This window comes from Actibacterium naphthalenivorans (genome assembly GCF_014196965.1).
In the GTDB taxonomy this organism is placed as follows: Bacteria; Pseudomonadota; Alphaproteobacteria; order Rhodobacterales; family Rhodobacteraceae; genus Actibacterium_A; species Actibacterium_A naphthalenivorans.
This window is the reverse complement of record NZ_JACIEQ010000010.1, coordinates 1-48,217: the sequence shown is the minus strand read 5'-3', so window position 1 is coordinate 48,217 and position 48,217 is coordinate 1. Positions and strand designations below refer to the sequence as shown.

Here is a 48,217-nt window from a genome sequence, read left to right as displayed (position 1 = left end):
TGAAATCGAAACGTAAAATACCACGTCGGATTACGCTTCATCCTACTGGAATCCTGTAAGAACTTTTTGATGAAACGGCAAAGCAATTGCGACACCGCTCCAATGGCCGAGACCCTGACCGGTGCCAGCCGCGCCGCCGTCCAGCGCAACCTTGCTTGGATGGAAGCGCAAGGTCTAATCCGCGAGGTGACCGAACAGGTGCGTTTCCGCATGTGGCGGGCGATGCCATGAAACACCTCTAAAGAAGCACTCGTTTTGGTGCGTAACATTTGTTGATAGTTCAACGGAGGACCAGAATCGTGACAGACCAAAAATATGAGACAGTCGATTTCGACGTGCGGCTCAGAAATAGTAGTCAGATGGATTTGCGGTGTTTTCACCTATCTGTGGGATCCTCTAGTCGCTCTAGCCTCAAATTCTTTATTTCGAAATCACGAAAGAATAAGTCTCTTGGGCGCAAAAACTGGGGCACGAAAATTGCGATCTACCCGTGGACAGACGGGGTCAGTTTATAGAGCTGGGCGACCGCCCCATGAAGCCGAAACAGCCGATCACCGCTCAGATCTTGATCAATGCCGCCGTCGCGTACATGAAGGCGATGCCGCCCAGAAACCCGACCAGTACGGCTGGTGACATCAGCGCCGCCTGCCTGTCGGCGTTTTGACGTACAAGGTAGGCGCTGACCTCGACCATGACTTGCAGGATCGCACCCGCTCCGACGGCGAGTGCCAGTGCCGACCATTGCGGCGCATAGGCAAGGCTGCCCGCCCACATTCCGAGGATGGCCGGGCCACCGGCGAGCAGGGTCAGAGCGGCAAACGTCCAAAGCGTTGGCCGGGCACGAAGCATCGGGGCGGCGATGCCTATGCCCTCGGTGACATTGTGCAAGGCAAAGCCTAGGACGAGGAAAGTTCCAAGCCCCGCCGACCCGGCGGCGAATGCGCCGCCGATTGCCAGCCCTTCGCCGAAGTTGTGAAGCCCGATTCCGAGGGCAATGTAGAACGCAAGCGCGATGCCTTCCGGATTGCCGCGCCAGCGCCCGATAGCCATCAATAGAAGAAAGCTTGTAAGCGCCGCCAGCCAGACCATGGCAGAACCTTGGAATATCGCCGCCGCATCGCCGGACAACTCCACCGCTTCCGCAGTCATGTCGATCAGCAGGAAGGCCAGCAACCCAACCGTCAGTGCGAGCAGAAAGTTCATCCCGCTTCGCCCGACGCCCTTCATCGCCGGAAAGAACATGAGACCAAGCGCAACCGGCAATAGGCCGACGATCGCTCCGATCACTGCCTGCAGCCGGAGTTGCCCCCAGGTGGCGCTTGGCGTCGAGACGGCGACCCCGATCTCATGCCCGAAGGTCGCGCCCGTGTTGGTCAGCAGGTTGACGCGATGGGCCTCGCCGAGAACCCACGGATAGGGAATTCGCAACCAGACCGCTTCGCCGCGGGCAATCGGCCCCGCGGGCTCCTGCGTGAAGGTCCAGTAGGCGTCGTCCACTGCGACCTGCGCGACCACCATTGCTTCCGATCCGCCGGCGCGCACACTGAGCGAAATCCCCGACCCATCGAGGATCGTCCGTTCGACGGTCAACGCCTCGACCGGGGGCGCGCCATTGTTGAAGCCGCGCAGCGGATCGAGCGAGGCAATCCACACGAAAGCCCCCAGCATGACGGCCAGCGGCACGAGGACGAGAAGCAGGCGGGTCATTGGCGGGCGGCTGCGTTGGATATGATCGGTCATGCTCCGGCCTCTCGCACGTCGAAAAAGCCCATCCAGCCAAGTTCGGTGAACTCGGCCTGGTGCGCATGGAACATATACATCCCGTCCTCGTGATCGGCGAAGCTGAACTCGAGGATGCCGCGCTGCGCCTGACACTGCATGATCACATCGACCGTGCGCAGGGTCGGCGTGAGCTGGGTGCCGGTGTCGTAATAGTCGAAGAAATTCCCATGCAGGTGGAACGAGTTGATCGGATCGAACTCGGTCGCGTTCATGAGGTAGATGCGCACCGGGCGCGACTTGTCGATCCGGATCGGCGCGTTCATGTAAGCTTGGCCGACCGTGTTTACGGCATAGACCTCGTTCTCACCATCGAAATTGGTGTCAAAGCCGTTCATCACCATCGCCAGTTCCTGCCATTCGGCGTTTTCCGGGCTGCCCAGCACACGCGACGCCGCAACGGCCGCAAATTCGGGGTGGCGCGCCGGATCCGGATCGACCACGAAAAGGCCGTACATGCCCTTGTGCATGTGCCGTTTCAGTGGCAGGGCATGGCAATGGTAGAGGTGGCAGCCGAAGGGCTTGGCATCGAATTCGTAAACGAACTCCTCGCCCGGATCGATCAGCCCGGCGCCTTGAACACCGTCCATGCGCGCTGAATGAATGCCGTGAAAGTGCATGGAATGGGGATGTGAACCAAGGTTGCGAAAGACGATCCGTAGCCGTTCGCCCTCCTTCGCTCGCAGGGCGGGGCCGGGAACGCGGCCATCGAACGTCCAGGCGGGGAAGAACACGCCGGGAGCGATCTCGATTTCCATGTCGATGGCGTCCACCTCGAACGTTCGCAACGTGCGCCCATCCGGCAGAACTTCGGTGCGACCGGTCTCCCAGTCGGTCAGCATGGCCGTCGGGTCGAACCCGTTCCGGGCGTGGTCGACCTGGCCGACCATCGTCATGTTACCATGCGCCATGCCACTGTCATGGGCCGAATACGGATCGACCGCCCCGCCGGGCATAGCATGCCCCGCCATCGGGTCGGGCGTTGCCTGGGATTGCGCGCGGCTCGCGGCCACGGCCGCTCCGCCGGCAGCCACCAGACCGCCGACCAACAACGCGCGTCGCGACGCCGAAACTGGCTCCGTGACGACGCCAGGTGGCGCTGTGGGCAGCGATGTCTCCACGGCGGACGACACCTCGCGCCCTCGCTTGCTGGTATCGACAGGCATGGACGTTGTCCCTTCAGATGACACGCAGGCCAAAGTCCCGGCGCAAAAAGTTAGCATAGGCTAATAATCATCGCTCAGGCTTTACGAGTCAATCCTGATCGTGCGAGGGTGACGGCATGATTGATGATGAGAACCTTGAATCAACCGAGGCAGAGGCACGTGCGGTCGAATCCCGCGCCGAGGCCTTCATCGGTGTGCGCGAGGCGCGGCGCAGCGAGGTGGCGGAAGACTATGTCGAATTGATCGCTGAGTTGATCCACGAGAACGGCGAAGCCCGACCGGTCGATATTTCGGCCCGGATGGGCGTGACCGCGCCGACGGTCGCCAAAACCCTTGGCCGTCTGGCGCGGGACGGCCTGATCACTCGCGCGAAATACCGTTCGGTCTTTCTGACCGAGGAAGGCCGGGCGCTTGCCAAGGAATGCAGGCACCGCCACGAGATCGTCTTGCGCTTTCTCCTGAGCCTCGGGCTAGACCCCGAGACGGCTGAACGCGATGCCGAAGGGATCGAGCATCATGTGAGCGAGCGCACGCTTGCCCTGTTCGCGGCGTTTGCCCAGCGGTCATAGGCAGGTGGTTGCCGCTGCAACAAGTCGGTTGGCCGAGGATTTGAACGAGCCAATCTTTGGATGTTCCAAGAAACGTGATTTTGTGCCGCTGGCATTCGGATCGCGCGGGTAGTAGATCAAGATCATGAGACGTTGGGCGCGCCTTATCTGCATTCTCTCGCTGGTGGCTTTTGCCATCGGCGCGGTCGCGCAGTCTGCGGGCTCAATTGCCATGGCCTCGTCAATGGTCTCCACGGACAGCGGCATGATGGCGATGGACGATTGCGACGCCTGCGGCAGCTTGGAAGACGGTAAGATGGGTTCCGTCTGTGATTTTGTGTGCAATGCCGCGGGAATGGCCGCTCTTCTTTCGATTCCGGCTGGCACCAGCCCGATCGCTGCCGCCGCGGCCCATGAAATCCGGCCAATGGACGTTCCGCACGGAATATCTGGCCCCCCGGCCAAACAACCTCCTCGAGTCTACCTCTGATCTGACACACGGCGCTTGATTGCGCTTCGTGTGTTTCTCCGTGCCGGACGCCCCCAAATGGGCGTTTGCGCGGGGCCATGAACGTCGCTGAGCAATTGCTTTGGCGGCGTACAGTGAAATCAGAGAGTGTTTATCCATGTCCTACCAAATCAGTTCCCGTTTCAGTCGCCGATCTTTTCTTGCAACATCCTTGGCGGGTTTCGGCGCCGCGGCTTTCGGAAAGCCTCTGCGCGCCGAGCCGCAAATCCGCAGCTTTTCGCTGCGCCCCGCGCCGGGACAGGCAAGGCTGGTCCCAGAACCTTATCCCGCAACCCCCGTTTGGGGCTTCAACGGTCAGGTTCCCGGCCCGGAGCTACGGGTTCGGCAAGGCGATCGGCTGCGCATCGTCGTCACAAACGGTCTGGACGAGGAAACCACCGTCCATTGGCACGGACTTCGTCTGCCGAACGCGATGGACGGGGTTCCACACCTGACGCAGAAGCCGATCGCACCCGGAGAAACCTTCACCTACGAGTTCGACGCGATCGATGCCGGGACCTTTTGGTATCACCCCCACCAGCGCAGTTTCGAGCAGGTCGGACGTGGGCTGGCCGGACCACTCATCATCGACGAATCCAACCCGCCGCGGGTCGACCGCGATGTCACCTGGCTGCTTGACGACTGGCGGCTGACGCGGGACGCGGCGATTGCGGATGACTTCGGCGCAGCCATGGACATGAGCCATGCGGGCCGTCTGGGCAATACTGTCACGATAAATGGGCGTGTTCCCGATGTCTTCGTGGTGCGGCAAGGCGAACGCATCCGGTTGCGGCTGATCAATGCCGCCAACGCCCGCATCTTCGCGCTCGACTTCGGCGACCTTTCCGCGCGCATCATTGCGCTCGACGGCCAGCCGATCACCCCGCACGCCGCGCCTGACGGTGTCGTGGTTCTGGGCCCGGCGATGCGTGCCGACATAATGCTCGATTGCCCTGCCGACCCGGGAACCACGCTTCAAATCGTCGACCGCGCCTATCGCGATAATGAATTTAACCTGCTGGATGTCGTCTTTGACGAAACGCCCCTGCGTGCCACGCCGCCGGAATGGGAAATTGCCCTTCCAGCCAATCCACTGATCGAACCTGATCTGAACGCAGCCCGTCGTCACGAAATCCTGTTCACCGGGGGCATGATGGGCGCCATGGTCGAGCGCCAGATGGGCCCGAGCCAGTCCGGCAGCATGATGGGCGGAATGATGGGTGGCGTTGTGGGTGGCGGCATGTGGTTCGTCAATGGCGTCGCGGCCGAAGGGCACATGCTCGATCCCTTCCTGACATTGGAGCGCGACGCGAGCCATATCCTCCAAATGACGAACGCCACTGCCTTCGACCATCCGATCCACCTGCACGGCCACTCCTTCCGCGTCATCAGCCGCGATGGCGTGCCGACCGAATTCCGTGAATGGCAGGACACCGTGCTGATCGCGCCGCGCGAGCAGGTCGAAATCGCCCTGGTCGCCGACAATCCCGGAGACTGGATGTTCCATTGCCACATCCTTGAGCACCAGGCGGCCGGGATGATGGGCGTGATCCGCGTCGCATGAGCAGAGGAGCATGCAGATTGAAGTCGATTGAGATTGGATGTCGGCCAAACCGGCGCAAGGTACTCACCGCGGCACTCAGTATCGGCGTCGCTTCGATGTTGCCGGGGTTCGCACTCGCGGCGAGCGATGGTGATCCAGCGGCACTTGCCTTTGATGGCGATACCATTCTGCTGGCGAGAGGAGGGCTGTTCGTCAGTGACGATGACGGCCGGACTTGGACCGCGGCAGAGACACCGGGGAACGTGCTGTCGCTGGCGACCCATCGCGACCGGCCCGGCCGTGTGGTTGCGGGGCTCGCCGTGGGCGGTGTCAGCACTTCCGAAGATGGGGGCGCTTCGTGGCGCGTCAGCGACGCTGGGCTGCCTGACGGAGAGATCAATGCCGTTGCCATCGCCTCGCGGAACTCGGACATGATCTATGCCTCGGTTCGCGGCGACGGATTGTGGAAGAGCGAGGACGCCGGCGCAACCTGGTCGCTCGCCATGGACCGCCCCTGGCTCGACGACGCAGAGCGCGAACCTCTTGCTCTGGCTTCGGTCGAGCTTGAAACCGGCATGGGCGGGATCTGGATCTATGCGGGCACCGAGGTTGGCCTTGCGCGGGTGCCCGATTGCTTTTGTCGCTGGCAGGACGTGCAGCCAGGCAACGCGATGGACGCATTGGTTGCGGGTGAAGCCCCACCGTCCGAAGCGCCATTGCCAGGCGGTCAACCGATCCTGTCGCTGGCCAGTGCCCCCTCGGCGCCGGAAGTGATGTATGCCGCTCTGCGTTCGGGCCTCTGGGCATCGCAGGACGGCGGAGTCATCTGGCAAAAGCGGGCCAGCAAAGCTGCGACCGCTGTTGCGGTTCATCCAAGAGACGAGACCTACATCGCTGCCCTGTTGGGCGGCATCTTGAAATTCAGCCGTGACGGCGGCGCAACCTGGATCGAAACAGGAGAACTATGATGGAGAAAATGATGCAGAGAAGAAACGCGCTTGGTCTGATTGGCAGCGGCATTGTCGGAATGGTGGGCCTGACCACATCGGCTTGGGCGCAAGCGACAGGCGATGTGGCGCCCGGTCTGACGGGCAGCGAAAGGCAGATCACCATCTGGCGCGATCCGGGCTGCGGCTGCTGTGATGCCTATGGGGATTATCTCGAAGAACACGGCTTTACCGTAACGCGTGTGGATGACCGCGACTTCGACAAACGCTCGGTCGAAGTCGGTGTGCCCGCCCAGGGCATCGGCTGCCACTTGGCCGAAATCGACGGCTACTATGTCAGCGGTCTCGTCCCCGTCGACATCATCGAGCGGCTGCTGGAAACCCGTCCGGCGATAACGGGTATCACCTTGCCGGGAATGCCCGCGAATGCACCCGGGATGGCTGCGGTCAAGTCAGGCACGCTAAGGACCTACGCCTTTGGCCCGGAAGGAATCTCAATCTATGCCGATGAATAAGGGGCCGAAAAACCGACTGGCGAAGGGTACGGTCAGGCGGTCAGTGCACCTCGCTGCCCTAGTGTCCACGCTCGCGACCACCGGCGTTGTGGTGCTGGCCCAATCGGAACCGGTGGACCCGCGTGTCGAGGGACTGACGTTCTTGGGAGAGCCCGTGCTTGCATCCGAGGTCACGGCAGGGCAACAGCTTTATGCGGACAACTGCGCCAGTTGCCATGGTGCGAACCTTGAAGGCCAGCCCGATTGGCGTCGTCGTCTTGACACCGGAAGAATGCCGGCCCCGCCGCATGATGACACAGGCCACACCTGGCACCATTCAGACCGCATGCTTTTTCAGATCACTAAAGGCGGGGTCGGTGCCGTCGTGCCGGGATACGAGAGCGACATGCCGGCCTTCGGAGAGGATCTGACAGACGCAGAGATCGAGGCGATCCTCGTCTACATCAAGAGCACCTGGCCTGAGCGACAACGTGAGTTCCAAGCCGAAGTTTCGGCCAATGACACGGGCGGGTGAAGTTCGACAGGGTGTCAGGATAGTATCTTTCGACCAAAGCCGATCCACCGGGGGACCAATTCGGCAAATCTGTCCTACTCCGCCCCCCGACTCCCGCTTTACCACGCTAATTCGGACCTGACCTGGTTGGCCGTTAACCCGACCGCAAGGCAAGCATGTGCTACCAGGGTCGCGTGCATGCGTTCACGAAAATTTGCCCTTGAACCTCTAGCCACTAGAAGTCCTATCTAGTCGACGAGAATGTATATCGTTCTTGCCATTGATCGCCGGTGGGAACCGAAAGGGTACGACATGCTGACAAGACGACACTTCATTCAAACGACAACAGCGCTCTTTTCGGCGACTGTGGCCAACCCTGTGTTTGCCGATAGCTGGCCCACCGAGGCGCAGAAGGCTGAATGGGACGCGCAAGTCAGCCCGCCCGGCTTCGATCCGGCCACGTCAAACCCTTGGGGACTACACCCACGTTTCTTGCCTCAGCGTGTGGACGCGAAGGACGGCCTCGTGCCGGGAGACATCCATGTCGATGCGGTCGCGCGGTATCTCTACCACATTGAGGAGGGTGGAACCGCGATGCGCTACGGCGTGGCGATCGCGCGGGGCAACCTCTACGAGCCAGGTGTTTATAACATCAAGCGCAAGGTCAGGTGGCCGCACTGGACGCCGACACAGAATATGATCGAGCGGGATCCCGAAAACGCAAGATGGGCCGACGGGATGGAACCCGGGCCTCAAAACGCCTTGGGATCGCGGGCGCTCTATCTCTATGTCGGTGATCGCGACACCTATCTTCGGATACACGGCACACCCTATCCGAGAAGCATCGGCGGTCGTGCGAGTTCGGGTTGCGTGCGGATGGTTATGGCACACATCAACGAGCTTTATCCGAACGTCGAGATCGGATCGACAGCACATCTTTATTCGGCTGAGGACAGCGTTACCGCGAGAAGTTGAATGAGGTAATTAGCTCTCAGCGCATTGATGTGACGTGCGGGTCGTCGTCACACTTCCCGCGCGACGCAGATAGGGTTGCCGTTCGCCGTGCGCAGCGGCAGCAAGGTCGTTTCAACGGGGCCGCTGTGTTCGTACCAGTAGCACCCGTCCTCGGGCACCAAGCGCGCGGTTGCAACATCCTGATCCGGGGCAGCCATTGCAATCACGGCTTCGGGAACGTTGCCCCGCTGGTCTGCCGCGTCGCCTGGCCCAGTCGGCTGGACTGCGCATCCGGCCGTAAGCGACAGCACCACTGCAACCATCATTTTTTGCTTCAGCATCAAAACCCGCATCAAGCTTCCTTTCGTGACTGTTTTTCTTTGCAGCGGCTGTTCATGCCTCAAGGCGTGATGGAGCCGGTCGCCGCATCCTCTAGCAATAAAACAAACTGAAATACCACCGTATTTTGCTCTTGAAGCTCTAGCTACTGTAGGGGCTATGTCATGGTAAAGCACCCGAATCCAGAGGTCCATTCATGCCGTCCGACACCCATCGTCACGACCACGATCACGCCGAAGATGCCCAGACAAGCGGCGGCAGCTGCTGCGGGAGCGCCGGAACGTGCGGCGACATCGTTCCGACGACGCCCGCGCCAGCGGGCGGGCGCAGTTTTCAGGTGTCCGGCCTCGATTGCGCCGAGGAGGTAGCAATCCTGAACAAGGTGGTCGGCCCGAAGATCGGCGGGGCCGAGCATCTCGCGTTCGACGTGATCAATGGACGGATGACTATTCTCGACAGCGCCAAGAGTGTATCGGACGGCGAAATTGCAGAGCTGGTCGCAAGCACCGGCATGACCGCCAAGCCCTGGGATGCCGAAAACGCGTCGGTCGACCAGGCGGCCCATCTTGCACGCCAGCGGCTGTTTACGGCGCTCAGTGGCGGCTTCTGGGCCGCGGGATTTCTGTGGCACATCATCGAGACCGGCATGGGGGGGGCACTCGGCCTCTTCGCAGGGCACGGCGAAGCGCCGATGCCACTGGTCGAGGCAGGGCTATTCGCGGTTGCGATCCTGTTCGGTGTTTGGCTCGTGGCGCCCAAGGCATGGTCGTCCGCACGGCGGCTGTCGCCCGACATGAACCTGCTCATGGTAGTCGCAGTCGCGGGTGCAATTGGCCTCGGCGAATTTTTCGAGGCGGCGACGGTTGCGTTCTTCTTCTCGCTCTCGCTTTTCCTCGAAAGCTGGAGCGTCGGGCGTGCGAGGAATGCGGTTTCAGCTCTGCTGGACCTGGCGCCGCCGACGGCAAGAATTCTTTATGATGACGGTTCGGAAGCGGACGTACCGGCTTCCGCGGTTGCTATCAACGCACGTTTCGTCGTGCGCGGCGGAGACCGCATCCCATTGGATGGTGAGGTTGTCGATGGGGCAGGGGCCGTCGATCAGGCGCCAATCACCGGAGAGAGTGCGCTGGTCCCAAAGGAACGGGGCGACGATGTCTATGCCGGTACGATCAACGGCGAAGGCACACTGACGGTGCGCGCCACGAAGGCCGCCTCGGACACCGTGTTGGCCAAGATTATCCGCATGGTCGGCGACGCCCATGCCCGCCGCGCGCCGGTGGAGCAGTGGGTGGCGAAATTTGCCCGCATCTACACGCCTATCGTCATGGCTCTCGCCATCGCAATTGCCCTGTTGCCGCCGCTCATTTTCGGTGGGGCCTGGGATTATTGGTTCTACAATGCACTCGTGCTGCTGGTGATCGCCTGCCCGTGTGCTCTGGTCATCTCGACACCGGTCTCCATCGTCGCTGCACTCACCGCCTCTGCGCGGGCGGGGGTGCTGATCAAGGGCGGTGCATATGTTGAGGCACCGGGCAAGACCACTGCATTGGCCATGGACAAGACCGGCACGATCACCATGGGCGAGCCCGAGGTGGCGGCGGTGCATCCGCTGGGCAAAGCATCGGCGCAAGATCTGATGACCCTCGCCGCTGGGCTGGAGGCACGTTCCTCGCATCCCTTGGCGCGTGCCATTCTCGCGCGGGCAGAAGCCGACGGCATCAATGTGTCCGCCGCGGAAGACACCCGAACCGTTCCCGGTAGGGGACTTGAAGGACGCACAGACGGCCGGTCGATCTGGCTAGGGTCCGACCGGTTTGCCGAGGAGAAGGGTTTCGGCGACGCCATTCCGAAGGATCTGCGCGACCGCATCGAAGGGGCTGGCAGCACCCTTGTTGCCGTGGGCGACGACACCGGCGTGACCGGCATCCTGGAATTGCGCGACCGTATCCGCCCCGACGCCAAGGGCATCGTGGCACAGCTCCACGCGCAAGGCGTGAAGACCATCGTCATGTTGACGGGCGACAACGAGCGGACAGCGCGCGCCGTTGCAGCCGAGGTCGGCATCGACGAGGTCCGTGCCGAGCTTTTGCCCGAAGACAAGGTGACAGCCATCGAAGAACTGGTCGAAACGCATGACATGGTGGCCATGATCGGCGACGGGGTGAACGACGCCCCCGCCATGGCGCGCGCGCATTACGCCATCGCGATGGGCGCTGTTGGTTCGGACGCGGCAATCGAGACGGCGGATATTGCCCTGATGACCGACGACCTCGGCAAGGTGCCTTGGCTGATCGGTCATTCGCGCCGGACAATGTCGATTATCCATCAGAACATCGGTATTTCCTTGGCGACCAAGGGCGTTTTCGTTGTCGCTACCGCGTTCGGACTGGCATCGATGTGGGGCGCTATTGCAGCCGACGTAGGAGTGTCATTGCTGGTGGTGGCCAACGCCCTGCGCCTGCTTAACAGCCAAGAGGCCAAGGCGCCGCCGTCCGGCGGTGAACAGGTTGGCGAAGGCTTGGCCAAAGGGGCGCTGGCACATGGTCATTGAACTGGGAGAACCCGGAAAGGAGCCGAGACGAGACATGAGCGTGAAGGGCAGGATGATGTGTCCGGTTTGCGAGGTGCCCTTGAGCATGACCGACCGCCAGGGGATCGAGATCGACTTCTGTCCCGATTGCCGGGGTGTCTGGCTCGACCGGGGCGAACTGGACAAGATCATCGAGCGTTCGGCACCCGATGTGGCGCCTCAGCGGGTGCCTGAGCCGCGCGGCTACGACGATGATCGCGGCTACCGGCGCGGAAAGCACGGCTATCGGCGCAAATCCTGGCTTCACGAGTTGTTCGATTAAGGCTTGCCGTGGCCTCCCTGCCGGTCGCCCTCAAGGCGCTGCGGTAGGCCCGCAAGGCATTCAGCGGTGAGCAGGTTGGTCCAGAGATCGCAAAGGCCGCGCTTGCCCACGGACATTGATCACGCAGCATTTGCAAGGTAACGTAATGTCCATATCAGACCTCACGAAAGAGGCATCGAGCAGTGAAAACCATCCGATTTCCCCGCCGCGCCGTCCTGTTGGGCGGGTTGGCAGCGTTTTTGTCTGGCTGTGCCAGCAAGTTCCGCAGCTATGGCGGACCCGAGGTGACCCGTGTTCGGCTTTACAAGGGGCAGCGTTTGCTTGTTCTGGACGGAGCCGATCGCGTATTGCAAACCTATCCGGTCGGGCTGGGTTTCGCTCCTGAGGGTCACAAGCAATTCGAGGGAGACGGCCGGACCCCTGAGGGCGCTTACGTAGTCGATAAGCGCAACCCCGACAGTACGTATCATCTTTCGGTTGGCATCTCCTATCCGAATGAGGCCGACATAGCCTTCGCTGAAGCGCAGGGCCTTTCCCCCGGCGGCGACATCTTCATCCATGGTGGTCCACGCCCAGGGATCGACCCAACGGATGTCCGCGACTGGACAGCTGGCTGCATCGCGGTCACAGATCGGCAGATCGAGGACATCTATGCAATGGTGAAAGACGGAACACCGATCGACATCTACGCCTGATGGGAGGAGATGATCTTCCGTCAGATCAGGAAAATCGTCGGCACAGGGCCACGTTGATCACTTCGATGGCGATCACGGCTAAAGTGACGCTCGCCGCCGGGGGCCAGCGCAAGCACCCGGTACGCGTAAGGACACTACAATATGTGTCCAGCCGTGGCAGTGGCGAAACAGGCGGGCCCTAGCGGAGAAGAATGCGTCTGGTCTCATGTCGAATTCAATCTATCCGAGGGCATAGACGATGGTCACGACGGTAATCATGACAACCATGAACATGGAGAATGCGCCAAGGGCGAGCGTACGGCCCATGTCCCGGTTCGGCTTCTCTACTTTCAGACGCAGTTCCTCCGCGGTTTCCGGAAACTCGAGCGCCGCCGCATTCGATTGGCGCATCAGGTCGTAGCGGGACGTCCAGCGCCGTTCCTCCGCCGCGTTCCAGCCGTTCAGCACCAGAATGATTGCCGCGATGAGAACCATCGACGACGGGACCCAGATTACGTAGCCACCGATTGTCTCGTCAGCCAGGGCGCGAAGTCGACCACCGCTCGCTGCGATGATTTCTGATCCATAGAGGGGCACCTCCTTGAGCGTTGTCAGGGAGCCCAGAAAGATGTTGGAAACGATCACTACGAACCCTGACATCAGCCGAGCGCCGCGCCGCGCTCCTTCAGGCGGATCACGCAGATCGAACAGCATAGCAAAGTACCAAAGCCCAGCAAGCACCATAGACAGATGTGCCAGCGCTTCCATCGCCGCAATACGTTGTGTAAGGGCGTAGATCATCGGGATCTGCCAGACGAAAAGCGCACCAATCAACAAGGAGGTGGCAGATGCAGGAAGCGCCAAGAATCGCGGGATGCGCGCACGCCCAATCGCGGCAAGGCGTCGGCGCCATTCCCTTTTCAATCCGGCTTGAAGGCCAAGCCAGGGCTGAGAAACCGCGATAAGAAGCGGTCCTACCAGTCGCAGAAGAAGATGCTCGACCTGATGTACCGAAAACAGACTGTGCCCCAATGGCGCGAGCGGCCCATTCGTCGCGACGAGGACGGCCGCGAGGCCGACAAAGAAGGCGGTTCGACGCCAACCAGAAACCCTTCCGAGACAGCGAGCGTGTATTTTGAGCCCACGCAAAAACAGCCATACTGTAAGACCGACAACAATGAGCGACACCGGTGACAGCACATAGCCGAAAGGGTCGTAAAGGAAGAAGAAGTTTGTGATCATTCGCTCTGGCCCTCGCTCATCCGAGGGTTGTCGGAGGTAGCCGGTGTGAGCCGCGAGATCCCGGAAGCGCCGCCACGGGCCAGTGACAGATCGGTCGACATGGCGAGGTATTCGCCTTGTATCCACGAGGGAAAGAGATTGTCGTAGAATCGAGATAGCGGATGTCCCGACTGTCCGGCGGGCGTGATGTAGTATGATCCCGCTGCTTCCGATATCGACATGACCGCCTGAAAATTGCTTCCGGCACTCACAAGGAATGGACGGTCTTCTTCAACACCAAATGATGTCAAGAATTGCGTAAACGGATCGCCTGAAATCGGCGCTTGAAGGGACAGCAGGTTGGTCAGCAACCCACGTGAACTGATCGGCGACCACTGCATGTCCAATCTATGCTCCTCCCCCCAGGTCCACGTCGAGGGATCGCGCCCATATCGATCGACCAGCCAGCCAAGGGCATCATCCAGGGCCACGCGAACCTGCTCCTCGCATGTCTCGCGAGGTGAGGATAGGCGGATGTCGCACCAGATTGCGCTACCGCGACGATCGCTGAGTACCGCATAAAGAAAGTTCGGGTTCGGACGGGTCCAGAGTTGCTGCGCTGCCGGAAATTCGTCTTTCAAAATGCGCTGCTGCAAAGCCCGGAGCCAAGTCCAGAACAGCAGAGGTTCCGGTGAATAGCGATCCATGTCGCCATTCCACGACGCAAGCCTGTCCAGTAGTTCACGACGAAGGTCGTTCGCATCGGTGCCTTCGATGCTGTCTCTGGACTGCACGAACCAAAGCTCCTTCGCCATCAGGGGCAGCAGGGTTCGCGCCACGGTACTTACGGTGTCCCTTTGAACACCGATGGCGCCTTCAGTCGAGAAGATCGATTGCCGCGCTTCAAGCTCCGCCAGTCGAATGTCGCGAAATGACAACGCTCGTACGGCTTCCTCTTTTGGCCATCGGGCAACGGTCTCTCGGTCAATGGCCAATGCCTCCATGCCTTTCGGCAACATGTCTGCGGCAACTCCGATGGCATCGGTCGCGTCGGCCGAACGCGTGAACAGCTCCAGCATCGTCAGGAAACCTGCCGCCTGCACGGGTGACGGCCCCCTTGGTGCCTCCTCGTCTGGCACGGGAAATGACCGGAAGGCCCAGGCGACGCGCGTATTGCGACCGACAATAACGAAAGGTACGCCCGGCATCGTGGCCCCTATGGCCGGCCCTGTCGAAAACTGAAGATCGGCGAGATACCATTCCGAGGGCAGCGACAGGGAACCGCTGATATCGGCGGCGAGAATTGGTGTCCCGGCAGCGGTTCGGTCACCGTCTATCGCCCATGCATCGAGGCGCTGCTGCGGATCAGTCGCAAATAGTTCGAGCACTTTTGGTCGATCCGACGGTATAATTGCACTTGATAAGCTCGGCGTTCCTTTCCGTGCGCTTTCCGGTCGCAGGCCATTCAGAAAAGACCGGGCAATCCTCAGGCTATCGCCAGGTGTCCAGGCATCGATCGACCGTTCGTCTGCGATCAACAGTTCCGGCGAGCCTCTGCCGCGCCCTCCCGCCGACACCAGCTCGAGCCACGCATTGACGCCGGCGGCATAGGATTCGAGCGCGTCTGAGACCGCTGGCGCAACGGACAATGTCTCATCGGATGGCCAAGAAGCTTCGGCCATTCGCCTTGCCCTTAACAGCTGACCGAGTCGGTCTTGCGCATGAACGAAGCCGATCGCGAAATAGACATCCGCGGCGGAACTCGCGGTAATGTGCGGGATTGCCGAGGCATCTCGCAGAATATCGACCGGTCCACCTAAGCCTGCTACCGAGAAGTCCTCGTTGTAGTCGGGAACGGATGCGCTCAGCAGAAAATAGACCAACCCGGAACCAACCGATGCCGTGATACAGATCGCCAAGAACCCGTACAGTAATATGTTGAAAAGACGTCTCACGTCGGTGCCGTTTCGAAACCCTTCTCATGCAAAGATGCGCAAGAGGACCACCGAAACGAAATAGGTGAGAAGACCGAAGGCGATCGCCGAACTCGCCGCATACTGGAGGATATCCAGCCGGTTTCCTTTTCGGCGTCGCGCCAGATATCCACCCCAGATCGCACCCGCGACAATGCCCGCGATTACCAGCATGACTTTTTCTCCGTTCGTGTTCTCTTGTTGCACCGGTGTGTGCCGACCAGACCTGCAGCCAGTCCCACGGCCCAAGTAGTGAAGATGAGAGCCAGCAGCGCCCAGTCGCCGAAGCGCGCATATAGCGTTGACGGATGAGCAGAGGGCAGAGCCGCATCTATTACACCGGTTTCTCCGTTGCCGAGCCGCGCGACGAGGTCACCGTTCGCGTCGATGACCGCGGAGATGCCCGTATTCGCGGCTCGGATGACAGGAAGGCCTTCCTCTACGGCACGCATCCGTGCGGAAGCCAGATGCTGCTCGGGTCCGATGCTGGTGCCGAACCAGGCGTCGTTTGTCGCGTTGAAAATCCAGTCCGGCCTGAACAGGTCGTCGACCACATGGCTTGGGAAGATGATCTCATAGCAGATCGCCACGGCGACCAGGGGCACACCCGGAAGCGCAAGCGTTCGCGGGCCCGGTCCGGGCGTAAAATCGCCCAGACCCGCCGTGAGTCGCTCGATGGGCAACCAGCCACGGAATGGCACATATTCGCCGAAGGGTACGAGATGGTGTTTCGCGTATCCGGTCAGGATTCTGCCGGTCTCGCCAAAAGCCTGGACCGTGTTGAAATATCGGGTGCCATCCTCGCTCGGTACACGGTCCGGCACCCCGGTGAGCAGCATGCTGCCGTCTGGTAGCGCTGCGGCAATGCGATCCCGCGCCTCCGTATCCTCATCGAGGAAACCCGGAAAGGCGGTTTCCGGCCAAAGAAGAACGTCGAAATCGCCGGGCTGGGTTGAAAGCTCAACATAGCGCGCGAAGGTCGCCTCGCGGTTCTCGGGCGCCCATTTCTCCTCTTGTGGAATGTTGCCCTGGACGATGCGCAGGTCGACACCGGGTGGCTGTTGTGCATCCGACTGGAGGCGAAGCGTACCGACAGCCCACATCGTCGCGATGCCGGCCAGCGCCATGAGCGAAACGGTCAATCGTTGCCGCCCGGACGTCATGACAGCCGCGCCGGGAAGTGCCGCGACGAACACGCTGAGAAAGCTTAACCCATAGCTTCCGACCCAGGCGGCGGTCTGGCGAAGGGCGGCGTAGTCGGCAAGTGCGTAGCCGGCGAGGTTCCAGGGAAACCCTGTCAGAACGTGACCACGCAACCACTCGGTCGCGGTCCAGGAGGTCGTGAACAGGAGGCAGGCGAGGAGACTACCCAGGGCTCCGCGCCGCGCGATTTCGGCGAAGAGCGCTGCGGCAATGGCTGGGAAAATTGCGAGACCTGCGGACAATCCCGCGACAGCCGGGATCGCCATCGCCCCGAACCGCTCGGCCTCGACGTAGAAACTCTCTGCAATCCACGAAATCCCGAAACCGAACTGGCCAAGACCAAACGCCCAGCCGACGAGGAAAGCACGCCCTAGGGAGAGATCGCGAAGACCGACAAAGAACGCGGAATAGGCAACGGGAACGAGCAGGAGAAGCGAGAAAGGCGGGAAAGTCAGAACGGTCAGCGCCCCGGCGGCGAAACCAAGCGTCATCCGCGAAAGCAAACGGTGGCGCAGAGCGATGCGGTTCAGAATTTTCGGTTTCACGACTTGATCGAACGCCGCGCGCTGATCCATGGCGCGGCGAGCAAGAGCCCCACGCCACTGACAACAAATATATCGGCCATGTTGAAGGCAGGCCAATGTGTTGTGCCAATGTAGAAATCGAGAAAGTCTGTTACAGCCCGATACCGCACACGATCGATAACATTGCCCAAGGCTCCGCCAATGATCGCGCCATAGGCAAGTGTTTCGACCGCATTTTCGGCGCGAAACAGCATAACCCCCAGCCAAACACAGATGGCAAGAGCGAGAGCGATGAGGCTCCACCACGGAGCGCCGCCCAGCATCCCGAAAGTCACGCCGTCATTACGATAAAAGACGAGGTTGAATCCCGGAAACACGGAAATCCCGGCGCTTAAAGTGACGGCATTCGCAACGACAATGGCTTTGGTGATCTGATCGATCGCGAACGCAGCAAGCGCTGCAAAGACGCCGATCATCGCAGATACTTTGTATGATGACATTGCCTCATCCCAACCAGACATCGAGAAACAGCATCAGAACGAGCCCGACTGCGAGACCGAGCGTCGCCCTGTTCTGATGGCCGCTGCGATGGGTTTCGGGGATGATTTCGTGGCTGATGACGTAGAGCATTGCGCCCGCGGCAAAGGCCAGTCCCCATGGCAGCAGCGGTTCCGACAGCGTGATGATCCCGGCCCCGAGCAGGCCGCCAATCGGCTCGACCATGCCCGTCAGCGCCGCGATGCCCCAGGCGCGCAGCTTCGGATATCCCTCGCCCAGCAGAGATACAGCGACGGCCAATCCTTCGGGCGCATTCTGAAGCCCGATGCCGACAGCAAGCGGCAAACCGCCCTCCATACCTCCGGATCCGAAGCCGACCCCGACCGCGAGGCCTTCGGGGAAGTTGTGGATCGTGATCGCGATGATGAAAAGCCAGACCCGCCGCAAAGACGCCGCTTCGGGCCCTTCGCGTCCCGTCTTGAAATGCTCGTGCGGCAGCTTTTCGTTCATCAGCGCGACAGCCCCCATGCCCAAGAGGATCGAGACGCATACGATGGCCGCAGGCATCGCGCCGTTCTCGAACATCGGCTCGGCCGCATCCAATGCCGGGATGATCAGCGAAAAGAAGGAAGCGGCGAGCATCACACCGGCAGCGAAGCCGAGCGACAGATCGCGTGTGGCCCGCGACGGGATGCGTCCAAACAACACGGGAACTGCTCCGACTGCCGTGAGCGATCCGGCAGCCAGACTTCCGAGGAAGCCGAGCATGATCGGAGAGAGGTTTTCCATGGGCGGGCCAGGTTATCCTTCGCCGTAGCTCGAAAAGACTTCCGTCGACCCGTCCTCGCGGATGAGGAAGACATCATAGGCCTCGCGGTCGTCTTCTGGCCCCATGCCGGGCGAGCCATAGGGCATCCCAGGCACGGCGAGACCGACTGCGTCCGGGCGCTCATCGAGAAGGCGGCGGATGTCAGCGGCCGGTACATGGCCTTCGATCACGTAGCCGTCAATGAGCGCGGTGTGGCAGGAGACCATGCGCTGCGGCACGCCGTTGTCGAGCTTGAAGCGAACCAGCGACCCACCGAACATGTCCTGGCCGGTCGGCACAAAACCGTTCTCTTCGAGGTGGTTCATCCACGAGAGGCAGCAGCCGCAACCGTTCGTCTTGCGGACGTCGATCGCCGTTGCCTCTGCGAGGGCCTGGGCCGCCGGGAAAAGGGCGAGCGTGATGGCAAGAGCTTGGGTCATGCGTTTCATGGGTCAGAGCCTTTCGGTTGTCGTTTCGGCAATCTCGCTGCCGAGGTTTTCATTCAGAAGCGCCCGCGCCTCGGCCAGACGCGAGAGCGCGGCGGTATCATCCGCTTCGCTCTCAGCTGCTTCGGCGAGCCGGTCGTCAGTGAGGGGGTCAGTCGGGCGCCCATCCACGAGGACTTCGTAGTGCAGGTTCGGACCTGTCGCCGTGCCAGTCGCGCCGACGCGGCCGATCACATCTCCCGCCGCAACGCGTTGGCCTTGTGCCAGGTCTTCCGGCACGGCGCTCAGATGCGCGTAGCGCGTCATGGTGTCGGAGCCGTGCGAGATTTCGACCACACGGCCATAGCCACCGCGCCAGCCAATGAAACTAACCCGCCCCGGTGCCGTCGATTGAACCGGTGTCCCACGTGCCGCTGCGAAATCGACGCCTGTGTGCATCCGGACGTTGCCAAAGACCGGATGCGTGCGGCGTCCGAACACCGAGCTGAGGCGCGCACCCTCGACCGGCTGTGCGAAGACGCGCAGCACCTCGCCATCGACGTAGATCGTCGCCTGACCGCTGCCGTCGTCCGGCCATACGATCTCGTAAAGCGAACCGCCGATCTCCAGTGCGGCGAAGGCGAGTTCGGGCTGTCCGATCCTGTCCTCGCCGACCCGCGCCTCACGCCAGAGAAGCCTTAGTGCTTCGCCGCCGGCCATCTCGCGGCGGAAATCCACGGTCCCACCCAGCATCTGCGCAAGGTCCACGGAAAAACGGGCGGGTATGCCGGCTTCTTCGAGTGCCGCGAAGATCGAGCTGTCGATCACCGCTTCGCCGGCAAGGGTTACGATCTCCGGATCCGGAGTCACGACCTGTGTGGACAACCGCTCGCCGAACACCACCTCGATCCGAACCCCGTCCTCGACGGCAAGTGCGACGGTGCGGGGGCTGCCGTCCATGGTCGAAGCAACAGTGACCGAGTGCCCCGGCCGCAGCCGTCGCAGATCGTATTCCGCGCCAAGCGCGAGGGCAACTTCGGCTCTGTCAGGTGCCGCAAGTCCAGCTTCGGACAGCAAGAAATCGAGCGTCTCGCCAGGTGCAATGTCGCGCGACCACGTCGACAGCGGTGGCTCGATCGCGCTTACCGGCCTGTCGGCGAACGCGACCTGCAGAAGGGGTAGGGAGCCGAGGTCGGGTGCATCCTCTGCCCATGCCGTCGCGGGCAGCGTCACGAGGATGTCAACGTTTCTAGGGGCTTCAGGACCTTGGGGCATCCAGCTACCTGCCTGGGCAAGTTCCGGCGGCACGGGTTCTTTCGACAAAAGATCAGAGATGGCGATAGCCGCTCCCGAAACCGTCCCCGCAATTGCGACACCCGCCGCCAAAGTTCTGAGCCTCATGTCGCCCCCTCCATTTCTTCTGCCAGCGCGCGACGGATCTTCGGCACCGCGAATTCTCTGGCTTCGTGATAGTCGATCATGGTGACGAACCGCCCAGAGGCTGCGAACAGGAAGACGCTCGCGGTGTGGTTCATCGTGTAATCGCCGCTCTCCGTCGGTACTTGCTCGTAGGTGGCGCGGAAGCCGTCCGCGACGCGCGCGATCTGCTCTTCCGGCCCCGTCCAGCCACGGAGCGCAGGATGGAAGTAGCCGACATATTCGGCCATCGTTTCGACAGTGTCGCGCTCGGGATCGACCGTGATGAAAACCACGTTCATCTCGTCGGCCTCGTTTCCCAGATCGTCGAGCCATCCCGAAATGTCCGAGAGCGTGGTCGGGCAGACATCGGGACAGTAGGTGAAGCCGAAGAACGCCATCGTCGGGCGACCGATCAGGGTTTCCGGCCCGACCGCGTTGCCCTCATGATCCGTCAGACGGAAATCCATCTCGGTCAGGGCCACAGGCCGCTGCCCGACAGGTTCAGGTCCACCGGGTCCATCGACCTGCCACCAACCGACGAAGAGCATCAGGGCGACCGCCCCGACACCAGCCGCCCCGTACCCCAGGATCGCCCGTCGCCGCATCAGTCCTCTGGCCCCCGCGCGGCGATTCCGAGGATCGGCACCTCGACCGTCACTTCGCCTCCGTCTTCGAAAAGCAGGGTCAGCGGAAAGGTGTCCCCTTCCGTCATCAGTTCTTGCAGCCGCATCAGCATTGCGTGCAGGCCCCCCGGTTCGAGCGCGACGCTCTCGCCCGGGGCGATCGCGATCTCCCCCGCCGGGTTCATGGAACTCACACCTTCGGCATTTGTCTTCGTCTCGTGAATTTCGGGCATCATCGCGAGCGGCGTTGTAAGGCCGATCAGCGTCACTGGCTCGTCGCCAGTGTTGCGGATCGTCATGTAAGCGGCCCCGGGACGGTTCATCCCGATGGAGGCGCGGGACCACGCGTTCTCGACGACAACATCCTCGGGTCCGGCCAGCGCGGGCGCTGAGAACCCTCCAAGGGTCAAAAGCGCCGCCAGTGTGCTGGTCAAAATATACTTTTTCATCGTTCTGATCCTGCCCTTTGTATTCAGCTTTGCGCGGCAGCGACTTCGGCGGCCACCAGACGACGCAATTCTGCCTCCCCGAATGGATCGAGCGGCTTGCCGTTCACGAAGAATGTGGGCGTCTGGCGAATTCCCACGGTCTCGACGTCGGCACGATCCTGGTTCAGGATCGCCACGACATCGGGCGCCATCATTTGCGTGCGCGCGGCCTCGGCATCGAGTCCGGCCGTGGCGGCGATCTGAAGGATCAGGCCGGGCGCCGGGGCACCGTGCGACGCCCATCTCGGCTGTTCCCGCAGAACGGCCTCAAGCACCGGCACGTAAACGTCCTGCATGCGTGCCGCCTCGAGCACGCGGATCGCTTCCTCGGATGCCGCGCCGTGGAAGGGCGTGTAGCGGATCACGACGCGGACAGCATCCCCATGCTCGGCCATGATGTCCTTCACGACGGGATGAAAGGCGCGACAGGCCTCGCAGGCCGGATCGAAGAATTCGACGATCGTGACGGGCGCTTCCGCAGGCCCGAGGATGGGCGAGTAGGGGCGGATCATCGCGTCCGCGAGTTCCGGCGCAACAGGCTCCGCTTCGGCCACCGGGCCGGGGCGGGTTGCAAACCAGGTGGTTCCGCCGAAACCGGCGACGCCGAAGGCGAGAACGGACAGGATCAGGGCGCGTCGGTTCATTTTCGTGTGTCCTTCAATGAAAGGGCCGACAGCGCCCCGATCAGCGCGAAGGCGGCGAGGGCCATCAGCGGGATCGGGATGCCGAAGACCAGTTGGTTGTCATCGGTGCAAGAGGGGCCGGTGGCCGTGCAGGGCTGGATGCGTTCGGGAACAAGACCGACGTACAGCCCCATGTGCCAGAGGGCGATTGCGCCGCCGCCAAGCGCCAATGCGATGCCGTAGCGCCCCACACGGCCGTCCCGCCACCAAAGGCCCAGCCCTAGGATAATGGCCAAGGGAAACATGAAGGCGCGCTGGAACCAGCACAGCACACAGGGCGTCTGCCCCAGCACCTCGCCGATGAAAAGCACGGCAAGCGAGGCGACGAGCGCGATGATCCATGCCAGCCCGAGGGCTGTTTCTCCGGATATGCGGTTCATGTCGATCAGATCCTCTCTTCCAGATCGGCGAGAATCTCTTCGGCCGGGGTGCCGTAGGGCCAGGAGTCGGCAAAGCCCGCGTCGGGATCGAAGAGGAACAGATGCGACGTGTGGCCCATCGTGTAACCATCCGGCGCCGCAGCCTCTTCGACGCGTTCAAAGAAGATCGGAAACGTCTCGGATGTGGCGGCGATTTGTTCCGGCGTGCCCGTCAGCCCGATGATGCTCGCATCGAACAGCGGGACGTATTCGGCGAGTGCGGCGGGCGTGTCCCGTTCGGGGTCGATTGTTATGAAAATCGGCTGGACCTTGGCGGCATCGTCGCCCAGACCGTCCATCACCGCCGCGACCTCTGACAGGGTCGTCGGGCAGACGTCGGGACAGTTGGTGAAGCCGAAAAACACCAGCATCCAGCGCCCCGCAAAGTCCTCCTCGGTTCGAACCATACCCTGGTGGTCCGTCAGTTCGAATTTAGCGAAAAAAGGCGGTTCGGCGTCGGTTCGGGCGCGGTCGGCACGATAGTCGGACCAGAGCAAAAGCCATACGAAGGCAAGCGCTGCCACGCCTGCCAAAACCCAAAGAAACTTCTGTGCCGATGTAAGGGACAATCCTGTTCGCCTGTTATTGATTCTTATTGCATGTGCGGATACATCCTCTAGCCGCTAGAGGTTCAAGCACGAAATCATGGTATAGCTTGAACTCACGCGTCTGTGAATCCGACACTTGTTTATTCCGACGGCAAAACCTACACAAACTGTATCTTTTTCATGGAGGCGAAAATGCTCACGATCGGTACTCTGTCAAAGAAGACTGGCACAAAAGTGCAGACCATCCGGTACTACGAACAGATCGGACTCATGCCCGAACCTGGCAGGACCGAAGGCGGACAGAGGCGCTACGACAATGCACAGCTCGACCGACTGTCCTTCATCCGCCATTCGCGGCAACTCGGTTTCTCGCTCGATGCGATCCGCGAGCTGCTCGACCTCAGCGACCATCCCAACCGCCCCTGCGACGAGGCAGATGCCATCGCGCGTCGCCAGCTCAAACAGGTGGAGCAGCGCATGGCCCGCCTGAAGGCGCTGCGCACGGAACTGAAACGCATGGTTCACGAATGCAGCGGCGGGCGGACGGGAGACTGCAAGGTGCTTGAGGTGTTGCGGGACCATTCGGAATGCCTGACCGAGCACGAGGAAATCGGGGCCTGAAGGAATTCAGCCAACATTCCGGCTGGAACGCAGATCAGCCGCAGAAGTTAATGTGTCGTACAACACAGGCTGGAACCACAAAATGGCTGCTAGACAAAATTCAATGGAGAGACGGACGCTTTGGATCGTTCTGGCGCTCAATATCGGTTTGGCCGTGGCCTTTTTCGCAACAGGCGCCTTCGGCGACTCAAGTGCCCTGATCGCCAACGGGCTCGATAACCTCTCCGACAGCTTCGTCTACGCGATCAGCCTTTTCGCTTTGTCCCGATCCGACAAATGGAAACGCGGGGCGGCGAACGTTTCCGGCGGGCTGCTGATCCTGTTCGCCGCTGGTATCCTCTACGATGCATGGCGCCGCTACATCGGCGGGTCAGATCCGCTCGGGACGATCATGATCGCCATGGCCCTGTTTGCGGCGGCGATCAACGCAGTCTGCGTCTGGCTGCTCGCTAAGCTCAAAGATCCGGACGTCAACATCCGCGCGGCCAACACCTTCAGTTACAACGATTTCGCCGCGAACCTCGGAATCGTCTTGGCTGGCGGCCTCGTCGCCTGGCTGGGAACCAACTGGCCGGACCTCGTCGTCGGCGTGATTGTCGCCGGGATCGCGGCCTGGGGAGGTATCGACATTCTGCGCGACGCACACGGCGAACACCACAAAGCAGTTCATACGGGCAAATAGTTGCGGGAGATTCTTTCTGAAAGAAAGGGTTGAAGCTATAGTGACTATAGTAATTAGGCTTGTTCCAAGACGATTCGAGGAGCGACTCCGTTGCAGATGACCGACCCCCTACTTGCACCCACCAAATTACTGGATTTTGATGCCGCGCCTCTTGCGCATCTAATTGAGACCCGCGGCTGGCGCGGCTTATCCGAATACGATCGGATCGGAGCTGCCTATGATTTCGTTCGGAATGAAATCGCGTTCGGATACAATCGAGCTGACGACATCCCCGCCTCCGAGGTGCTTTCCGACGGCTACGGGCAGTGCAATACCAAAGGGACGCTCTTGATGGCGTTGCTGCGTGGTGTTGGCATTCGTTGCCGGTTGCATGGGTTTACGATCCACAAAGGCTTGCAGCGCGGTGTTGTCCCAGAGTTGGTGTATCCGCTTGCTCCGCAAGAAATTCTCCACTCATGGGTTGAGATCGAATATCAAGGTGCTTGGTTCAACCTCGAAGGCTTCATCCTGGATGACGCTTTCCTGACAGTCCTGCAAACGTCTTTCTCGGACACGGACAGTCTCTGCGGTTATGGCGCGGGCACGGATTGCCTTGGCGCGCCTCCCGTCACCTGGAACGGAGAAGATACCTACATTCAGAAATCCGGCATCGTGCAAGATTTCGGCGTGTTTGATACGCCGGACGCCTTCTATTTGTCCCATGAGCAATCCTTTGGATGGCTGCGTGGTGCCCTTTACCGTCATATCATCCGCCACTGGATGAATGCGCGCGTACGTGGTTTTCGCAGCGGTCGCCTGAAGACTGACCGACGCGCGACACACGCGCACGCGGAGCCTGCCAATGCCACATGACCACGGGCACGCGCCTATCGATCCGAATTCTGGGGACCGGCGGGTTGCCATCGCCATCTGGGCAAACGGGCTACTTACCGTTGCGCAAGTCGTCGGGGGCATATTCTCGGGCAGTCTGGCACTGATCGCCGATGCGCTGCACAACTTTTCCGATATGGCCTCGCTTGTCATTGCCTTCGCCGCACGCAAGATCGCGCGCCGCCCGGCCGATGAACGCATGACCTTCGGCTATGGCCGGGTCGAAATCGTGGCGGCCCTGATCAACTACACCACCCTCATCGTGATCGGCTTCTATCTGATCTACGAAGGTGGCATGCGCATGATTGATCCACCCGAAGTCATGGGGTGGACCGTCGTCATTCTCGGTGGAATTGCGCTTGTGGTCGACACGCTGACCGCAATGCTGACCTATTCGATGCAGAAGGGCAGCGTGAACATCCGCGCGCTTTTCCTGCATAACCTGTCGGACGCGCTTGCTTCGGTCGCGGTTATCGTCGGTGGGTCGCTGATCATCCTTTACGACATGCGTTGGGTCGATCCTGCCATCACCATCGGCATCGCGATCTACATCCTGTATCTGTCTTTCACTGAAATAGGCGGCCCAATCCGAACCCTGATGCTCGGGAGCCCGCCGGACATCGACAACGAGGCCGTCGTCGAAGCGATGCGGAAAGTCGAAGGCGTCGCCGACGTCCACTACGTCCATCTCTGGCAAATGCAAGAGCACGAGGCTGCGCTCGACTGCCATGTCGTCGTGGCAGCCGAGGGCTGGTCGAAGATCGAAGAGATCAAGAGCGCGATCAAGAAGCGGCTGAAGGAAGAGTTCGGCATCAGCCATTCCAGTCTCGAATTTGAGCATGAGGATCGCGCTCATCAGAACGCCGATCTCTACGGTCACGGCAACGCAAGTGAAAAGGAGAAGACCAATGTTCAAGGAAACGCTGACCGAGCATGATGATGTCATCGGGCTCGTCTGCGCGATTACGCGGACCGGCATGGGCTCGATCCGAGCAACTGGGTCATTCTGACCAAACGATCCGATCAGGCAAATGACGCGACGCGCCTTCTGGCGCGGGAATATGGGCTGGAGTTCACGATGACCGCCGACAGCGACATGATGATGCACGGAGCGGTCACCCATGTCGTGGACATCGGCGGGCGGTTCGCTGCAAAATTCCATGGCATGGACTTCAAGAACGTGAACCTGATCCTCTATGTCAGCGAGTTGATCAACAACGCCCAGCATCGACGCCGGGAGCCCAACTGGTGGGACCGGCTGACAGGTGTGTTTCAATGAGTGTCGTCGCGACTGGCGTCAGGCTGTCCTCGACAGACGGAGTTTCCCTGACAGCTCTGCGTCGGTATTTTGCGGTGATCATCCCGGCCAACTTGATCTGGGAGTTCGCGCATATGCCGCTCTACACGATCTGGAACGAGGGCACTTGGGGTGAGATTGTCTTCGCAGCCGTCCATTGCACGGGTGGCGATATCCTGATCGCCATGAGCGCGCTGATGCTTGCCCTCATGCTGTCGGGCCGGGGCTGGCCCCTGGTCGCCTCGACGCGGCGGTCTGTGACCGTCCTGACGGTGGTGTTCGGGCTCGGATACACGCTGTTCAGCGAATGGCTCAACATCGTGATCCGCGCGGCCTGGGCCTATTCGGACCTGATGCCGATCATTCCGATCCTCGATGCGGGCCTGTCACCTGTGTTGCAATGGATCGTGATACCGCTGGTCGCGTTCTGGTGGGTCTGGCGGCCTTTCAACAACGATCGTGATGTATGATGGATATTTCCGGCATCGGCATCTTCGCGGCCTTCCTGGCGGGTGCCATTTCGTTCCTGTCGCCCTGTGTCCTGCCACTGGTGCCTGGCTACGTCTCGTACATCGCAGGGCAACCAGATTTGCGCACGACGCGGTCGGTCGGCTTGCGGGCGCGCGCCGGGGCGCTCGGGTTGAGTGCCTGCTTTGTCCTGGGCTTTTCGACGGTCTTCGTCGCCCTCGGGGCCCGGGCCAGCGCGCTCGGATCCCTGCTGCTGACATGGCGCACCGAGCTAAACTATCTCGGCGGCGCGATCATCATTCTGTTCGGACTGGTCATGCTGGGTGTCTTTCGTCTCAATGCGTTCTCGCGCGATACCCGTTTCAATCTCGACATTCCCGGCGGTCGCCCGTTTGGGGCCTACGTGCTGGGACTGGCCTTCGCCTTTGGCTGGACACCTTGCATCGGTCCGATCCTCGGCGCAATCCTGACGCTCAGTTCGACCTCCGGCGGCATGTCGGACGGCATCTGGCTGCTGTCGATCTATTCCGCTGGACTGGGGGTGCCTTTCCTGCTGGCCGCGCTCTTCACCGACGCCATCGCCGCGCGGGTAAGGCAGATCGGCAAAGCCGGTCGCTGGCTCTACAAGGGCGCGGGTGTTGCCATGATCATCATGGGAGTTGCCATCATGACCGGGCAATTGTCACGGTTTGCCTATTGGCTGCTGGGGACGTTTCCCTTTCTCGCGACGATCGGGTGACGAATCTCGAACCAGCTCTAGGTGTGATGGCTGCAGTGTAGGGATTATCTCCGCCAATCAATGTCATCCACGCCGCGCCTCTGTAGAGGTCGCGGTGCCGTCAGCCGATCAGGTAGACCCGGATCGGCATCCAGATACCCATGACCATCATCATCAGGTTCTCGGTGAGCGAGACAAAACCGAGCGGCACCTTGCTGTCGCCCCCGACGCAGGCGCATTTCAGCTCGCGCTTGTCGATATAGACCGCCTTGAAGACCGAAACCGCGCCGACGGTGCCGATGAACAAGGCCACGGGTGCCGACAGCCAGGTGAGCGCCCCTGCGACCATGAGGATACCGGCGAAGGCCTCTCCGAAGGGATAGAGATAGCCGTAGCGCACCCAGCGGTGCGCCAGCAGGTCGTAATTTAGGAACATGGTCGAAAAGCTTTCGACATCCTGAAGTTTCTGCACTGCAAGCAAGCACATCGAGATCGAGATGAACCATTCCAGCGCGCGCAGGCTGAGGATGGTTCCAAAGCTGTACCATGACAAGCCGAGCGCCATCAAAAACGCGACGGCAAAGATCGCGATCACCGGTTGATAGGAGGTGTCCGAGCGTTCGCTTTCCGGTGCGTCAAGGCCGAAATGGACCCGCAGATCGTCATAGCCGCCGATGCGCTTGTCGCCGATCCAGGTCTGCGGCGTGGTCTCGACCCCGTGATTTTCCATGAAAGCATCAGTTTCCTCGCGTGTCGTCAGGTGGTGATCCTCGACCTCGTACCCTTCCCGTTCGAGCAGGTCTTTGGACTTGAGACCATAAGGGCAAAGGTGATCCAGCATGACCATCCGGTAGAGTTGGGCTGTTTTCGATGCGTCTTTCGGCATGGTGTTTCCTCCAGTTTCTGGTTCAGGCACCGCAACCGTAATGTCCGCGATACCCTGCACGCAGACCGGGCCCAAGTTCGAGAACGAGATCGGCGTCCTGCATTTCGCCACTATTTGCGGCCAATGTGCCGGTTCCGCTCGGCGCGCTCAACGCCACTGTCATGCCTTCCTTGCCCCAAGTGCTTCCGGCGTCGCCAGCCTCCAGCCGCACCAGATCGCCGCTGATCTTGGCGAGAGCTACACTCCCACCGTCGATGCGGCCCACCGCCAGCGCAGGCCTGCTTGTGGTGGTGTAGGTGAACGTGCACGCCGCGCCGTCCGGGAAGAGTTGTGCGATGTCCTCCCGGGTCAGGAATTCAAGATCGAGAATGGTGATCTCCGCCGTGGACAGCGCCTCGTCAAGGCTCACGATCTGCGCCGGTCCGCTTTCTGACTGTGCCGGACTGTCACCATTGGCGTCGATATCGTTCACCAGATAACGCATCTCGGCGATTTCCTTGTCCTGCGCATAGATGATCTCATCCGCCAACTTGCGCACGCGCGGGTCCGAGATATCGGCGCGGCTGGAGGTCATGATCGCGATCGAGTGGTGCGGGATCATTGCCCGCATGTAGCTGGTGTCGCCCACCGTCACCTGGCTGCGGACCAGCCAGAGCGAGGCGGCAAAGACCACAGCGGCACCGATGAAGATGGCGGCGTTAGCCGTCTTGCTGGAATACATCGACAGCATGAAGCCCAGCATGATGATCGCCATGGTGGCACCCATCAGGAGAGCCATGTAGACCCGCGTTTCCGACCAGAACACATGCGTCCAGAGGTAGGTATTGAGATACATCAGACCGAACATGACGACGGTAGATGTCGCGATCATCGCGAAAAAGCGGCCATATGACATGAAGTTGTCCTCTCTCGAAATCGTGAAGTATAGAGGTAGAACAACTTTCCCGCGCTGGAATGTTCCGAAAAAGCTGCAGCCAGTCGCACCTTATGGGTGGCGCTGCCCGCTGCGGGACATATCTTAATCCGCTGCCCTGGCGGTCCGGGTCTTATCCTCTTCCATAGCCAGATCTGCGAGAATCGGACAATCAGGCCTGTGATCGCCAGCGCAGGCATCGACAAGGTGCGACAGCGTCGCGCGCATCTCGGTCAGTTCTGCGATTTTCCGGTCGATCCGGTCGAGGTGTTCTTCGGCGATCTGCTTGACCTCGGCGCTGGCGCGGTCGGTGTCGGCATAGAGTTTCAGCAGGCTCCGGCAGTCCTCGATGGTGAAGCCCAAGGCGCGCGCCCGGCCGAGAAACGCCAGCTTGTGGACGTCGCTCTGCCGAAAGCTGCGATAACCGTTGGCACTGCGCAGCGGCTCGACCAGCCCGATGTCCTCGTAGTAGCGAATGGTCTTCGCGGGAAGGCCGGACATGTCGGCCACGTCTCCGATGTTCATGATAGTTTCCTCCTTGAGCTTATTCAGCCGGGACTGGTGACAGGTTGGCGGCAGAGCCGGGTTGCGCCTGTTCCTGCATCGCCGGGCGGACGCGGCGCAGGCGCAGCGCGTTCGTCAGTACGAAGACCGAGCTGAGCGCCATTGCCCCAGCCGCCAGCACCGGCGACAGCAGCAGGCCCGACACCGGGTAGAGCAGCCCCGCCGCCACCGGAATGAGGGCCACGTTATAGCCGAAGGCCCAGAACAGGTTCTGGCTGATGTTGCGCATCGTACGCCGCGACACTTCCAGCGCGTTGACCACGCCGCGCAAATCGCCCGACATTAGCACCACATCGGCGGATTCGATGGCGACGTCGGTGCCGGTGCCAATGCTGATGCCCACGTCCGCATGAGCAAGCGCGGGCGCATCGTTGATGCCGTCGCCTACAAAGGCGATGTGCTGGCTCGGGCCGCGCAGATCGTCCAATGCCGCCACCTTGCCATCGGGCAGCACGCCCGCGATCACATGGTCGATGCCGGTCTCGCGGCCGATGGCCTCTGCCGTCTCTCGCTTGTCGCCGGTGATCATGGCGACCTTCAGGCCCAGATCGTGCAACGCCCGGATGGCCGCCGCGCTGGACGGCTTTACCGGATCGGCCACGGCGATGACGGCGGCCACCCGCCCGTCGATGGCGGCATAAAGCGCGGTGCGGCCCTGTTCAGCCAGGCGGCGCTCGGCGTCGGCCAACGCGCCGATGTCCACCCCTTCGCGCGTCATCAGACGGTCGGCCCCCACCAGCACGTCGCGGCCTGCGACCTCGGCCCGGACACCGTGGCCCGTGATGGAGGTGAAGTTCCGCGCGTCGTGTCGAGTGACCGTCTCGGCTTCCGCCGCCCGCAGAATGGCCTCGGCGATAGGGTGTTCCGACTGCGCCTCGACCGCCGCGACCAGGGCCAGCACCTCGGCCCGTTCAAAGCCGTCGGCCAGCACCAGATCGGTCAGTTCGGGGCGCCCTTCGGTCACCGTGCCGGTCTTGTCCAGCGCCACCACATCCACTGTCGAAAGCTGTTGCAGCGCATCGCCCTTGCGGAACAGCACGCCCATTTCAGCGGCACGGCCGGTGCCGACCATGATCGAGGTCGGCGTGGCCAGCCCCATCGCGCAAGGGCATGCGATGATCAGCACGGATACACCCGCAACGAGGGCATAGGACAGGGCGGGCGAGGGGCCGACCAGCAGCCAGACGATAACCGTAAGCAGCGCCAGCGCCATGACCGCCGGCACGAACAACAGGGTGATCCGGTCGACCAGCCCCTGGATCGGCAGCTTGGCGCTCTGCGCCTCTTCGACCATGCGGATGATTTGCGCCAGCGTCGTATCCGCTCCCACGCGTGTCGCACGGAACTGGAAGGCACCGGAACCGTTGACGGTCCCGCCGGTGACGGGATCGCCCACCAACTTGGCGACAGGCACCGGCTCGCCGGTGATCATGCTCTCATCGACGCGGGCGCTGCCTTCGGTCACTTCACCGTCCACGGCAATCCGCTCTCCGGGGCGCACGAGCAGGATGTCGCCCGCGGCGATGCGCTCGATGGCCACGTCCTCAGGCTCTCCGTCCACCAGCACGCGGGCGGTCTTGGCCTGAAGGCCCAGCAGCTTCTGGATCGCTGCGCCGGTGCGGCCCTTGGCGCGCGCCTCCAGCCACCGGCCCAGCAGGATTAGCACGATGATGACCGCCGCCGCCTCGAAATAGACGGCACGCGACCGTTCGGGCAGCAGCGCGGGCGCGAATAGCGCCACGAGAGAATAGAGATAGGCGGCAGAAGTGCCGACCGCGACAAGGCTGTTCATGTCCGGCGCACGCTTGAGCAGGGCTGGAAACCCGCGCGTGTAGAAGCTGCGCCCCGGCCAGAGCAGAACCACCGTGGTCAGGACGAACTGGATCAGCCAGCTTGCTCGATGGCCGATCGTGTCGCCGATCAGACCATGCATGCCGGGGATCAGATGCGCGCCCATTTCCAGCAGAAACACCGGCAGGGTGAGGGCCGCCGCCAGGGCGGTCCTGCGGGCCAGCATCCGCGCCTCTTCATCCTTCCGGACACTCGTGTCTTCCGCCTCTCTGTCCTGCGGCAAGGTCGCGGGATAGCCTGCGTCACCCGCCGCCTTCAGCAGGTCTGCAACCGCAACCGCGCCTTCGAGATACGTTACCGTCGCAGTTTCCGAGGCCAGATTGACGTTCACGGCCAGCACGCCTGGCATCGCCGCCAAAGCCTTGTCCACCCGACCGACGCAGGACGCGCAGGACATGGAGGCCACGTTCAGGCGAGTGCTCTGCTTACGGGCCGGATAGCCAATCTCTTCCAGCTTTTCGACGATGTTCGAAATGCGCTCTGGCGCGTCGATCTGCGCCTGAGCGGTTTCGCTGGCGAGGTTGACTCGAACGTCGCTGACGCCCGGCAGGCCGGAAAGCCCACGCTCCACCCGCCCGACGCAAGAGGCGCAGGACATGTTCTGCAGGGAAAGTCGAAGGGTATGCGAATCCGACATGGGTGACTCCTGATCCTGGTCCTCCGAGAGATAAGGGTTCCATTCGCTGGAAGGTCAACAGATGCATCGAGGAATTTTTTCGGGCATTGACCTTCCCATAGGGGGACGGCCTAGATGGCAGCAGTAAGAAGGAGATCGTGATGATCAGGTTCAGCGTGCCGGACATGAACTGCGGACATTGCACCGCGTCGATAGAGAAGGCCATTGTGACGATAGACCCACACGCGACTGTCACCTGTGACCTGACTGCGCGTTCCGTCGAGGTAGATAGCGCATTGGATGAAAGCGCTCTGAAGGCAGCGATTCACGATGCGGGCTACGGATCGCAAAGACTGAGTTAGTCCCGGCACTTCCAGTCATTACTGAAGTACTCACTACCATTTTCGCGTCTTCTGTCTGACTGGTGAACGTTGCTATGTATCTATTGCGCAACAGTTTTGAGCGCTCGCAGCGAGAATTCGCCTGCCTCGCTAGAATGTGCCAAACCTTCCCGCGCTGTAAGCGTTGACTAATTTGTCAAAACGTCCAAGTTTCCGTTCATGAGAATGCGTGTCGCCACTTCGGTATGGGTGAAATTCCTCACTTGCTTCGCTTTTGCGTTGGCATTGGTTCTGTCTCCACCTTCTGCGGCACACGCGGCCTCGGGAATGCATGATGGTCAGCATTCTGGATCGATCAGCGCCCTTCTCAGCGAACCGACAGTTGGTCAGGGAACTGATATCCACGCCGACCACATGAAACACCCGGCGACAGTTGACGTGGATGACATATCCTCCGACATTGGTGAAACAGAGCATCAATCAACTCAGTGTTGTAACGGAATATGCATTTCTGTCGTCATTCCAGACGCAGACTTGGTATTCCCGGATCCTATTGCTGCGAAAAAATATATGATCCTGAGCGGTCAGACGCATTCCGTCGAAACATCAGGGTTTCTGCGGCCCCCTCGATTCCTGATCTGAAACGGCGCCCAATCCGGGTGTGAGCCTTGCGCAGACTCTGCGTGAGACATCGTTCATCAATCAGGTTACCTTCATGAAAATTCATCTACTTATGGGGGCTTCGGCCCTCGGGCTTGGCGCATGCGCCTATGAGCCTACCCCTTTGCCCTCCGTTGCGACACAACAGGCTGTCGTCAACGCGACCGTTTCGTCTCCGATCAGCTATCAAGATCCATTGGCTGGCTACACCTATCGTGGTCCGACGGGTCCCCGTGATTGGCGTTCCGTCAATCAAGAGCAGACGGAGGGCAACTGATGCGGCTATCGAAATTTCCTCTGCTATTCGGCTTTCCGCTAATTTTGGGTGCCTGCGCAACCGCTGTACCGGGCATCTACACGGAACCGAAAGCCGGCTTCGCCAACATTTCCAGCCAAGTCACACCGGCCATCGGCAAACGGACTGCCTTCGCCGAAACCCAGGCCGAAAACGAGGCTTTGAAAAAGCAGGTGCATGCGATGGTGCATCGCAAGACCATTTCGGCGGACACCGCCGTTCAGGTCGCGCTCCTGAACAATAAAGGTCTGCAAGCGTCTTACGCCAATGTTGGCCTGTCGGCCGCTGAGGCCTGGCAGCAATCGACGCCGGAAAACCCGATCGTATCAATTGGTGTTTTGGGAATCGGTGCGCCTGAGCTCGGTGCCTACAGAGCGATCGAAGGGCTGATCCGGTCGAACGTCCTCGATGCCACCACGCGCAAACAGCGCATGGCCATTGCTGATGCAAGCTTCCGGCAGGCTCAGCTCAATGCCGTGAACGACACACTTGCGCTGGCCAATCAGACGCGAAAGGCATGGGTCGATGCAGTCGCCGCCTTCGAGGCAGTGAGCTATCTGCGGCGCGCGAAAGCGACCTCTGACGCCGGCTCTGAACTGGCGATGAGGTTGGGCGAGACCGGCGCACTCAACAAAGCTGGGCAGGCCCGCGAACAGGCATTCAATGCCGAACTGGCGGGGCAACTTGCACAGGCACGATTGAACGCCACTCGGTCCAAGGAGGCTTTGACCAGGTTGATGGGTCTCTGGGGCACCGAAGTCGATTACCATGTGCCAGATGCCCTTCCTGCACTGCCGCGTTCTGTCGGCCGTGTGACCGACATCGAGGCCAAGGCGCTCCGAAACCGGGTGGATCTGCGTGTTGCCAAACTTGGCCTGGAAGCGCAGGCCAAGGCGTTTGGGCTGACCGATCAGACCCGCATTGTCAGCGATCTTGAGTTCATTGCCGGGTTCGAGGCGGAGCGGGAAATTGAGGACGGAGAAACGGAAACCGTGACCACCCCTCAGGTGGAAGTGGAGTTCGCGATCCCGATCTATGACACCGGCAAGGCCCGGATGCGCAAGGCGGAATTGTCTTATCTACAAGCGGCCAACGTGCTCGCAGAGAAGGCCGTGAACGTCCGGTCCGAAGCGCGAGGTGCTGAGACTTCCTATCATGCCGCATATAAAATCGCGCGCCACTACCGCGACGTTCTGGTGCCGCTACGCACGACCGTCGAAGAAGAGGGTTTGCTGTCTTACAACGGCATGATCACCAACACTTTCGAGCTGCTGACTGACGTGCGCGAGAAACTTGGCGCATCCCTGGAAGCGGCAAATGCAAAACGCGAATTCTACATGGCACAGGCCGATCTGACCGCCGCGATCTATGGCGGCGGCGAAGGCGGCGGTGGTGCTGGTGGAGAAGGCGCAACGCTTGCCGCCGGTGGCGGTGCAGGACACTGAAAGGAACTGACATGTTGAACAGACGTCAATTACTCGGAGCCGGCGCGGCAGGCGCAACGCTGGTCTCTTCAAAAGCCTGGGGTCAAACCCTGAACATGGGCCTACCCGAAGCCGCGCAGATGGACAGTGCGGCAACGGCGATTACGGCGCGTCCGTCGTCGGGGCCGGACTACACACCTGTGGTCACGCTGAACGGGTGGACCCTGCCGCACCGGATGAACAACGGGGTCAAGGAATTTCACCTCGTCGCCGAACCGGTAGAGCGCGAACTTGCCGACGGCATGATCGCGCATTTGTGGGGTTACAACGGCCAGTCCACCGGCCCAACGATCGAAGCAGTCGAAGGCGACCGGGTCCGCATCTACGTCACCAACAAGCTGCCGGAAGGCACGACAGTGCACTGGCACGGGCTCATCCTGCCTTCGGGCATGGATGGGGTCTCCGGGTTGAGTCATCCCAGCATCCCGCCAGGCAAAACGTTCATCTACGAGTTCGACTTGGTGAAATCAGGAACCTTCATGTATCACCCCCATGGCGACGAAATGGCGCAGATGGCGATGGGGATGATGGGCATGTTCGTGGTCCACCCCAAGGATCCCACGTTCATGCCGGTGGATCGCGATTTTCTGATCATGCTGAATGCCTTTGACATCGATCCCGGCACATATGTGCCGCGCATCATGACGATGACGGACTTCAACCTGTGGACGTGGAACAGTCGGATCTTCCCCGACATCGATCCGCTGGTCGTGAACAAGGGCGACAAGGTGCGAGTACGCGTCGGCAACCTCACGATGACAAACCACCCGATCCACATGCACGGCTATGACTTCAAGGTCACCTGCACGGATGGTGGCTGGGTGCCGTCAGAAGCGCAATGGCCGGAGGTCAGCATCGACATCCCCGTGGGCGGGATGCGCGCCTATGAGTTCGTCGCAGACCATCTGGGTGACTGGGCGCTTCACTGCCACAAGTCGCACCACACGATGAATGCCATGGGTCACGATGTGCCGACGTTCATCGGGGTCAACAAGAAGCCGCTGACCCAGAAGATCCGTCAGTTCCAGCCGGAATACATGCCCATGGGCATGTCCGGCATGGGGGACATGGCGAAAATGGAAATGCCGCTGCCTGACAATACGATCCCGATGATGACGGGTTGGGGGCCCTACGGCCCCATCGAGATGGGCGGCATGTTTTCGGTCGTAAAGGTGCGGGACGGCATCGACGCGGACGATTACTCCGATCCCGGCTGGTACGAAAATCCTCCGGGCGAGATGGCCTACGAATGGACTGGCGAATTGCCCGAGTTCGCCTCGAACAACAGTCCCAAGACCATTCTCACACCAAAACCAAACTCGAAGGGCTGAACGGCCCTTCGTCGACTCCAACCAAACCAAACCTACAGGAAAACCAAATGAAAAAACTTCTTCTGAGCACCTCTCTCGTCCTTTTCGCTTCAACGGGGGCTTTCGCTGACGTTGGTCATGCCAAAATGGCCATCGGTATGCCCGGCCATACGGCAAAAGTCGACCGGACGATTGATGTAACCCTGCTTGAAAACGACGAAGGCGAAATGCTGATCGAGAGTGAGGAGATGACCATCAAGCAGGGTGAAACCATACGCTTCAACATCACGAACAAGGGTGAGCTGGAACACGAGTTTGTTCTCGACACGCTGGAAAATAACGCCGAGCACAAGATCGAAATGGCCAAGATGGACATGGAACACGACGACCCGAACCGTATCCGTCTTGATCCGGGTGCCACGGGCGAGGTCGTCTGGACGTTCGCGAATGCTGGTACGTTCGAAGCCGCGTGCCTGATCCCGGGTCACTACGAATCCGGCATGCACCGTGCGGTCTCGGTGGGGGACCAGATGGCTCAGGCTGACGTGGAATACACGAGCGGGACCATAAAGAAGATCGACGCCAAGGCCGGCAAGGTCACAATCATCCACGGCCCTCTGGTCAACCTCGATATGCCCGCGATGACGATGGTATTCCGCGCGGACGAAGCGATAATGGCCAAGATGGCAGAAGGTCAGGACATCGAGTTTGTTGCCGACCGGGTCAAGGGCAAGCTTACTGTCACGCAGATGAAGTGAAGACTGACCTTGGGGCCGAGGCGTACATGCCCGGCCCCAACGCTTTGAGGCAATTAAATCAAGCGCTACGGAGGTAGCCGAGCATTATGAATTTCCTGATAACCTGCACATGCGCCCTTGCGCTCGTCGTTCCGGCTTTCTCAGTGAACGCTTCCAGTGGCAAAGGTCAGCAACCTCATGCAGCAATACACGTTTTGCTGAAATAGAAGTATCGTCCAGCTTCACGTTCAATACGCGGATCGTCTAAAGCCTCAATCGCCGTAGTCTGAGCGCGTTCGCGATGACCGAGACCGACGAGAGGCTCATTGCGGCGGCGGCGAACATGGGCGACATCAACAGCCCGAATACCGGGTAGAGCACGCCCGCAGCTAAGGGCACACCGAGCGTGTTGTAGGCAAAGGCCCAGAACAGGTTCTGGCGTATGTTACCGATCGTCGCCACGGCCAGCGTCCGTGCCTTGACGATACCGTTCAGATCGCCGCTCAAGAGAGTGATGCCCGCGCTTTCAACCGCCACGTCCGCACCCGTGCCCATGGCCAGGCCGACGTCCGCTGCGGCCAGAGCCGGTGCATCGTTGACACCATCGCCGGCCATGGCGACCTTTTTGCCATTCGCGTGCAGCTCGTCCACCAGCGCCTTCTTGTCTTCCGGCAGAACTCCAGCCCGGACCTCGTCGATGCCGAGGAGCTGCGCCACGGCCCTTGCAGTGCGTTCGTTATCCCCCGTAGCCATGATTATCCGCAGGCCCGCCTCGTGCAGTTCCTTGATGACCTCGGCCGTCGTTTCCTTGATCGGGTCGGCGACGGCGACGATGCCGGACAGTTTTCCTTCTATGGCCACGAACATGGCCGTCTTGCCTTCGCTGCGCAGAACGTCTGCCGCCTCCTCTGCTGCGGAGGTGTCGAGGGACATGTCGCGCATCATCGCGGTGTTACCAAGCGCGACGGCGTGGCCCGAGACGGTTCCGCTCACACCCTTGCCGGTCACGGCTTCGAAGTTCTCGGCATTGCCGACTTTGATACCTCTCTCTTTCGCGCCTTCGACGATGGCCTCTGCCAGCGGGTGCTCAGAGCCTTTTTCCAAGGCAGCCGCGAGGCTCAGAATGGTTTCTTCGGTCTCGTCGCCCAGAGCGTTCACATCGGTCAGCTTCGGCTTGCCTTCGGTCAGGGTGCCGGTCTTATCGACGATCAGCGTATCGACCTTGGCCATGCGTTCCAGCGCTTCGGCATCCTTGATCAGGACACCCGCCTGTGCACCGCGCCCTGCAGCCGTCGTGATCGAGATCGGCGTCGCAAGGCCCAATGCACAGGGGCAGGCGATGATCAGCACTGACACCGCCGAGGCGATGGCAAAGACGAGCGCAGGTTCGGGCCCGAAGCCGAGCCAAGCGGCGAAGGAAAGGATGGCGACCACGACAACGGTCGGCACGAAATAGGAAGAAACCTTGTCCGCAAGCCCCTGGATCGGTGCGCGGGATCGCCGCGCGTTCGCGACCATCTCGACGATCTGGCTCAGCATCGTGTCGGCACCTACACGAGCGGCTTCTATGACAAGGGAGCCGTTCTTATTGATTGTGCCGCCGGTGACCGTATCGCCCGGACCTTTTTCGACCGGCAACGGCTCGCCAGTGATCATGCTCTCGTCGATGGATGACGTGCCGTCGACGACCTTGGCATCGACGGGGACCGCGTCGCCGGGGCGCACCCGCAACCGGTCGCCCTCCACAATGTTTTCCAGCGGCGCGTCATATTCCGTGCCGTCGGGCAGGATGCGCCGCGCCGTTTTCGGGGCCAGATCGAGCAGTGCCCGGATGGCATCGCCGGTCCGTTCCCGCGCCCGCAATTCCAAAACCTGTCCGACGAAAATCAGAGTGATGATAACGACGGCGGCTTCAAAATAGGTGCCGACTCCCGCGCCCATCCGGTAAGCCTCCGGAAACACGCCCGGAAGGAATGTGGCGACCAGCGAATAGATGTAGGCCGCGCCGACACCAAGCGCGATCAGCGTCCACATGTTGGGCGAGCGGTTCACGATCGACGCCCATCCCCGCACGAAAAACGGCTTCGCTGCCCACAACACGATAGGCGTCGCCAGCAGGAACTCGATGTATGTCGCCAGCCGATGTCCGATCAAGTCCCGGACCGGCAAACCGACCAGCTCTCCCATAGTCAGGATAACCAGAGGAACGGCTGCGGCGGCACTGATCCACATCCGGCGGGTAAAGTCGGTCAGTTCTTCGCTGGGTTCATCCGACGGCACCATCGGTTCAAGCGCCATGCCGCAGATCGGACAGGCGCCGGGCTCGTCACGAACTATCTCGGGGTGCATTGGGCAGGTGTACTGAGTTCCGGCTTTCGGGGTCATGCTGTGATCCGATGCCGTACCTGAGGCATAGTAGATCGGATCGGCCTCGAACCTGGTCTGGCACTTATCGGAGCAGAAGTAGAAGGTTTCACCGTCATAATCCGCCTGACGGGCCTGCGGAGACATAGTGACGGACATGCCGCAAACTGGATCCTTGGCCTGATCGGATGACCGCTCTCGCGGGTGCGGTTCTGTTACCTGTATCATGCTCTAGCCCTCCAAAATGATGCCAATTCCTAAGATGGGGCTTCCAGCAACTGGAAGGTCAAGCTTGGATTGCTGATTAGCGAAGGAAAGCTGATTGATACTGCCAATATATTACATAATAAACATTATGCGCCTTTATACTTAGTGTTGTGATAGTATATTATCGTATGTATGCTGGACTCCTCTCACGGAGGTTCCGCAGCATGCACTATCTGATCAAGAAGCTCCTCCCCTCGGTCGCAGTCGCTTTAACCGTGACTGGTCTTTCGCTACCGATGTCCGCCCGAGCGCAGACATATCCGATCGATTGCGCGATCCTCTTGTGTCTTTCTGGCGGTTGGCCCGCTTCCGTCCCTTGCGCCCGAGCCCGAGCCGAATTCATTCGACGAATTACGCCTTGGCCGGTGGAACCGCCGCTTCAAATCTGGCGCTGTCCCATGGGCGCGTCCTATGAGAGCGATCGGCTATCAAACAACGCTGGCCGCATCTTTGAAGCCTTGTACCAGGCGGACAGCCGTCGACCGCTCCAATCCTTGCCAGTCGACGATCTCGTTCCCACCGACCAGGCACTCCGGTTCGTTCAGGATCGCGCGGACATCGATATCAGCGGACCTGAGTTCAACTTCGTGCGGTCCATCCGCGTCTTTGATGTTCGCTATGCACGGCAGCATGAATCCGGTCGTGACGGTGACTGCGACCGAAGCGCGACCGTGGTTCTCGGCACCTTTGGGACTCAAGGCGATTTCTCATGGCAGCGATCTTCCATTACTGCCCTGCCCGAGGCGCATGTGGGACTTGAACGTTGGGGCCAGAATTGCCCGGGTATCTATCACCGATCTGTCTTCGTCGATTGGCGTGACTATGAGGGCAACTACGGCTTCGAACAGGTGAACTACTAACTTTGACAAAGACAACGGTGCCATCAAACTGCAGAAATTTGAGCGAGCTGAGTTGCTCAAATACCGGCCCTTCGCTGCTGTCGATGCCAAAGTCCGGAGAGCGGACGAAGCTGCCATTCTACCTAACTCATCGAATGTCCGCTATGCTCGGTTTGGTGTCAGTGTCACTCTGACAAATTATGGAAGAACGCCAAAAGCTGTTCGCGCCCACCAAATCGGTCAAACTCGTCGCAACGCCAAGTTGCTTGGGAAATATCGCCTTATACCTCTTCTATATCAGCAACTACCCAGAGTGCCGAGGCTCTCCGCGCAAAACTCCCTCGCAGCTCCGATAGCTACCAAAAACTCCGAGACGTCGCGACCGAAATCGGGGCCTTGGTCTGCCAGGCGGCACCGAAGAACATCGGACTGAACCCAGTGAATTTTGCCTTTGATCCGCGCCTTGGTCCCCACCTCGGCAATCCGATCGCAACCCAATCGTTTACCGATAAGGGCTTCGCTCGCACGTTCGGGATTAGCCAGAACACCCCAGATCCGGGCTACGTCGCGCGGTCCGGTTGTGAATGCTTCAGGTGTTTTTGCGTGAAAGTCGTTAGACGGCGATTGGGAAATGTGCATGCGACCCAAATCGTCGAAGCTCTGGACTTCCAGGAACATTGCGGGCGTTGGGATCATGACTTCGGCTTTGGCTGCTAGGTGGGGCGTTGTGCAGAAGATCACTAAACCCAGAAAAAGGAACGTTGGTCCTCGCTTCATATCGGTCCCTTCACGCTAACATGTCGCCGCACGTACTCTGCTGCAACTTCTTCTGCAAGAGTCCCCGACCAATCTCTAGTGAAAATCCATATCGCCCGCCAAAGTCTAATCGGTACTCAAAAAGGGGGTCGGTTCAGCAGAGCTATTTGGCTGCTACCTTACATCGAAAATGCGTCGAAGCTGACGTTCTTGCAACAAGCAGCACTGTGCAATTTGGGCTCTTTAGACCCATTCGCTGCATTTTGAACGAAGTTCCGCTTTGAATCGAGGCAGGTCCGTGCCCTGCCACACGAAACATTCTAGTTCCTTGGGGTTCGCGCAAGCGAGTTACGCCACTGCGTCACGTCAGGGCGAAGGCGCAGCCTTGCCCCTCGGGCAACCTCATCCTCGTTCGCCGCCTGCTCTCGCAAATCAGAACTGATTTTCGGAAACGGAAGTCAGATCAACGTAACAGGTTGTCTAGCCCCCTTTTTCGGGACCACTAATTTTGCTGTTCTCTAATAAGGTTTCTGGCACCGGAGGGCGCATACCTAATGCATGATGGGGCCTGATCCGATTGTATTGCTTGAGCCAAACATTGATCGCGACCTGCGCCTGTCTTGTGCTGTGGAACCACTCTGCATTCAGAACCTCCCGTCTTAATGTTCCGTTGAAGCGTTCATTGTATCCGTTCTCCCAGGGGCTCCCAGGGTAGATCTGCATCGGCTGGATGCCGAATTTTTTCAACCATCCCTGCAGATGCTCGGCTATGAACTCCGGGCCGTTGTCAGAACGTATGAACTCAGGCTTTCCATGCTTCATGAGAAGCCTGTGCAACGCATCAAGAACATCGTTTGCGTTCATTCTGGGGCGCACCGCCACGCAGAGCGCCTCGCGGGTATACTCATCCAGTACCGTCAGCATCTTATAGCTGCGCCCATTGCTGAGCTTGTCATGAACAAAGTCTATCGCCCAGATGTGGTTCTGGTGTGTGGGGCGTAGCCTGATGATGGAGCTGTCTTTGTGATAAAGCCGCCGCTTCTTCTTGTGTCGTTGGGGGAGCTGCAGGCCTTCTTCGCCCCATAAACGTTCGACCTTCTTGTGATTTACCCGCCAGCCTTCCATTCGCAATAGTGCGGTGACCTTCCTGTAACCGTATCGCCCATACTTAAGTAGATGGATGACCACTTAGCGGACGAAGCTGACTTTAACTCCGCGAAGATCAATGGCCGCATTTAATGGGGGCATATTTAGAGAAAGCACCTCGGGTGGGAACTGGGCCTCCGAGTCGAAAGTCACTTTCCCTTTTGGTCCATTTAAAGTCCCCACTTCGGGGAACCATTTCAATCGGCAGGACTTCATCCCAACGACAGAACAGCCCAAGAATTTGAAAAAGGAGGGCGTCAAAATTTCTTGGCGCAATGAGCCCCACTGGCAGTGAAGGTTAGGACAGTAGTCGACAAACCGAGACCAGCGCGTCTTAATGATGCTGTAGGGAGAGCAAAATGACACCAAAGGCATCGCATGCTGATATTGTGATGGAGGCAACGCAGTCGACATCGGCTGCGGCAAAGTCGCGGGTTGCTGCGAGTTGGCACCGTTCTGTCATTAAGCATGGACTGGACCCTGATGAGCATCGGGCACCTGACCGAATAGAGCAAAAAAGTCTGCAATTCAGGATGGAGACGCTCGAAAAATTCATGACCGTCGCGAGCCCGCGTTTGGACGCGCTTTTCTCTCTGGTCGGGCAATCGGGTTGCGCGGTTTTCCTGACCGATACAGATGGCATCATCCTAGATCAACGTCTCTCTGATGCTGACGCTATGGCATTTGAAGGTTGGGGCCTCACAACCGGTGCCGACTGGAGTGAAGAGAAAGAAGGCACGAACGGCATTGGGACCTGTCTGACCGAGCAACGTCATGTAATCATTCATCAAGACGAGCATTTCTATACGCGCAACACAGGCATGAGTTGCATCGACGCGCCGATCTACGGCAGCAACGGTCAACTTGTGGCGGCGCTTGATTTATCATCCGCGCGTGCAGATCAAACGGAGGCCTTCAATCGCCTGATCGCGGCCCAAGTGGCCCAAACCGCACGCGCGATTGAAGCCGCGAATTTCAGGGCCGCCTTTTCATCCGCGCGGATCATTGTGGCCGAGAGCGACAACGCCGAGGCCTCAACGCTACTTGCCATTGACGAAAGTGATTTGGTGATAGGGGCCACCCGCGAGGCCCGCCGTGTCTTTGGGCTGCAACGGACGGGTGATTTAGTCGCGCGCCCTGCAACAGACATACTGGGACGTGAAGATGGCCCTACAGGATTTGAGAAGGCCGAAAAGGCCGCTGTGATTCGTGCGTTGGCACGGGCCGGAAACAACGTATCGCAGGCCGCGCGCCAGCTTGGGATCGGTCGTGCGACGCTTTATCGGCGGATGAAGCGGCTTGGACTTGAAGATAGTTAGGGGAAACTGTCTCATTGGTGAGACACCTTTAATCCCGCGACACCTTCCTGCCACAAGACGTGGCGCACGACGCAAGTCACACTCTTTGTAATCCGGGAGGAGAAGCCGGATAACAATGGAGGATTTCAAATGAACGATATGACCCACACCGAGGCAGGCACATATGTGTCGCCGTTTAAGCTGCGCTACGACAACTATATCGGCGGCGCGTTTGTGCCACCCGTCAATGGCAAATACTTCGAAAACGTGACGCCCATTACCGGTGGCTTGATCAACGAATGCGCCCGCTCTGACGCGGCGGATATTGAGCTCGCACTTGATGCAGCCCACGCTGCCAAAGACGCTTGGGGCAAAACATCTGCCACGCATCGCGCGAATATTTTGCTTAAAATTGCGGACCGGATCGAAGAGAACCTAGAACTCTTGGCCACTGCCGAAACATGGGACAACGGCAAGCCGATCCGCGAAACGATGAACGCAGACGTGCCACTTTGCGCCGACCACTTCCGCTATTTTGCAGGTGTTTTGCGCGCGCAAGAAGGCAACATGAGCGAGATCGACAACGACACCGTCGCCTATCACTACCACGAGCCCTTGGGCGTTGTCGGCCAGATCATTCCTTGGAACTTTTCTTTGCTGATGGCGGCATGGAAACTGGCCCCTGCTTTGGCTGCGGGCAACTGCGTCGTAATGAAACCAGCCGAACAAACGCCTGCCGCGATCATGGTCTTTGCAGAACTAATCAACGATTTGTTGCCAGCCGGCACATTAAATATCGTCAACGGCTTTGGCGGAGAAGTCGGCGCAGCACTTGCCAGTTCCTCGCGCATTGCAAAAATCGCCTTCACTGGGTCCACCGTCACGGGACGCAAAATCATGGAAGCGGCGACCAAGAACCTGATCCCCGTCACGCTTGAACTGGGTGGCAAGTCGCCAAACATCTTCTTTTCTGACGTGATGGCAAAGGATGATGCGTTCTTGGACAAGGCCGTCGAAGGCTTCGTTCTGTTCGCCTTCAACCAAGGCGAAGTCTGCACCTGCCCTTCACGTGCGCTGATCCAAGAGGACATCTACGAAGAGTTCATCGCGCGCTGCATCAAACGCGTCGCTGCGATCAAGCACGGCGACCCTCGCGACCCCGAGACCATGGTCGGTGCACAAGTCAGCAAGGCCCAACACGACAAGATCATGGGCTATTTCACGATCGGTCGCGAAGAAGGCGCCGAAGTGCTGGCTGGTGGTGGTTCAGCGCGGTTCAACGGTGAATTGTCAGGCGGGAACTACATCCAACCGACGATCCTCAAGGGTCACAACAAGATGCGGGTTTTCCAAGAGGAAATTTTTGGGCCCGTCGTGTCGGTAACGACGTTCAAGGATGAAGCCGAAGCTTTGGAAATCGCGAACGACACGATGTATGGCCTCGGCGCTGGCGTTTGGTCGCGTGACATGAACACCTGCTACCGCTTTGGGCGTGCCATCGAGGCTGGCCGCGTGTGGGTGAACAACTATCACGCCTATCCAGCCCACGCAGCGTTTGGCGGCTATAAGCAATCGGGCATTGGCCGTGAAAACCACAAGATGATGCTGGACCACTACCAGCAAACCAAGAACTTGTTGGTGAGTTATAGCCCCAATAAGTTGGGCTTCTTCTAAATACTTCGAAAGGCGGCCTTTGCAAATACATGCAAAGGCCGCATCGCAGACCTCGTCAGTTCAAGCTTTGTAGCTATTCCATGAATTCCAATTGAAAACCTTGCTCTGGCAGCGTGTCAGTCATTCAAGGTATTTCTGTTAACCTAATTGACCGCTCTACCTACCGATCGAGAAACGCTCTCAGAATTTAGTCTATTGCTCCGCTTTGGGCTGGAATTTCGGGGCACGATTTCCTTGTTTCCCTTATCAAGATTTAAGCCGCTCCTCAGGTGTTCGGTTCATTCGGCACATTTCATAACCTTTAACCTAGGTTCACTCGAAGTCGGAAATTGCAACTGCTACTTTCAGTTTTCCGATTGCGGACATTCGCGGCAATGCAGAAAATCGGTAAAGAGGGCTCGAACCGGACCTTAGCTGCGCGATGCGCCAACTTCCGCAACGCGGACTTAGTGTGAATTCGCTGCGGTTGCGCCAAGGTCCGCTGTTCGAATTATGCGCTAAAGTACCCGATTAAGAAATTCGATTTGCGTGCTTACGGCTTTCAAGAAGTTCGGACTATCCTCCCACAAAAGACCAAAGTGTCCGCCGTCGATAATGACTTTCTCTTTCGGTCCCCCAATCCTATCGAACACCGCGTCTTGTAGCTCTGAGTTGCAGTGGACCATTTCATCGTTCTTCCCGTTCATCATCAGGACTGGCATTTTGAGGTGAGGAGCCGTCACCAACGGGGAAAAAGGAACTGGCGTCTTGGGGATAACCCGCGTCGCCTTGTTTTCCCAACCGCTGCCATGCCGACCACCATACTCCAGAAACCATCGAAACGCTTGTGGCGGCGCAAGCAAGGAAGGGGCGTTAATCTGGTCGAGCGAGACAACAGGCATAGGACCAACTACATCCTCTGGTTCACCGCGCAAATCTGCGTTGTGAAACAGGTCGCGAAGGGTATCAAAGGCCGGGCCATCTGTCGGACCCTCAGGCCATGTTGCGCCGCAAACCGGTATTTGAGCCACGATGGCCAAAACATTTTCAATGAGAGCGCCTGCAACCAGTACAAGACCACCAGTATAGCTATCCCCCCAAAGAGCAACACGGTCCGCCTGCAGGTGCTCCCTCGCAAACGCCACGGCATCACGGTATCCGCGCGCCTGCACCCAAGGGTTTATCTCTTGTCTTGGTTCACCACCGCTTAGACCGAAATTCCTGTGATCATATAGGAGAACATCAAACCCAGCCTCAAAGATAGCTTCAGCATAGCAATCGATTGCCATCGTAATCGTGGCGCTGGTGCCGTGTGTCATGACAATTGTGGGTCTTGCGCTCCCCGCTGAGCGGTAATGCCTGCCTTGTAAAGTCGCGCCCTCCGACACAAATTCGATATCCCTGTACATGTGCCGTTCCCATCCGTGATTGATGGGAGCAATCAACCACCCAGATAAAAATTCCGCATGAGGCGAATGTCCCTGTAGCGCGCCATTGATGCGCAAATCCTTGGGGCCAAAGTCCTATCCTTCAGAAAGAACCTTCACGATCAATTCTGATCTGCTGCGCACACCGACTTTATCAAGTGCCACAGTGATCTGATTACGCACCGTTTTTTCGGATTTCCCTAGAACATTGGCAATTTCGTAGTTCCCCATTCCTTTGGCCACCAGTGCAACAACATCTTCTTCGGCATTGGTCAGATGGTAGGTGGCGTTGATTGGACGATGTGTTTTTGTCTCAGGCAAGAAAGTACGGAGTGTCGAGAGAAAAACCTCCCAAGCAGGTTCGGTTTCAAGCAAGATATGGTTTGCGCTATCAAGCGCAACAAACTGCGCGCCAGCAATGACGGCGGCCAGCTTGCGGCCTTCATCAAAGGGAATGCGTGCATCGTCGTTTGCATGAAAAATGAGGGTAGGCACATCGAGCTTTGCAGCATCAGCTAAGACATCAATCTTATGCAGGACCTCCAATGTGCGGAGTGCGATTTTTGGCGATGCGCTCTCTCTTTCAAGGCGTCGCCACCAACTATGCTGTTCTGGCGTACCAGATGGAACAAAGAGGTGGGTAAACACCTGATTGAAGGCCGGAACCTCTTTGCCCCATCCAAGATGGACCAAGTTTGCGAGGGTATCCGCCTCAAGTCGTGCATTTGGAGTGTCGCTACGAGCCAGCATGCCCTGAGCATAGGATCCAACCAGAATGAGCCGCTCCACCTTTTTGGGATGCCGCAAGGCGAATGCTATCGACAGTGCACACCCCTGTGACAGGCCCAGAAGCGTAACTGGTCCGTCAATGGCGTCTGCCACCGCTTCCAGATCGAACAACCAAGCATCTGACCTGCCCCATTTCTTAGGGCCAGTCGCAAGTCGAGTCTGTTCTCCTTTTGGTTGCCATCATTCGGCGGCGTGAGCAATGGGCGCAGGCGCGG

General features: G+C 59.7%; 50 protein-coding genes and 1 pseudogene. 26 read left to right on the top strand and 25 right to left on the bottom strand.

What is annotated here, in order from left to right; all coding sequences use genetic code 11:
• Nucleotides 1-69: 69 nt before the first annotated feature.
• Nucleotides 70-231, top strand: a complete 162-nt coding sequence (locus GGR17_RS18035) for a hypothetical protein (protein WP_157445681.1) — start codon at nucleotides 70-72, stop codon at nucleotides 229-231.
• Nucleotides 232-558: 327 nt separating this feature from the next.
• On the opposite strand, the gene GGR17_RS18030 is transcribed toward GGR17_RS18035, so the two are convergent.
• Nucleotides 559-1,740 carry a ZIP family metal transporter gene (locus tag GGR17_RS18030; RefSeq protein ID WP_054540797.1) on the bottom strand — a complete coding sequence of 394 codons (1,182 nt, stop codon included), beginning with the start codon at nucleotides 1,738-1,740 and terminating at the stop codon, nucleotides 559-561.
• The gene (locus tag GGR17_RS18025; protein ID WP_223870724.1) at nucleotides 1,737-2,945 is read right to left on the bottom strand and encodes a multicopper oxidase domain-containing protein; all 1,209 of its coding nucleotides are present in this window, start codon (nucleotides 2,943-2,945) and stop codon (nucleotides 1,737-1,739) included. The genes GGR17_RS18030 and GGR17_RS18025 overlap by 4 nt, the downstream gene beginning before the upstream one ends.
• Nucleotides 2,946-3,061: 116 nt before the next feature.
• Between GGR17_RS18025 and mntR the strand changes: the two genes are divergently transcribed.
• The 7 genes from mntR (at nucleotide 3,062) to GGR17_RS17990 (ending at nucleotide 8,474) form a co-directional block, all read left to right on the top strand.
• A complete protein-coding gene (gene mntR, locus GGR17_RS18020; RefSeq protein ID WP_054540798.1) occupies nucleotides 3,062-3,514 on the top strand; it encodes a manganese-binding transcriptional regulator MntR in 453 nt (150 codons plus the stop codon).
• Between the two features lie 124 nt (nucleotides 3,515-3,638).
• Nucleotides 3,639-3,983 carry a hypothetical protein gene (locus GGR17_RS18015; RefSeq protein ID WP_054540799.1) on the top strand — a complete coding sequence of 115 codons (345 nt, stop codon included), beginning with the start codon at nucleotides 3,639-3,641 and terminating at the stop codon, nucleotides 3,981-3,983.
• Nucleotides 3,984-4,119: 136 nt separating this feature from the next.
• Nucleotides 4,120-5,565 carry a multicopper oxidase family protein gene (locus GGR17_RS18010; RefSeq protein ID WP_054540800.1) on the top strand — a complete coding sequence of 482 codons (1,446 nt, stop codon included), beginning with the start codon at nucleotides 4,120-4,122 and terminating at the stop codon, nucleotides 5,563-5,565.
• Between the two features lie 17 nt (nucleotides 5,566-5,582).
• Nucleotides 5,583-6,512: a WD40/YVTN/BNR-like repeat-containing protein gene (locus tag GGR17_RS18005; protein WP_223870725.1), complete on the top strand. Its 930-nt coding sequence runs from the start codon at nucleotides 5,583-5,585 to the stop codon at nucleotides 6,510-6,512.
• Nucleotides 6,512-7,006 carry a DUF411 domain-containing protein gene (locus GGR17_RS18000; RefSeq protein ID WP_028095379.1) on the top strand — a complete coding sequence of 165 codons (495 nt, stop codon included), beginning with the start codon at nucleotides 6,512-6,514 and terminating at the stop codon, nucleotides 7,004-7,006. The genes GGR17_RS18005 and GGR17_RS18000 overlap by 1 nt, the downstream gene beginning before the upstream one ends.
• Nucleotides 7,007-7,049: 43 nt before the next feature.
• On the top strand, nucleotides 7,050-7,520 hold the full coding sequence (locus tag GGR17_RS17995; RefSeq protein WP_255353487.1) for a c-type cytochrome: 471 nt from the start codon (nucleotides 7,050-7,052) through the stop codon (nucleotides 7,518-7,520).
• A gap of 291 nt (nucleotides 7,521-7,811) precedes the next feature.
• Nucleotides 7,812-8,474: a L,D-transpeptidase gene (locus tag GGR17_RS17990; protein WP_009503854.1), complete on the top strand. Its 663-nt coding sequence runs from the start codon at nucleotides 7,812-7,814 to the stop codon at nucleotides 8,472-8,474.
• A gap of 47 nt (nucleotides 8,475-8,521) precedes the next feature.
• On the opposite strand, the gene GGR17_RS17985 is transcribed toward GGR17_RS17990, so the two are convergent.
• A complete protein-coding gene (locus GGR17_RS17985) occupies nucleotides 8,522-8,806 on the bottom strand; it encodes a hypothetical protein (RefSeq protein WP_028095377.1) in 285 nt (94 codons plus the stop codon).
• Between the two features lie 182 nt (nucleotides 8,807-8,988).
• Here GGR17_RS17985 and GGR17_RS17980 point away from each other — a divergent pair, with 182 nt between their 5' ends.
• The 3 genes from GGR17_RS17980 to GGR17_RS17970 all read left to right on the top strand — a co-directional run bounded on the left by GGR17_RS17980 (nucleotide 8,989) and on the right by GGR17_RS17970 (nucleotide 12,339).
• On the top strand, nucleotides 8,989-11,343 hold the full coding sequence (locus GGR17_RS17980; protein ID WP_028095376.1) for a heavy metal translocating P-type ATPase: 2,355 nt from the start codon (nucleotides 8,989-8,991) through the stop codon (nucleotides 11,341-11,343).
• Nucleotides 11,344-11,377: 34 nt separating this feature from the next.
• Entirely contained in the window at nucleotides 11,378-11,644 is a 267-nt protein-coding gene (locus GGR17_RS17975; protein ID WP_035367121.1) for a TFIIB-type zinc ribbon-containing protein, read from the top strand.
• 182 nt (nucleotides 11,645-11,826) lie between these two features.
• Nucleotides 11,827-12,339 (top strand): L,D-transpeptidase family protein, encoded by a 513-nt coding sequence (locus GGR17_RS17970; RefSeq protein WP_035367119.1) that lies wholly within the window; start codon nucleotides 11,827-11,829, stop codon nucleotides 12,337-12,339.
• Between the two features lie 219 nt (nucleotides 12,340-12,558).
• Here GGR17_RS17970 and GGR17_RS17965 read toward each other — a convergent pair whose 3' ends face one another.
• Genes GGR17_RS17965 through GGR17_RS17905 form a run of 13 tightly spaced genes read right to left on the bottom strand, consistent with a single transcriptional unit; the run spans nucleotide 12,559 to nucleotide 23,135 of the window.
• Nucleotides 12,559-13,560, bottom strand: a complete 1,002-nt coding sequence (locus GGR17_RS17965) for a cytochrome c oxidase assembly protein (protein ID WP_028095373.1) — start codon at nucleotides 13,558-13,560, stop codon at nucleotides 12,559-12,561.
• Nucleotides 13,557-15,458: a penicillin acylase family protein gene (locus tag GGR17_RS17960; RefSeq protein ID WP_223870726.1), complete on the bottom strand. Its 1,902-nt coding sequence runs from the start codon at nucleotides 15,456-15,458 to the stop codon at nucleotides 13,557-13,559. The genes GGR17_RS17965 and GGR17_RS17960 overlap by 4 nt, the downstream gene beginning before the upstream one ends.
• Before the next feature lie 60 nt (nucleotides 15,459-15,518).
• A complete protein-coding gene (locus GGR17_RS17955) occupies nucleotides 15,519-15,686 on the bottom strand; it encodes a hypothetical protein (RefSeq protein WP_009503847.1) in 168 nt (55 codons plus the stop codon).
• Nucleotides 15,677-17,290, bottom strand: coding sequence for an apolipoprotein N-acyltransferase (gene lnt, locus GGR17_RS17950; RefSeq protein WP_028095371.1), 1,614 nt, complete (start codon nucleotides 17,288-17,290; stop codon nucleotides 15,677-15,679). Before lnt ends, GGR17_RS17955 begins: the two co-directional genes overlap by 10 nt.
• Nucleotides 17,257-17,715 carry a signal peptidase II gene (gene lspA / locus GGR17_RS17945; RefSeq protein ID WP_009503845.1) on the bottom strand — a complete coding sequence of 153 codons (459 nt, stop codon included), beginning with the start codon at nucleotides 17,713-17,715 and terminating at the stop codon, nucleotides 17,257-17,259. Before lspA ends, lnt begins: the two co-directional genes overlap by 34 nt.
• A 28-nt stretch (nucleotides 17,716-17,743) precedes the next feature.
• Complete coding sequence (locus GGR17_RS17940; protein ID WP_028095370.1) at nucleotides 17,744-18,526, bottom strand: ZIP family metal transporter; 783 nt, start codon at nucleotides 18,524-18,526, stop codon at nucleotides 17,744-17,746.
• A 12-nt stretch (nucleotides 18,527-18,538) separates the two neighbouring features.
• On the bottom strand, nucleotides 18,539-18,994 hold the full coding sequence (locus tag GGR17_RS17935) for a DUF411 domain-containing protein (protein ID WP_028095369.1): 456 nt from the start codon (nucleotides 18,992-18,994) through the stop codon (nucleotides 18,539-18,541).
• 3 nt (nucleotides 18,995-18,997) lie between these two features.
• On the bottom strand, nucleotides 18,998-20,371 hold the full coding sequence (locus GGR17_RS17930; RefSeq protein ID WP_028095368.1) for a M23 family metallopeptidase: 1,374 nt from the start codon (nucleotides 20,369-20,371) through the stop codon (nucleotides 18,998-19,000).
• Complete coding sequence (locus GGR17_RS17925; RefSeq protein ID WP_028095367.1) at nucleotides 20,368-20,994, bottom strand: SCO family protein; 627 nt, start codon at nucleotides 20,992-20,994, stop codon at nucleotides 20,368-20,370. The genes GGR17_RS17930 and GGR17_RS17925 overlap by 4 nt, the downstream gene beginning before the upstream one ends.
• Nucleotides 20,994-21,461: a copper chaperone PCu(A)C gene (locus GGR17_RS17920; protein ID WP_028095366.1), complete on the bottom strand. Its 468-nt coding sequence runs from the start codon at nucleotides 21,459-21,461 to the stop codon at nucleotides 20,994-20,996. The genes GGR17_RS17925 and GGR17_RS17920 overlap by 1 nt, the downstream gene beginning before the upstream one ends.
• A gap of 23 nt (nucleotides 21,462-21,484) precedes the next feature.
• Nucleotides 21,485-22,144 (bottom strand): DsbA family protein, encoded by a 660-nt coding sequence (locus GGR17_RS17915; protein WP_028095365.1) that lies wholly within the window; start codon nucleotides 22,142-22,144, stop codon nucleotides 21,485-21,487.
• Entirely contained in the window at nucleotides 22,141-22,563 is a 423-nt protein-coding gene (locus GGR17_RS17910; protein ID WP_028095364.1) for a disulfide bond formation protein B, read from the bottom strand. The genes GGR17_RS17915 and GGR17_RS17910 overlap by 4 nt, the downstream gene beginning before the upstream one ends.
• A gap of 5 nt (nucleotides 22,564-22,568) precedes the next feature.
• Complete coding sequence (locus tag GGR17_RS17905) at nucleotides 22,569-23,135, bottom strand: SCO family protein (RefSeq protein WP_028095363.1); 567 nt, start codon at nucleotides 23,133-23,135, stop codon at nucleotides 22,569-22,571.
• Nucleotides 23,136-23,342: 207 nt separating this feature from the next.
• Between GGR17_RS17905 and GGR17_RS17900 the strand changes: the two genes are divergently transcribed.
• From GGR17_RS17900 to GGR17_RS17870, 7 genes are all read left to right on the top strand, one after another.
• A complete protein-coding gene (locus tag GGR17_RS17900; protein WP_013959865.1) occupies nucleotides 23,343-23,771 on the top strand; it encodes a MerR family transcriptional regulator in 429 nt (142 codons plus the stop codon).
• A gap of 103 nt (nucleotides 23,772-23,874) precedes the next feature.
• Nucleotides 23,875-24,453 carry a cation transporter gene (locus GGR17_RS17895; protein WP_028095362.1) on the top strand — a complete coding sequence of 193 codons (579 nt, stop codon included), beginning with the start codon at nucleotides 23,875-23,877 and terminating at the stop codon, nucleotides 24,451-24,453.
• Between the two features lie 96 nt (nucleotides 24,454-24,549).
• Entirely contained in the window at nucleotides 24,550-25,305 is a 756-nt protein-coding gene (locus GGR17_RS17890; protein WP_028095361.1) for a transglutaminase-like domain-containing protein, read from the top strand.
• Nucleotides 25,295-26,260: a cation diffusion facilitator family transporter gene (locus GGR17_RS17885; RefSeq protein ID WP_028095360.1), complete on the top strand. Its 966-nt coding sequence runs from the start codon at nucleotides 25,295-25,297 to the stop codon at nucleotides 26,258-26,260. The genes GGR17_RS17890 and GGR17_RS17885 overlap by 11 nt, the downstream gene beginning before the upstream one ends.
• Before the next feature lie 141 nt (nucleotides 26,261-26,401).
• On the top strand, nucleotides 26,402-26,602 hold the full coding sequence (locus GGR17_RS20420; RefSeq protein ID WP_028095359.1) for a hypothetical protein: 201 nt from the start codon (nucleotides 26,402-26,404) through the stop codon (nucleotides 26,600-26,602).
• A complete protein-coding gene (locus GGR17_RS17875) occupies nucleotides 26,599-27,090 on the top strand; it encodes a hypothetical protein (RefSeq protein WP_009503822.1) in 492 nt (163 codons plus the stop codon). The genes GGR17_RS20420 and GGR17_RS17875 overlap by 4 nt, the downstream gene beginning before the upstream one ends.
• Nucleotides 27,087-27,827 carry a cytochrome c biogenesis CcdA family protein gene (locus tag GGR17_RS17870; RefSeq protein WP_028095358.1) on the top strand — a complete coding sequence of 247 codons (741 nt, stop codon included), beginning with the start codon at nucleotides 27,087-27,089 and terminating at the stop codon, nucleotides 27,825-27,827. Before GGR17_RS17875 ends, GGR17_RS17870 begins: the two co-directional genes overlap by 4 nt.
• 100 nt (nucleotides 27,828-27,927) lie before the next feature.
• Here GGR17_RS17870 and GGR17_RS17865 read toward each other — a convergent pair whose 3' ends face one another.
• The 4 genes from GGR17_RS17865 to GGR17_RS17850 form a co-directional block, all read right to left on the bottom strand.
• A complete protein-coding gene (locus GGR17_RS17865) occupies nucleotides 27,928-28,692 on the bottom strand; it encodes a MauE/DoxX family redox-associated membrane protein (protein ID WP_170317858.1) in 765 nt (254 codons plus the stop codon).
• Between the two features lie 22 nt (nucleotides 28,693-28,714).
• A complete protein-coding gene (locus tag GGR17_RS17860; protein ID WP_009503819.1) occupies nucleotides 28,715-29,587 on the bottom strand; it encodes a DUF305 domain-containing protein in 873 nt (290 codons plus the stop codon).
• Nucleotides 29,588-29,710: 123 nt separating this feature from the next.
• The gene (gene cueR, locus GGR17_RS17855; RefSeq protein WP_009503818.1) at nucleotides 29,711-30,130 is read right to left on the bottom strand and encodes a Cu(I)-responsive transcriptional regulator; all 420 of its coding nucleotides are present in this window, start codon (nucleotides 30,128-30,130) and stop codon (nucleotides 29,711-29,713) included.
• Between the two features lie 19 nt (nucleotides 30,131-30,149).
• Complete coding sequence (locus GGR17_RS17850; protein ID WP_054540801.1) at nucleotides 30,150-32,657, bottom strand: heavy metal translocating P-type ATPase; 2,508 nt, start codon at nucleotides 32,655-32,657, stop codon at nucleotides 30,150-30,152.
• A 140-nt stretch (nucleotides 32,658-32,797) separates the two neighbouring features.
• On the opposite strand from GGR17_RS17850, the gene GGR17_RS17845 reads away from it, so the two are divergent.
• The 5 genes from GGR17_RS17845 (at nucleotide 32,798) to GGR17_RS17825 (ending at nucleotide 37,484) form a co-directional block, all read left to right on the top strand.
• Nucleotides 32,798-32,998, top strand: coding sequence for a heavy-metal-associated domain-containing protein (locus tag GGR17_RS17845; RefSeq protein ID WP_009815466.1), 201 nt, complete (start codon nucleotides 32,798-32,800; stop codon nucleotides 32,996-32,998).
• A gap of 204 nt (nucleotides 32,999-33,202) precedes the next feature.
• On the top strand, nucleotides 33,203-33,619 hold the full coding sequence (locus GGR17_RS17840; RefSeq protein WP_230040108.1) for a hypothetical protein: 417 nt from the start codon (nucleotides 33,203-33,205) through the stop codon (nucleotides 33,617-33,619).
• Between the two features lie 294 nt (nucleotides 33,620-33,913).
• Nucleotides 33,914-35,377, top strand: a complete 1,464-nt coding sequence (locus GGR17_RS17835; protein ID WP_054540802.1) for a TolC family protein — start codon at nucleotides 33,914-33,916, stop codon at nucleotides 35,375-35,377.
• 11 nt (nucleotides 35,378-35,388) lie between these two features.
• A complete protein-coding gene (locus tag GGR17_RS17830; protein WP_141102058.1) occupies nucleotides 35,389-36,747 on the top strand; it encodes a multicopper oxidase family protein in 1,359 nt (452 codons plus the stop codon).
• 47 nt (nucleotides 36,748-36,794) lie between these two features.
• Complete coding sequence (locus GGR17_RS17825) at nucleotides 36,795-37,484, top strand: copper-binding protein (RefSeq protein WP_040618641.1); 690 nt, start codon at nucleotides 36,795-36,797, stop codon at nucleotides 37,482-37,484.
• Nucleotides 37,485-37,727: 243 nt separating this feature from the next.
• Here the strand turns inward: GGR17_RS17825 and GGR17_RS17820 are convergent, their stop codons facing one another.
• Complete coding sequence (locus GGR17_RS17820) at nucleotides 37,728-39,986, bottom strand: heavy metal translocating P-type ATPase (protein WP_231035893.1); 2,259 nt, start codon at nucleotides 39,984-39,986, stop codon at nucleotides 37,728-37,730.
• 272 nt (nucleotides 39,987-40,258) lie between these two features.
• Between GGR17_RS17820 and GGR17_RS17815 the strand changes: the two genes are divergently transcribed.
• Nucleotides 40,259-40,954 (top strand): hypothetical protein, encoded by a 696-nt coding sequence (locus tag GGR17_RS17815; protein WP_235974537.1) that lies wholly within the window; start codon nucleotides 40,259-40,261, stop codon nucleotides 40,952-40,954.
• A 276-nt stretch (nucleotides 40,955-41,230) separates the two neighbouring features.
• Here the strand turns inward: GGR17_RS17815 and GGR17_RS17810 are convergent, their stop codons facing one another.
• The gene (locus tag GGR17_RS17810; protein WP_054540806.1) at nucleotides 41,231-41,710 is read right to left on the bottom strand and encodes a hypothetical protein; all 480 of its coding nucleotides are present in this window, start codon (nucleotides 41,708-41,710) and stop codon (nucleotides 41,231-41,233) included.
• 459 nt (nucleotides 41,711-42,169) lie between these two features.
• Entirely contained in the window at nucleotides 42,170-42,877 is a 708-nt protein-coding gene (locus tag GGR17_RS17805; protein WP_054540807.1) for an IS3 family transposase, read from the bottom strand.
• 317 nt (nucleotides 42,878-43,194) lie between these two features.
• Here GGR17_RS17805 and GGR17_RS17800 point away from each other — a divergent pair, with 317 nt between their 5' ends.
• The gene (locus tag GGR17_RS17800; RefSeq protein WP_082386799.1) at nucleotides 43,195-44,154 is read left to right on the top strand and encodes a GAF domain-containing protein; all 960 of its coding nucleotides are present in this window, start codon (nucleotides 43,195-43,197) and stop codon (nucleotides 44,152-44,154) included.
• A gap of 129 nt (nucleotides 44,155-44,283) precedes the next feature.
• On the top strand, nucleotides 44,284-45,807 hold the full coding sequence (adh, locus tag GGR17_RS17795; RefSeq protein WP_054540808.1) for an aldehyde dehydrogenase: 1,524 nt from the start codon (nucleotides 44,284-44,286) through the stop codon (nucleotides 45,805-45,807).
• A 497-nt stretch (nucleotides 45,808-46,304) separates the two neighbouring features.
• On the opposite strand, the gene GGR17_RS17790 is transcribed toward adh, so the two are convergent.
• Both GGR17_RS17790 and GGR17_RS17785 read right to left on the bottom strand, forming a co-directional pair.
• On the bottom strand, nucleotides 46,305-47,195 hold the full coding sequence (locus GGR17_RS17790; RefSeq protein WP_157445682.1) for an alpha/beta hydrolase: 891 nt from the start codon (nucleotides 47,193-47,195) through the stop codon (nucleotides 46,305-46,307).
• A gap of 114 nt (nucleotides 47,196-47,309) precedes the next feature.
• Nucleotides 47,310-48,116: pseudogene (locus GGR17_RS17785) on the bottom strand (alpha/beta fold hydrolase); the annotation flags it as partial.
• Nucleotides 48,117-48,217: the final 101 nt, after the last annotated feature.

Bases quoted from the DNA above. Each gene is read 5' to 3' on its own strand.
- cueR (WP_009503818.1), bottom strand. From the start codon at position 30,130: ATGAACATCGGAGACGTGGCCGACATGTCCGGCCTTCCCGCGAAGACC.
- GGR17_RS20420 (WP_028095359.1), top strand. From the start codon at position 26,402: ATGACCGCCGACAGCGACATGATGATGCACGGAGCGGTCACCCATGTC.
- GGR17_RS17910 (WP_028095364.1), bottom strand. From the start codon at position 22,563: ATGAACCGCATATCCGGAGAAACAGCCCTCGGGCTGGCATGGATCATC.
- GGR17_RS17895 (WP_028095362.1), top strand. From the start codon at position 23,875: ATGGAGAGACGGACGCTTTGGATCGTTCTGGCGCTCAATATCGGTTTG.
- GGR17_RS17915 (WP_028095365.1), bottom strand. From the start codon at position 22,144: ATGAACCGACGCGCCCTGATCCTGTCCGTTCTCGCCTTCGGCGTCGCC.
- GGR17_RS17865 (WP_170317858.1), bottom strand. From the start codon at position 28,692: ATGCCGAAAGACGCATCGAAAACAGCCCAACTCTACCGGATGGTCATG.
- GGR17_RS18015 (WP_054540799.1), top strand. From the start codon at position 3,639: ATGAGACGTTGGGCGCGCCTTATCTGCATTCTCTCGCTGGTGGCTTTT.
- adh (WP_054540808.1), top strand. From the start codon at position 44,284: ATGAACGATATGACCCACACCGAGGCAGGCACATATGTGTCGCCGTTT.
- GGR17_RS17890 (WP_028095361.1), top strand. From the start codon at position 24,550: ATGACCGACCCCCTACTTGCACCCACCAAATTACTGGATTTTGATGCC.
- GGR17_RS18035 (WP_157445681.1), top strand. From the start codon at position 70: ATGAAACGGCAAAGCAATTGCGACACCGCTCCAATGGCCGAGACCCTG.
- GGR17_RS17975 (WP_035367121.1), top strand. From the start codon at position 11,378: ATGAGCGTGAAGGGCAGGATGATGTGTCCGGTTTGCGAGGTGCCCTTG.
- GGR17_RS17835 (WP_054540802.1), top strand. From the start codon at position 33,914: ATGCGGCTATCGAAATTTCCTCTGCTATTCGGCTTTCCGCTAATTTTG.
- GGR17_RS17885 (WP_028095360.1), top strand. From the start codon at position 25,295: ATGCCACATGACCACGGGCACGCGCCTATCGATCCGAATTCTGGGGAC.
- GGR17_RS17850 (WP_054540801.1), bottom strand. From the start codon at position 32,657: ATGTCGGATTCGCATACCCTTCGACTTTCCCTGCAGAACATGTCCTGC.
- GGR17_RS17810 (WP_054540806.1), bottom strand. From the start codon at position 41,710: ATGAAGCGAGGACCAACGTTCCTTTTTCTGGGTTTAGTGATCTTCTGC.
- GGR17_RS17870 (WP_028095358.1), top strand. From the start codon at position 27,087: ATGATGGATATTTCCGGCATCGGCATCTTCGCGGCCTTCCTGGCGGGT.
- lnt (WP_028095371.1), bottom strand. From the start codon at position 17,290: ATGGATCAGCGCGCGGCGTTCGATCAAGTCGTGAAACCGAAAATTCTG.
- GGR17_RS18000 (WP_028095379.1), top strand. From the start codon at position 6,512: ATGGAGAAAATGATGCAGAGAAGAAACGCGCTTGGTCTGATTGGCAGC.
- GGR17_RS17955 (WP_009503847.1), bottom strand. From the start codon at position 15,686: ATGCTGGTAATCGCGGGCATTGTCGCGGGTGCGATCTGGGGTGGATAT.
- GGR17_RS17825 (WP_040618641.1), top strand. From the start codon at position 36,795: ATGAAAAAACTTCTTCTGAGCACCTCTCTCGTCCTTTTCGCTTCAACG.
- GGR17_RS18025 (WP_223870724.1), bottom strand. From the start codon at position 2,945: ATGCCTGTCGATACCAGCAAGCGAGGGCGCGAGGTGTCGTCCGCCGTG.
- mntR (WP_054540798.1), top strand. From the start codon at position 3,062: ATGATTGATGATGAGAACCTTGAATCAACCGAGGCAGAGGCACGTGCG.
- GGR17_RS18010 (WP_054540800.1), top strand. From the start codon at position 4,120: ATGTCCTACCAAATCAGTTCCCGTTTCAGTCGCCGATCTTTTCTTGCA.
- GGR17_RS17980 (WP_028095376.1), top strand. From the start codon at position 8,989: ATGCCGTCCGACACCCATCGTCACGACCACGATCACGCCGAAGATGCC.
- GGR17_RS17930 (WP_028095368.1), bottom strand. From the start codon at position 20,371: ATGAGGCTCAGAACTTTGGCGGCGGGTGTCGCAATTGCGGGGACGGTT.
- GGR17_RS17925 (WP_028095367.1), bottom strand. From the start codon at position 20,994: ATGCGGCGACGGGCGATCCTGGGGTACGGGGCGGCTGGTGTCGGGGCG.
- GGR17_RS17840 (WP_230040108.1), top strand. From the start codon at position 33,203: ATGCGTGTCGCCACTTCGGTATGGGTGAAATTCCTCACTTGCTTCGCT.
- GGR17_RS18030 (WP_054540797.1), bottom strand. From the start codon at position 1,740: ATGACCGATCATATCCAACGCAGCCGCCCGCCAATGACCCGCCTGCTT.
- lspA (WP_009503845.1), bottom strand. From the start codon at position 17,715: ATGATCGGCGTCTTTGCAGCGCTTGCTGCGTTCGCGATCGATCAGATC.
- GGR17_RS17790 (WP_157445682.1), bottom strand. From the start codon at position 47,195: ATGTACAGGGATATCGAATTTGTGTCGGAGGGCGCGACTTTACAAGGC.
- GGR17_RS17935 (WP_028095369.1), bottom strand. From the start codon at position 18,994: ATGAAACGCATGACCCAAGCTCTTGCCATCACGCTCGCCCTTTTCCCG.
- GGR17_RS17875 (WP_009503822.1), top strand. From the start codon at position 26,599: ATGAGTGTCGTCGCGACTGGCGTCAGGCTGTCCTCGACAGACGGAGTT.
- GGR17_RS17860 (WP_009503819.1), bottom strand. From the start codon at position 29,587: ATGTCATATGGCCGCTTTTTCGCGATGATCGCGACATCTACCGTCGTC.
- GGR17_RS17815 (WP_235974537.1), top strand. From the start codon at position 40,259: ATGCACTATCTGATCAAGAAGCTCCTCCCCTCGGTCGCAGTCGCTTTA.
- GGR17_RS17920 (WP_028095366.1), bottom strand. From the start codon at position 21,461: ATGAAAAAGTATATTTTGACCAGCACACTGGCGGCGCTTTTGACCCTT.
- GGR17_RS17900 (WP_013959865.1), top strand. From the start codon at position 23,343: ATGCTCACGATCGGTACTCTGTCAAAGAAGACTGGCACAAAAGTGCAG.
- GGR17_RS17965 (WP_028095373.1), bottom strand. From the start codon at position 13,560: ATGATCACAAACTTCTTCTTCCTTTACGACCCTTTCGGCTATGTGCTG.
- GGR17_RS17940 (WP_028095370.1), bottom strand. From the start codon at position 18,526: ATGGAAAACCTCTCTCCGATCATGCTCGGCTTCCTCGGAAGTCTGGCT.
- GGR17_RS17800 (WP_082386799.1), top strand. From the start codon at position 43,195: ATGACACCAAAGGCATCGCATGCTGATATTGTGATGGAGGCAACGCAG.
- GGR17_RS17990 (WP_009503854.1), top strand. From the start codon at position 7,812: ATGCTGACAAGACGACACTTCATTCAAACGACAACAGCGCTCTTTTCG.
- GGR17_RS17845 (WP_009815466.1), top strand. From the start codon at position 32,798: ATGATCAGGTTCAGCGTGCCGGACATGAACTGCGGACATTGCACCGCG.
- GGR17_RS17820 (WP_231035893.1), bottom strand. From the start codon at position 39,986: ATGTCCGTCACTATGTCTCCGCAGGCCCGTCAGGCGGATTATGACGGT.
- GGR17_RS17830 (WP_141102058.1), top strand. From the start codon at position 35,389: ATGTTGAACAGACGTCAATTACTCGGAGCCGGCGCGGCAGGCGCAACG.
- GGR17_RS17985 (WP_028095377.1), bottom strand. From the start codon at position 8,806: ATGCGGGTTTTGATGCTGAAGCAAAAAATGATGGTTGCAGTGGTGCTG.